Annotated in this window: 55 protein-coding genes and 3 tRNA genes (2 of these 58 only partly in view); 11 read left to right on the forward strand and 47 right to left on the reverse strand. The window is 49.5% G+C overall.

What is annotated here, in order from left to right; translation table 11 throughout:
- The 11 genes from gspK to BTJ40_RS12110 all read right to left on the reverse strand — a co-directional run.
- A protein-coding gene (gspK, locus tag BTJ40_RS12060) for a type II secretion system minor pseudopilin GspK (RefSeq protein ID WP_108733327.1) crosses the window boundary here: on the reverse strand, window positions 1–427 show its start. 560 nt of this gene lie to the left of the window's left edge; 427 of the gene's 987 nt are visible here — the first part of the coding sequence; it begins with the start codon at window positions 425–427; its stop codon lies beyond the left edge, outside the window.
- 18 nt (window positions 428–445) lie between these two features.
- Window positions 446–1174: a type II secretion system protein GspJ gene (locus BTJ40_RS12065; protein WP_108733328.1), complete on the reverse strand. Its 729-nt coding sequence runs from the start codon at window positions 1172–1174 to the stop codon at window positions 446–448.
- Window positions 1175–1179: 5 nt separating this feature from the next.
- Complete coding sequence (gene gspI, locus BTJ40_RS12070; RefSeq protein WP_108733329.1) at window positions 1180–1551, reverse strand: type II secretion system minor pseudopilin GspI; 372 nt, start codon at window positions 1549–1551, stop codon at window positions 1180–1182.
- A complete protein-coding gene (gene gspH / locus BTJ40_RS12075) occupies window positions 1541–2107 on the reverse strand; it encodes a type II secretion system minor pseudopilin GspH (RefSeq protein ID WP_108733330.1) in 567 nt (188 codons plus the stop codon). Before gspH ends, gspI begins: the two co-directional genes overlap by 11 nt.
- Window positions 2108–2126: 19 nt before the next feature.
- Complete coding sequence (gene gspG / locus BTJ40_RS12080; RefSeq protein WP_108733331.1) at window positions 2127–2555, reverse strand: type II secretion system major pseudopilin GspG; 429 nt, start codon at window positions 2553–2555, stop codon at window positions 2127–2129.
- 267 nt (window positions 2556–2822) lie between these two features.
- Window positions 2823–4043, reverse strand: a complete 1221-nt coding sequence (gene gspF / locus BTJ40_RS12085) for a type II secretion system inner membrane protein GspF (protein WP_108733332.1) — start codon at window positions 4041–4043, stop codon at window positions 2823–2825.
- A gap of 2 nt (window positions 4044–4045) precedes the next feature.
- Window positions 4046–5542, reverse strand: a complete 1497-nt coding sequence (gene gspE, locus BTJ40_RS12090; RefSeq protein ID WP_108733333.1) for a type II secretion system ATPase GspE — start codon at window positions 5540–5542, stop codon at window positions 4046–4048.
- Entirely contained in the window at window positions 5539–7548 is a 2010-nt protein-coding gene (gene gspD / locus BTJ40_RS12095) for a type II secretion system secretin GspD (protein ID WP_108733334.1), read from the reverse strand. Before gspD ends, gspE begins: the two co-directional genes overlap by 4 nt.
- 57 nt (window positions 7549–7605) lie before the next feature.
- Window positions 7606–8298 (reverse strand): type II secretion system protein N, encoded by a 693-nt coding sequence (locus BTJ40_RS12100; protein WP_108733335.1) that lies wholly within the window; start codon window positions 8296–8298, stop codon window positions 7606–7608.
- 221 nt (window positions 8299–8519) lie between these two features.
- Window positions 8520–9449 carry an electron transfer flavoprotein subunit alpha/FixB family protein gene (locus BTJ40_RS12105; protein ID WP_108733336.1) on the reverse strand — a complete coding sequence of 310 codons (930 nt, stop codon included), beginning with the start codon at window positions 9447–9449 and terminating at the stop codon, window positions 8520–8522.
- On the reverse strand, window positions 9449–10198 hold the full coding sequence (locus BTJ40_RS12110) for an electron transfer flavoprotein subunit beta/FixA family protein (protein WP_108733337.1): 750 nt from the start codon (window positions 10196–10198) through the stop codon (window positions 9449–9451). The genes BTJ40_RS12105 and BTJ40_RS12110 overlap by 1 nt, the downstream gene beginning before the upstream one ends.
- Window positions 10199–10552: 354 nt before the next feature.
- Between BTJ40_RS12110 and BTJ40_RS12115 the strand changes: the two genes are divergently transcribed.
- A complete protein-coding gene (locus BTJ40_RS12115; RefSeq protein ID WP_108733338.1) occupies window positions 10553–12190 on the forward strand; it encodes an electron transfer flavoprotein-ubiquinone oxidoreductase in 1638 nt (545 codons plus the stop codon).
- A 134-nt stretch (window positions 12191–12324) separates the two neighbouring features.
- On the opposite strand, the gene BTJ40_RS12120 is transcribed toward BTJ40_RS12115, so the two are convergent.
- From BTJ40_RS12120 to BTJ40_RS12140, 5 genes are all read right to left on the reverse strand, one after another.
- Window positions 12325–15054, reverse strand: coding sequence for a TonB-dependent receptor domain-containing protein (locus tag BTJ40_RS12120; RefSeq protein WP_108733339.1), 2730 nt, complete (start codon window positions 15052–15054; stop codon window positions 12325–12327).
- Between the two features lie 122 nt (window positions 15055–15176).
- The gene (locus BTJ40_RS12125) at window positions 15177–16829 is read right to left on the reverse strand and encodes a serine/threonine protein kinase (RefSeq protein ID WP_108733340.1); all 1653 of its coding nucleotides are present in this window, start codon (window positions 16827–16829) and stop codon (window positions 15177–15179) included.
- 552 nt (window positions 16830–17381) lie between these two features.
- Window positions 17382–17936: a DUF1285 domain-containing protein gene (locus BTJ40_RS12130; RefSeq protein WP_202862802.1), complete on the reverse strand. Its 555-nt coding sequence runs from the start codon at window positions 17934–17936 to the stop codon at window positions 17382–17384.
- Window positions 17929–18615 (reverse strand): TetR/AcrR family transcriptional regulator, encoded by a 687-nt coding sequence (locus BTJ40_RS12135; RefSeq protein WP_108733342.1) that lies wholly within the window; start codon window positions 18613–18615, stop codon window positions 17929–17931. Before BTJ40_RS12135 ends, BTJ40_RS12130 begins: the two co-directional genes overlap by 8 nt.
- A gap of 329 nt (window positions 18616–18944) precedes the next feature.
- Window positions 18945–19625 carry a hypothetical protein gene (locus BTJ40_RS12140; protein WP_108733343.1) on the reverse strand — a complete coding sequence of 227 codons (681 nt, stop codon included), beginning with the start codon at window positions 19623–19625 and terminating at the stop codon, window positions 18945–18947.
- A 347-nt stretch (window positions 19626–19972) separates the two neighbouring features.
- On the opposite strand from BTJ40_RS12140, the gene BTJ40_RS12145 reads away from it, so the two are divergent.
- Both BTJ40_RS12145 and BTJ40_RS12150 read left to right on the forward strand, forming a co-directional pair.
- A complete protein-coding gene (locus BTJ40_RS12145) occupies window positions 19973–20821 on the forward strand; it encodes an acyl-CoA thioesterase II (protein WP_108733344.1) in 849 nt (282 codons plus the stop codon).
- A gap of 449 nt (window positions 20822–21270) precedes the next feature.
- On the forward strand, window positions 21271–22191 hold the full coding sequence (locus tag BTJ40_RS12150; RefSeq protein ID WP_108733345.1) for a LysR family transcriptional regulator: 921 nt from the start codon (window positions 21271–21273) through the stop codon (window positions 22189–22191).
- Here the strand turns inward: BTJ40_RS12150 and BTJ40_RS12155 are convergent, their stop codons facing one another.
- On the reverse strand, window positions 22192–22848 hold the full coding sequence (locus BTJ40_RS12155) for a cytochrome P460 family protein (RefSeq protein WP_108733346.1): 657 nt from the start codon (window positions 22846–22848) through the stop codon (window positions 22192–22194). It lies immediately after the preceding gene.
- A 504-nt stretch (window positions 22849–23352) separates the two neighbouring features.
- Window positions 23353–23429, reverse strand: a tRNA-Pro gene (locus BTJ40_RS12160).
- Between the two features lie 1039 nt (window positions 23430–24468).
- On the opposite strand from BTJ40_RS12160, the gene BTJ40_RS12165 reads away from it, so the two are divergent.
- The 6 genes from BTJ40_RS12165 to BTJ40_RS12190 all read left to right on the forward strand — a co-directional run bounded on the left by BTJ40_RS12165 (window position 24469) and on the right by BTJ40_RS12190 (window position 29971).
- Window positions 24469–25323, forward strand: coding sequence for a hypothetical protein (locus BTJ40_RS12165; RefSeq protein WP_108733347.1), 855 nt, complete (start codon window positions 24469–24471; stop codon window positions 25321–25323).
- A 91-nt stretch (window positions 25324–25414) separates the two neighbouring features.
- Window positions 25415–25648 (forward strand): hypothetical protein, encoded by a 234-nt coding sequence (locus BTJ40_RS12170; protein WP_108733348.1) that lies wholly within the window; start codon window positions 25415–25417, stop codon window positions 25646–25648.
- An 85-nt stretch (window positions 25649–25733) separates the two neighbouring features.
- Entirely contained in the window at window positions 25734–27641 is a 1908-nt protein-coding gene (locus tag BTJ40_RS12175; protein ID WP_157954044.1) for a S8 family serine peptidase, read from the forward strand.
- 381 nt (window positions 27642–28022) lie between these two features.
- Window positions 28023–29252 carry a hypothetical protein gene (locus tag BTJ40_RS12180; protein ID WP_192879329.1) on the forward strand — a complete coding sequence of 410 codons (1230 nt, stop codon included), beginning with the start codon at window positions 28023–28025 and terminating at the stop codon, window positions 29250–29252.
- A 468-nt stretch (window positions 29253–29720) separates the two neighbouring features.
- Window positions 29721–29794, forward strand: a tRNA-Cys gene (locus BTJ40_RS12185).
- A gap of 90 nt (window positions 29795–29884) precedes the next feature.
- Window positions 29885–29971 (forward strand) — tRNA-Leu (locus tag BTJ40_RS12190).
- A 279-nt stretch (window positions 29972–30250) separates the two neighbouring features.
- Here BTJ40_RS12190 and BTJ40_RS12195 read toward each other — a convergent pair.
- From BTJ40_RS12195 to BTJ40_RS12275, 16 genes are all read right to left on the reverse strand, one after another.
- Window positions 30251–30448, reverse strand: a complete 198-nt coding sequence (locus tag BTJ40_RS12195; RefSeq protein ID WP_108733351.1) for a hypothetical protein — start codon at window positions 30446–30448, stop codon at window positions 30251–30253.
- Window positions 30449–30980: 532 nt separating this feature from the next.
- Window positions 30981–33164 carry a hypothetical protein gene (locus BTJ40_RS12200; protein WP_108733352.1) on the reverse strand — a complete coding sequence of 728 codons (2184 nt, stop codon included), beginning with the start codon at window positions 33162–33164 and terminating at the stop codon, window positions 30981–30983.
- The gene (locus BTJ40_RS12205; RefSeq protein ID WP_108733353.1) at window positions 33165–33698 is read right to left on the reverse strand and encodes a hypothetical protein; all 534 of its coding nucleotides are present in this window, start codon (window positions 33696–33698) and stop codon (window positions 33165–33167) included. It lies immediately after the preceding gene.
- Window positions 33699–33734: 36 nt separating this feature from the next.
- Entirely contained in the window at window positions 33735–34196 is a 462-nt protein-coding gene (locus tag BTJ40_RS12210; RefSeq protein ID WP_157954045.1) for a hypothetical protein, read from the reverse strand.
- Window positions 34197–34608: 412 nt separating this feature from the next.
- Complete coding sequence (locus BTJ40_RS12220) at window positions 34609–34824, reverse strand: hypothetical protein (protein WP_108733356.1); 216 nt, start codon at window positions 34822–34824, stop codon at window positions 34609–34611.
- A 59-nt stretch (window positions 34825–34883) separates the two neighbouring features.
- Window positions 34884–35423, reverse strand: a complete 540-nt coding sequence (locus tag BTJ40_RS12225; RefSeq protein ID WP_108733357.1) for a hypothetical protein — start codon at window positions 35421–35423, stop codon at window positions 34884–34886.
- 171 nt (window positions 35424–35594) lie between these two features.
- Window positions 35595–35981, reverse strand: a complete 387-nt coding sequence (locus tag BTJ40_RS12230) for a hypothetical protein (protein WP_108733358.1) — start codon at window positions 35979–35981, stop codon at window positions 35595–35597.
- Between the two features lie 9 nt (window positions 35982–35990).
- Window positions 35991–37301, reverse strand: coding sequence for a hypothetical protein (locus tag BTJ40_RS12235; RefSeq protein ID WP_108733359.1), 1311 nt, complete (start codon window positions 37299–37301; stop codon window positions 35991–35993).
- Window positions 37302–37580: 279 nt separating this feature from the next.
- Window positions 37581–38588: a hypothetical protein gene (locus tag BTJ40_RS12240; protein ID WP_108733360.1), complete on the reverse strand. Its 1008-nt coding sequence runs from the start codon at window positions 38586–38588 to the stop codon at window positions 37581–37583.
- The gene (locus BTJ40_RS12245) at window positions 38585–38965 is read right to left on the reverse strand and encodes a hypothetical protein (protein WP_108733361.1); all 381 of its coding nucleotides are present in this window, start codon (window positions 38963–38965) and stop codon (window positions 38585–38587) included. The genes BTJ40_RS12240 and BTJ40_RS12245 overlap by 4 nt, the downstream gene beginning before the upstream one ends.
- Before the next feature lie 9 nt (window positions 38966–38974).
- Window positions 38975–39256 carry a hypothetical protein gene (locus BTJ40_RS12250; protein WP_157954046.1) on the reverse strand — a complete coding sequence of 94 codons (282 nt, stop codon included), beginning with the start codon at window positions 39254–39256 and terminating at the stop codon, window positions 38975–38977.
- 233 nt (window positions 39257–39489) lie between these two features.
- Window positions 39490–40005, reverse strand: coding sequence for a terminase small subunit protein (locus tag BTJ40_RS12255; protein WP_108733363.1), 516 nt, complete (start codon window positions 40003–40005; stop codon window positions 39490–39492).
- A complete protein-coding gene (locus tag BTJ40_RS12260; RefSeq protein WP_108733364.1) occupies window positions 40005–40268 on the reverse strand; it encodes a hypothetical protein in 264 nt (87 codons plus the stop codon). Before BTJ40_RS12260 ends, BTJ40_RS12255 begins: the two co-directional genes overlap by 1 nt.
- Window positions 40265–40633 (reverse strand): 3TM-type holin, encoded by a 369-nt coding sequence (locus tag BTJ40_RS12265; protein WP_108733365.1) that lies wholly within the window; start codon window positions 40631–40633, stop codon window positions 40265–40267. Before BTJ40_RS12265 ends, BTJ40_RS12260 begins: the two co-directional genes overlap by 4 nt.
- A complete protein-coding gene (locus BTJ40_RS12270) occupies window positions 40630–41022 on the reverse strand; it encodes a DUF5675 family protein (RefSeq protein WP_108733366.1) in 393 nt (130 codons plus the stop codon). Before BTJ40_RS12270 ends, BTJ40_RS12265 begins: the two co-directional genes overlap by 4 nt.
- A 220-nt stretch (window positions 41023–41242) precedes the next feature.
- Window positions 41243–42007, reverse strand: coding sequence for an ABC transporter substrate-binding protein (locus tag BTJ40_RS12275; protein WP_108733367.1), 765 nt, complete (start codon window positions 42005–42007; stop codon window positions 41243–41245).
- A 256-nt stretch (window positions 42008–42263) separates the two neighbouring features.
- Here BTJ40_RS12275 and BTJ40_RS12280 point away from each other — a divergent pair, with 256 nt between their 5' ends.
- The gene (locus tag BTJ40_RS12280; protein ID WP_108733368.1) at window positions 42264–42620 is read left to right on the forward strand and encodes a RidA family protein; all 357 of its coding nucleotides are present in this window, start codon (window positions 42264–42266) and stop codon (window positions 42618–42620) included.
- Window positions 42621–42724: 104 nt separating this feature from the next.
- Here the strand turns inward: BTJ40_RS12280 and BTJ40_RS12285 are convergent, their stop codons facing one another.
- The 3 genes from BTJ40_RS12285 to BTJ40_RS12295 all read right to left on the reverse strand — a co-directional run bounded on the left by BTJ40_RS12285 (window position 42725) and on the right by BTJ40_RS12295 (window position 45717).
- On the reverse strand, window positions 42725–43237 hold the full coding sequence (locus tag BTJ40_RS12285) for a hypothetical protein (protein WP_108733369.1): 513 nt from the start codon (window positions 43235–43237) through the stop codon (window positions 42725–42727).
- A 237-nt stretch (window positions 43238–43474) separates the two neighbouring features.
- The gene (locus BTJ40_RS12290) at window positions 43475–44170 is read right to left on the reverse strand and encodes a YopT-type cysteine protease domain-containing protein (protein ID WP_108733370.1); all 696 of its coding nucleotides are present in this window, start codon (window positions 44168–44170) and stop codon (window positions 43475–43477) included.
- 380 nt (window positions 44171–44550) lie between these two features.
- On the reverse strand, window positions 44551–45717 hold the full coding sequence (locus BTJ40_RS12295; protein WP_192879330.1) for a dipeptidase: 1167 nt from the start codon (window positions 45715–45717) through the stop codon (window positions 44551–44553).
- Window positions 45718–45855: 138 nt separating this feature from the next.
- Between BTJ40_RS12295 and BTJ40_RS12300 the strand changes: the two genes are divergently transcribed.
- The gene (locus BTJ40_RS12300) at window positions 45856–46404 is read left to right on the forward strand and encodes an LEA type 2 family protein (protein ID WP_108733371.1); all 549 of its coding nucleotides are present in this window, start codon (window positions 45856–45858) and stop codon (window positions 46402–46404) included.
- Window positions 46405–46433: 29 nt separating this feature from the next.
- Here BTJ40_RS12300 and BTJ40_RS12305 read toward each other — a convergent pair whose 3' ends face one another.
- The 10 genes from BTJ40_RS12305 to BTJ40_RS12350 all read right to left on the reverse strand — a co-directional run.
- The gene (locus tag BTJ40_RS12305) at window positions 46434–48143 is read right to left on the reverse strand and encodes a sulfatase-like hydrolase/transferase (protein ID WP_108733372.1); all 1710 of its coding nucleotides are present in this window, start codon (window positions 48141–48143) and stop codon (window positions 46434–46436) included.
- A 158-nt stretch (window positions 48144–48301) separates the two neighbouring features.
- Complete coding sequence (gene pgsA / locus BTJ40_RS12310) at window positions 48302–48865, reverse strand: CDP-diacylglycerol--glycerol-3-phosphate 3-phosphatidyltransferase (RefSeq protein ID WP_108733373.1); 564 nt, start codon at window positions 48863–48865, stop codon at window positions 48302–48304.
- A gap of 101 nt (window positions 48866–48966) precedes the next feature.
- Window positions 48967–50781 carry an excinuclease ABC subunit UvrC gene (uvrC, locus tag BTJ40_RS12315; protein WP_108733374.1) on the reverse strand — a complete coding sequence of 605 codons (1815 nt, stop codon included), beginning with the start codon at window positions 50779–50781 and terminating at the stop codon, window positions 48967–48969.
- Window positions 50782–50826: 45 nt separating this feature from the next.
- Window positions 50827–51480 carry a response regulator gene (locus BTJ40_RS12320; RefSeq protein WP_108733375.1) on the reverse strand — a complete coding sequence of 218 codons (654 nt, stop codon included), beginning with the start codon at window positions 51478–51480 and terminating at the stop codon, window positions 50827–50829.
- 533 nt (window positions 51481–52013) lie between these two features.
- Window positions 52014–53030, reverse strand: coding sequence for a UDP-N-acetylmuramate dehydrogenase (murB, locus tag BTJ40_RS12325; protein ID WP_108733376.1), 1017 nt, complete (start codon window positions 53028–53030; stop codon window positions 52014–52016).
- 11 nt (window positions 53031–53041) lie between these two features.
- On the reverse strand, window positions 53042–53809 hold the full coding sequence (gene kdsB, locus BTJ40_RS12330; RefSeq protein WP_108733377.1) for a 3-deoxy-manno-octulosonate cytidylyltransferase: 768 nt from the start codon (window positions 53807–53809) through the stop codon (window positions 53042–53044).
- Entirely contained in the window at window positions 53799–54833 is a 1035-nt protein-coding gene (gene lpxK, locus BTJ40_RS12335) for a tetraacyldisaccharide 4'-kinase (RefSeq protein WP_108733378.1), read from the reverse strand. The genes kdsB and lpxK overlap by 11 nt, the downstream gene beginning before the upstream one ends.
- Window positions 54834–54842: 9 nt before the next feature.
- Window positions 54843–56672 (reverse strand): lipid A export permease/ATP-binding protein MsbA, encoded by a 1830-nt coding sequence (gene msbA / locus BTJ40_RS12340; protein WP_108733379.1) that lies wholly within the window; start codon window positions 56670–56672, stop codon window positions 54843–54845.
- Between the two features lie 84 nt (window positions 56673–56756).
- Window positions 56757–57176: a biopolymer transporter ExbD gene (locus BTJ40_RS12345; protein WP_108733380.1), complete on the reverse strand. Its 420-nt coding sequence runs from the start codon at window positions 57174–57176 to the stop codon at window positions 56757–56759.
- Window positions 57177–57191: 15 nt separating this feature from the next.
- Window positions 57192–57671 carry the 3' portion of a MotA/TolQ/ExbB proton channel family protein gene (locus BTJ40_RS12350; protein WP_108735257.1) on the reverse strand. It continues 129 nt past the right edge of the window, so the window shows 480 of its 609 coding nt (coding positions 130–609); the start codon falls outside the window, past its right edge — the gene reads right to left on this strand; it ends in the stop codon at window positions 57192–57194.

Genomic DNA, 57671 nt, shown 5'->3' on the forward strand with positions numbered 1-57671 from the left:
TGGCCAACTCAGACTTGCCAGTGACGTTATTCACCAAACGCTGGAAGATCTCGAATTGATCACTATCGCTGCTATCAGACAAATTATTCACGTTAAAACATGAATGTAAGTCCTTGATATTCATGCGAATCTTACCGTTATCCGGATTAAACTGCAGAACTGGGAATGCCCAGGCCTCAAGGGCGTGATCCGCAGTTTCCTCCTCTTCCTGGTCTTCCTCGAAATCCTCCAACAGTGCTACCCGAGTCCAGGCTTCAGCAGCTTCAACAAATTCTGCAAGCTGCGTATTAGCAAGCAGTGCACCGCTACGAGAAATCGCGATTTGATCCCGCAAGATGGCGTGGGACACTGCCGCGATGGCTATCACCATCACCAGTAATACAACAATCAGAGCTACCCCTCTTTGACCACCCAGCAGCGTCGGCATGTTTCTACTCTTCATTGCCTAAGTACCGTCGCCATCATCACCGTCGTCATCAGAAGAGCTGTCTTCCTCTGATAGTATCTGGAAAACACGACGAATCTCCCCGTACTGCCGAGTGACAATGACGAACTCTATAGCCTGGGGAAGGCGCGTATCCGCTTCGGTTGTGGAAGTAGTTGTGCTGAGGGGCGGCCACTGAGCAACCCAGGCATTGCTGTCCGGGTCCAGATATTGAAGACTCAAGCTTTCAACCCCCATTAGAAGGGGCTCAGCGATGGGCTCAGAATCGGGAGATCGATCCAAGACCTGCCAGCGACCGCGCAACAGCAGCCCACCGATATCCTCGCCCTCCTCTCCAGTACCGATAGTCAGAGAGTCAGATTCAAGATCCTCGGCGTAACCGATGCTATAGCTCAAGCGCAACAACTCTCCCCGAGGTTCACCAGTGAGGTTTGCCGCACCAAGACGAGTAAACTCCAGCTCGTCTTCATCACCGCGCAACGCGGGCTCGTAGCCGCTATAGGCATTTTTAACTGCACGAGCAGTAACCTGGCGGAAATCATTATCTATGCGGTACATCGCCATGGAAAAGCGGCGCAGCTGCTCCGCTCTCTGGTCCACCATCTCTTCGGTATCAAAAAAGAGCCCCAACAGAGAAAAAGAGCCAACACTGATAATCGCGACCAGGATTAAAACAACGAGAACTTCAACGAGGGTAAAGCCCGATTGGCTGGGAAGGCGCATAGACATTTCAGTTACTCCTCCGCAGCCCAGGCATCCAGGGTCAAGGTTGGGTATTCTGCATCCAGGTGGCCTACCTCAATAATGATATGGCGCAAGCGCTCATTGCTGGTGGCTTCCACACGAGCAGTCACTTCCCACTCCTGCTGTCCGAGTACCACCTGATCTGTTTGTTCACCCAATGGGGGCCAGGGAGTCTGCACGCGAACCTGGGAGAGTACCTGTTGGGCAACCCAGTTTGCAGAGAGGCGATCTTCCATCACCCGCTGTTGGCGAACACTGCGCTGCATAGCCTGCAAAACACTCGCAGCAATAACCCCAAAAATCACCAGGGCTATCAGAACTTCAACCAGAGTAAAGCCGCGCTGGGTACCCTTAAAATTCATCGGCCTGCCACTCTAGCTGCAATCCATTCAGACTGGTGTAAGAAATGGTTGCACCACGAACATCGTCACCATTCTCGACAAGGTACATGGCAACTTCCACTGGAAGTACCTCTCCACTGGAGAGGGCGACAAACTGCGGGATCACACGATCTTCATCGGTCTCTTCCGCAAACTCCGTTGATTCTACCGAGGGCAGTTCAGCCTCGGTAATTACCTCAAGTCGGATAATTTCCGGCAGTTCATGGGTGGCAAAACGCGCAGCGCGCCTGCCAGTCACCACCGTATCCAACGGCAGCCAAGTCATGGTTTCCTGCTCAAAATGCACCACACTGTAGGTGCCCTGCTCAAAAACAACGCCATAGTGCATTTTGTCAATAAGGGCCCGGTCTGCCACCAACTGCAACAGGGCTGACAGGCGCTGGGCTTCTTTTTGCCAGACACGCCCAGCCGAGTTCCCCATCGACAGAGTCGCCATCCCCGCCAAAGAAGCGATGATGACGATCACTACCAACAGCTCAATCAGCGTAAAGCCACGGCTTCGACCGATTCTGTACATTGAATACAAATTTCAGGTGTTACAGGTCAGTAACGTAGATATCAGCAGCTTCACCCTCGCCACCTGCTTTGCCATCAGCACCGAGGGTGAACAGGTCGTAGGCACCGGCACTGCCCGGGCTGATGTATTGATACTCGTAGCCCCAAGGATCTTTTGGCGCTTTCTTAAGGTAAGGCTCAGTCCAGTTTTTTGCCTCGGGGAAACCGGAGGGACGGGATACCAGTGCCTGCAAGCCCTGATCAGAGCTGGGATAAACAAAGTTATCCATGCGGTAAAGATCCAGTGCAGTCTCAATTGCTTTCAGGTCAACCCTGGCCGCTTTCATACGAGCTTCCCCGGTCTTACCAAGAACGTTAGGTACAACCAGTGCACCAAGGACCCCGAGAATTACGATAACCACCATAATTTCAATCAGGGTAAAGCCACCACTTTTACGTAGGGTTTTCATTTTTCTCTCCTAGTTCACTCAAACTCTGGGAACCCCAAGGGTCACGATACCCTTCGTGACCCCAATTATTTAAAAGTCACCAAATTACTAAATTACACGATTCCCCAACCTAAAGCAGCAACATGCCCAGCAAAACTGCTGCTCCCAGCCCAACGAGAATCTTCGACGCCTCTAGCAGTGTAAAGCCGGCGTTGTTGCGCAAGGATTTCATATCGACCTCCCAAGGCACCTACACACTCACTCTTTGACCTACACCTCATTTGAGCATTAAACGACCAATTCGTTCATGCTCAGGATTGGCATCATAATGGCCATGACGATAAACAGTACGATAGCCGCCATAATCAGTAGCATCAGGGGCTCAAAGATACTGACAAAGGCAGTAACCGCACCCTGCAAATCCTGCTCTTGTGAATCCGCCGCCCGCTGTAGCATTTCATCGAGAGTACCCGAGGACTCACCACTGGCGATCATATAGATCATCATTGGTGGAAAGTAGCCCACATCTTCTAGTGCCTTTCGCAGGCTCCCCCCCTCACGCACACTTTTTTGAGCGGCGTCGAGGCGATCTTTGAGGAAGGTATTAGTCATCACCCCACTGGCGATACCCATGGCCTGAACCAGCGGCACACTGCTGCCCGTGAGAATCGCGAGGGTACCCACATAGCGGGCACTCTGGGTACCGCGCATCATCCAGCCAATAATTGGCAGCTCCAGCAAGCGGTGGTGGAAACGATATCGGATCGCCGGGCGCCGCAGCATCATTACAGCGCCAAATATCAACGCTCCGATTGCTGGTGGCACCAGCCACCCCCAGGCAGAAATGAAATCACTCATGGAGACCAGGATGCGGGTAGCAAGCGGCAAAACTTGCCCGGTTCCAGTAAATACCTCAATAACATCGGGCACCACGTAAACCATCAACCCGGTAACTACCAGCACACAGATAAACACCAAAACGACCGGGTAGATCAGCGCAAGCTGCACCTTCTGCCTAAACTGCTGCTGCCCTTCCGTGTAGTCACCGAGACGATCCAGGACCGCGTCCAAGTGACCCGAATGCTCCCCCGCTTCAACCGTAGCGCGATAGAGTTTGGGGAACGCCCGAGGAAAGCTGCTCAAAGCCAGTGCAAAGCTGTGCCCTTCCAGGATCTTACCCCGCACAGCCAATACCACGCGTTTGATTTTTTGGTTGCGAGTCTGGTTCGCAATGGCTCCAAGAGTTTCTTCCAGAGGAATACCCGCTCGAAGCAAGGTAGACATCTGACGAGTCAACAGAGCCAGGTTTTTTACACTCAGCCCAGGACTGCCAGACAGGAAACTGGCTCCGCCGCCCTTCTCTTCCTTCTCCGTAGCAGCACTGACTTCCAGGGGCACCATGCCCTTGGCGCGCAATTGCTGACGTGCAGCGCGCGCGCTATCCGCCTCAAGCGTACCGCGGCTCTTGCGGCCGGATGCTGCCAGCGCTGTATACTCAAAAGCTGCCACAATCAGGACTCCTGCGTAACTCGTAGCACTTCCTCAAGGGAGGTCCTACCCGCCAGTACTTTTTCTATACCATCATCGCGGATGCTGGGGCCGAGTTTTCGGGCTTCGGCAACCAACTTACTCTCTGAAGCGCGATCGTGGATTAGTTGACGCATCACCTCGTTGAGCGGTACCAACTCATAAATACCAATACGACCGACATAACCGCTATGGTTACACTCTTCACAGCCATTGGGTCGATAGATAATCGCTTCATCCTCAGGACCAACGCCGAGAACTTCACGCTCGCTGCTATCAGCCACATGGGGCTGCTTACATTCGGGACACAGGACCCGCACCAGGCGCTGGGCCAAGACACCAATCAGGCTGGACGACAGCAGGAAAGGCTCAATTCCCATATCCACCAAACGGGTTACCGAGCCCAGCGCGGTGTTGGTGTGCAGGGTTGAAAGCACCAAGTGCCCGGTCAAACTCGCCTGGATCGCAATCTGCATGGTCTCCAGGTCGCGAATCTCACCAACCATCACCACATCGGGGTCCTGACGCAAAATCGCGCGAAGCCCTCGGGCGAAAGTCATATCGGCCTTGGTATTTACCTGGGTCTGCCCCACACCTTCCAGGTTGTATTCCACCGGGTCCTCTACCGTGAGAATATTTTTCTCTCGGTTATTGATACTACCGAGGCCGGCATACAAGGTGGTGGTTTTACCGGAGCCTGTTGGTCCGGTCACTAGAATAATGCCATGGGGATGCGCCAACAGGTCTGTCATCACGCTCAAGTCGCGGTCTGCCATACCCAGTTTGCTCAGGTCCATTTTACCCGCCTGCTTATCCAGCAGACGCATTACAACCCGCTCACCGGCCGATGAGGGCATGGTGGAAACACGCACATCCACTTCACGGCCGGCCATCAATAAGGAGATACGACCATCCTGGGGCACGCGTTTCTCGGCGATATCCAGCTTTGCCATTACCTTGATACGGGATACCAGTAATGGAGCCAGTGCCCGCCGGGGCTGTAGTACCTCGCGAAGCACACCATCCACCCGGAAGCGCACTACAAGGCGCTTCTCAAAGGTTTCAATATGAATATCCGAAGCGCCCTGTTTGAGCGACTCGGCAAAAATTGCATTGATCAATTTGACGATGGGTGCATCGTCTTCCTGCTCCAACAAGTCTTCTGTCTCTGGCAGCGAGTCGGCGACTGCTGCAAGATCCAAGTCTTCACCCAGGCCCTCGACTTCAGAGAGGTTGCCCCCCTCCCTGTTTTCGTACAGGCGCTGTAAAGCCCCCTGGAAAACGTCTTCTTCTACGGCCTCCAAAGATACAGCCGCACCGCTGATGCGCTGTACTTCGGCAACCGCCGATGGACTCAGCGGCGCCACATATTGGCAGAGGGGTTTGCCTTCCTGCTCTGTTAACAGAACCCTATGACGCTTTGCAAAAGCGTATGGAAGGCGGCGGATTGTTGGAGTCCCTGTTCCTGTTTCAGCCGTCATTTAGCTTCTTCTACCTCCAACACCTCAACATCCACTTCCTCTTCCAGTGATTCAATGGCGGCACCATCTATAGAACCATCTACCGGCGCAGGGCTCTCGTTATAGGTGCCTGTTGGCGGCATCATGTCAGGCAGTACATCACCGCGGTGCCAATCCCAGATCAGGCTGGTGCGGTCTTTCAGGAATATTTGCTTCTGCTGCATATCCATGTAGCGCTTGCGAGTCTCTTCATAGCCAGCAACCTGACTGCTGAGGATTCTTGGGCGCAGGAACACCATCAGGTTAGTTTTGCTAACGCTCTTTTCAGTATTTCTGAATAGACGACCAATACCTGGGATATCGCCTAGAAGGGGCACTTTGGACACAGTTTCACTAACCTGATCCTCCATCAAACCACCCAGCACCAGAATAGCGCCGTCATCGATCAATACTTTGGTGCGGATCTCGCGCTTACTGGTAACAATGTCAGAAGCACCTTCCGCCGCTGCCGTCGCAGACGAGAGGACATTTTCAACCTTCTGCTCAATCTCCAAAGTCACTGAGTTATTGTTGTTTACACGAGGAATAACTTTGAGAGTGGTACCCACATCCTCACGCTGAATGGTGGTAAAGGGGTCATCATTGCTACCGGACAACAACTGCTCACCAGTAATAAAGGGTACGTTCTGGCCGACTAGAATCTCAGCTTCTTCATTATCCAAAGCCATAATGGTCGGTGTAGACAGGATATTGGTATTACTCTCTGACGCGACTGCATTAATAGCAGCACGAATATCACCACCACTGAGGTAGCCCAGGTGTAATGCACCAGCTCCCACCAAATCAGTCACCGGAAGTGAAAATGGATTGGGATCACCATTCTCGTCCTCACCTAACTGATTATTCCAGCCCGCAACAGCATTGTTGCCGGAACCAGCAATCCAACTAATACCCAGTTCGTTACCAGTGCCCTCTACGACCTCTACGATAATTGCCTCGATAAGAACCTGGGCTCGGCGTACATCCAACCTGGCAATAACACCCTTCATAGTTTCAAGGAGAGCGGGTGGAGCAGTTAATACCAGCGCGTTGAGCGACTCGTTAACCTGAATACTGACTTCAATATTTGCCGCTTGCTGGTCTTTCTCTGTGTTCTGGATACTACCGCTCATGCCTTCGAGGATAGGTTTCAGGTCTGCCGCATTGGCATACTGGATATAGACAACAGCGGTGTTACCCTCGCCATCCAGCGGTGCATCAAGGCGGCCTATTACCGTCTTAATCTGTTGGCGGGTAACCGGGTCTCCGGTCAGGAGAATACTGTTGGAGCGTTCATCAACAGAAATACGCAGCGGCTGCACTTCCTTACCCGCTTTGCCCCCACTCGATTGAAGCAGGTCGGTTAGAACTTGCTTTACTTCCTTAGCGGAGGCAAACATCAGCGGCACCACTTCAATATCGATAGCGCCAGCGCGGTCAAGCTGCTTTACCAGGCGGATAATCTGATCAATATTGGCAGCGCGATCAGCAATAATCAGGGTGTTGGTATCTGCATAGGCAGCCAAGTGCCCAGTTTGCGGGATCAGTGGGCGCAACATGGCGATCAGCTGTGAAGCGGAAATATTCTCAACCCTTACAGTGCGAACAACCAGGGATTCCGCCGGAGCTCGCGTGGTCTCATCGGCGACGGGTATCGCTTGTTGCTTGGCAAGTGCATCAGGAACCACTTTCCAGGTTCCGCCCTGCTCCACCAAACTAAAACCATTGACCTGAAGCACCGACATAAATACATCAAAGGCTTCATTGTGAGTCATTGGGTCGCCCGCAACTACGGTGACCTTACCTTTAACATTAGGGTGGACAATTATATTTTTGCCAGTGAAGTCGGCGGCCCAATTAATTAGATCGCGAATATCTGCATTGTCGAGAGAAAGGGTAACCCGCTCCGGGCCCTGAGCCAGCGTTGCAGTACAAACAAAAAAACTCAATCCGACCGCAATCAGCCGCCGATAAAACATCTTCATCATTATTTATCTGGCTCTAGTAAATGTTCAAAAAATCAAAACAATCTAGGTTGATAGTTTTTATTTGGGCTCACGCTGAGCACGGCGCTCGCGAGCCAATTCACGCAGTTGCTCCATTCTCTCCCGAATATTCTGCTGGTTCTCACCCCGTTGAGCAGTTGTCCTGGAACTGGAGCTTGACGTTCTCCGTCTGGAACTACTGACGCCTTTTAGTGGCACGTTTGGTCTACCGTCTACTTCTGGGTATGTCAGTTTTTCCATCCTGCCATTACGACGAAGAACCACATGGTCAACCTCAACAGAATAAAGTTCGGCTCCACCTGGCAACCGGTCACCGACATACAAACGCTTAGAGGGTTTACCTTTCTCCGACACCAAAGCACTGGCTTTGGTTTTATTGGAACTATCAAAAACACCGGATAAAACAATATTCAGCTGGGTCAGAGGAATATTTTCGAGGTCGACTTCAGGGACTTCCGTAGCCTTTTTGGGTTCAGCACGACCAAAGAACGGCGTACTGGGGAGACTGGCAGCACTGGGAGGAGGGGCACCTCTCGGACTTTTGCGCTCCACGAGCAGGGACTCCTGTGGATCGCTTGGGGCCAGTAAGGAGCCATAGGCAAACAAATTGCCGGACAACCACAACAGGCCAACAGCTGATGCCGCCATGGTGCCACGGGAAAGTCCTTTACTCGACTCACCCTGGGCAAACTTACTGCCAAATGAGCTTACGGCTCGCGCTAGAGGGGACATGAACATACCCACATATAAGTTCAACTTTCTGAGGTTATTGGTTTTTGACGCCTATTTTCTTGCCTCAGCCCGGGAAAGGCAACGCTCCTGCCAACTTAAACGCTGCAAACCCTCATTTCGTCCCTTAAATTGCACACTAGTTCCGCAGGTTGTCACCAAAAAACGAAAAAAGGCGGCATGACGCCGCCTTTATTAATGCCGACTAGTATAGCAATCGGGCATTACAGCTTGGTTTCAAGCTCAGGTACCGCTTCAAACAGGTCTGCTACCAGGCCGTAGTCAGCAACAGAGAAGATCGGCGCCTCTTCGTCTTTATTGATAGCCACGATTACCTTGGAGTCTTTCATACCTGCCAAATGCTGGATTGCACCGGAAATACCAACGGCAATGTACAGATCAGGAGCAACGATTTTACCGGTTTGACCAACCTGCATATCGTTAGGCACGAAGCCTGCATCCACAGCGGCACGGGAGGCACCAACAGCAGCACCCAGCTTGTCGGCCAGCTTATACAGCATTTCGAAGTTTTCACCGTTCTGCATGCCACGGCCGCCAGAGATTACTACGCTTGCTGCAGTCAACTCAGGACGGTCGGATACAGCCAGCTCCTCGCCGACAAAAGAGGACACGCCAGCGTCATCTGCAATATCTACAGACTCAACCGCAGCACTTCCACCTTCAGCCGCCACAGCGTCAAAGGCAGTGGTACGTACAGAGATTACCTTGATGGCATCGGAACTCTGTACAGTGGCAATAACGTTACCGGCATAAATCGGGCGCTTGAAAGTGTCTGCACTTTCAACAGCGACGATGTCGGAAATCGGCTGAACATCCAATAGCGCAGCAGCGCGTGGCAGCATGTTCTTACCAGTAGTAGTGGCTGGAGCCAGGATGTGACCGTAGTCTTTACCCAAGTCCGCTACCAGCTTGGCAACATTTTCAGCCAGCTGGTGCTCGTAAGCGGCGTTATCTGCCAGCAGTACCTTGGAAACACCTTCCACTTTAGAGGCAGTTTCCGCTACAGTGGCACAGCCAGATCCAGCTACCAATACTGCAATATCACCGCCAATAGCTTTAGCAGCAGCGATGGTGTTGAGCGTAGCGCCCTTCAGCTCGGCGTTGTCGTGTTCAGCAATAACCAGAATGCTCATCAGATTACCTTCGCCTCGTTTTTCAGTTTCTCTACCAGTTCAGCAACGTCAGCAACTTTAATACCTGCTTGACGCTCAGCCGGCGGCTCAACCTTCAGGGTTTTGGTGCGGGGAGTGATATCCACACCCAGCTCATCCGGGGTGGTGGTATCCAGGGGCTTGCGCTTTGCCTTCATGATGTTAGGCAGGGAAGCGTAACGCGGTTCATTCAGGCGCAGATCGGTGGTGACGATAGCCGGCAGTTTCAGCTCAACAGTCTGCAGGCCGCCGTCGATCTCTCGGGTCACCTTAACAGTATCACCTTCTACAGCAACTTCAGATGCGAAGGTACCTTGCCCCATACCGGTCAGCGCACCCAGCATCTGGCCAGTCTGGTTGTTATCGCCATCGATGGACTGCTTGCCCAGAATAACCATTTGAGGCTCTTCTTTTTCAACAATCGCCTTCAGGCACTTGGCTACCGCCAGGGGCTGCAGCTCGGCATCGGTCTCAACCAGGATACCGCGATCGGCACCCAGAGCCAGTGCAGTGCGGATTTGCTCTTGGCATTGCTTGGAGCCCATGGAAACGGCGACTATCTCGCTGACAACGCCTTTTTCCTTCAAGCGCACCGCCTCTTCTACTGCGATTTCGCAGAAGGGGTTGATAGACATTTTGACGTTGGCTGTATCAACGTCAGAGCCGTCCGCCTTCGGGCGAACCTTGACGTTGTAGTCAACAACGCGTTTCACAGCTACAAGAACTTTCATGGAAATCCCGTCTCAAATATGCTTTTTAACAGCCGCGACTGACAATTCACGTCGCGAACGGATACGGTGTTCTGGTCAAACAAGTGTTTGAACGGCGTGTATGGTGGCGGTTCTATAGCGCAAAATCAATAGTCAAATGGAAGTCCCTCCTGCCATTCACAAAATCTATTTCCGGGAATAGGAACCACCTATCCACTCCCAGTAAGCCGTTGAAATACAGCGCATTTGCCATAGCAAATGAATAGTCATGCAATTGGTAGGGTTGATTAAACGCCTATATAATCCGCCAGCAATATAAATGATAAGGCCGGATTGGCCGCAAAAAAGTTGAATACAACTGCTGAGGAGAGTGCCGTGGAACGCGAATCAATGGAATACGATGTAGTGATCGTGGGTGCCGGCCCCGCTGGATTGGCCGCGGCCTGTCGTATTCGTCAGCTCAATGAAGACGTCTCTGTGTGTGTCGTGGAGAAAGGCTCTGAGGTAGGAGCTCATATCCTGTCCGGTGCTGTATTTGAGCCCACCGCCCTGAATGAACTCTTCCCCGACTGGAAAGAACGTGGAGCCCCCCTCAATACTGAGGTAAAAGGTGATGATATCTACGTCCTGCGCAGCGAAGAGAACTCTATCAAAGTCCCCAACATGTTCGTGCCCAGTACCATGCACAATGAGGGCAATTACATTATCAGTCTCGGCAATCTATGCCGCTGGCTGGGAGAGCAGGCAGAAAACCTGGGGGTGGAAATCTTCCCCGGCTTCGCCGCTGCTGAAGTTCTATACAACGAAGATGGCTCCGTAAAAGGTATCGCCACTGGCGATATGGGCATCGGTATGAATGGCGAGCAGAAGGACTCCTATATGCCCGGCATGGAGCTGCACGCCAAGTACACCCTTTTCGCTGAGGGCTGTCGCGGCCACCTGGGCAAACAGCTGATAGAACGCTTCAAGCTGGATGAGGATACCGATCCACAGCATTACGGCATCGGCATTAAAGAAATTTGGAAAGTCCCCGCAGACAAACACCAGCAGGGCCTGGTTGTTCATACTGCCGGCTGGCCGCTGGATCAAAGCTCCACCCACGGTGGCGGCTTCCTTTATCACCTGGAAGATAACCAGGTTGTCGTTGGCTTAATTACTGACCTCGCCTACAGCAACCCTCATGTGAGCCCATTTGACGAGTTTCAGCGCTATAAGCACCATCCGGTAATCAAGCAGTACCTGGAAGGTGGCGAGCGCGTCGCCTATGGTGCCCGCGCGATTGTTAAAGGCGGCCTGCAATCCCAGCCGAAGATGACCTTCCCCGGTGGGCTACTGATCGGTGACAACGCCGGCACCCTTAACTTTGCCAAGATCAAGGGCAATCACACTGCGATGAAGTCCGGCATGATCGCCGCTGAGTCGGTAGTTGAAGCCCTCGCCGCTGAGCGCAATAGCGAAGAGTTAACTGATTACACCACCAAGTATCGCGACAGCTGGGCTTGGAAAGAGCTGCACATGCAGCGCAACTTCGGCCCAGCCCAACACAAATGGGGTAATATCCTTGGCTCCGCCTACGCCTTTGTGGATATCAATATCTTTAAAGGCAAGCTTCCCTGGACCCTGCGCGACACCAAAGCAGACCACGCACAGCTTAAGCCCGCTGCGGACTGCGCAAAAATTGACTACCCGAAGCCCGACGGCGTCCTCAGCTTTGACAAGCTGTCTTCTGTGTTTATTTCAAACACTAACCACGAAGAAGACCAGCCTTGCCACCTGACCCTGAAAGACCCAGAGGTTCCATTGAACCACAACCTGCCGATTTACGATGAGCCCGCTCAGCGCTACTGCCCTGCCGGGGTCTACGAGGTAGTTGAAGACACCAACGGCAAGCGCTTCCAGATAAACGCTCAAAACTGCGTGCACTGTAAGACTTGTGACATCAAGGACCCTACCCAAAATATTGTTTGGGTAACCCCAGAAGGTGCAGGCGGCCCCAACTACCCAAATATGTAATCTGGTTGATATTCAAAATGGCGCCTTGGGCGCCATTTTTTTGCGCGCGGATTTTCAAATTTTCTTAAGCCTGCCCAAACAAAAAACCAGGAGACATCAAGTGCTCCTGGCTTTCGGTAAGTCCAACAAAAAAATTAAAATTTATACTGAGCACTCAGAGCAAAAGTCTGTCCGATTTGCTCCTCAAAAACGATCACACCTTCGCGCTCGATTTCAATAGACTCATCAAGCAGGTTTTGCATTTTTGCTTTAAGTGTTATCTCCTCAGTTGGATACCAGGAATAAGTCAGATCCAAAGAGTGGAACGGTTGCTCAAAAGAGTCAGGCGCAGAATTACGCCCAGCTAAATACAGGCGCTCGCCGAAGACATTGTAACCCAGGGTGGCAGAATGATTGCCGTCAGGGCTGTCAAATCCAACCAGCATATTAACCACATACTCTGAGGCCCCAGTCATCTCACGCTCAGGATTCGTTGGCGCATCAGCTTCGTCACCCGCAACGATCTCAGAATCCTGGAAAGTAACATTTCCCTGGATAAAAAAACTATCCATTGGGTCAGCGATAAATCCAAGGCTCTTCATACCCTCAATCTCAATACCAGTGATCTCACCGGACTCCGCATTGATAATTTCGCGGGCAACATTGGTGTCACTGGAGGCAGCTTCAAAGAATTCAATGGGATCAATAATATCTTTGTAGAAGGCAGATACTGTCAAGCTATCACCACTGTCAAAGAACCACTCTGCACGAATATCGAAATTAGTGATTTCTGATGGGCGCACATTAGGGTTACCCTTAATTTGCTCATCAGTAATTGGATCGATATAAAATGCATCAGTAATTTCGCGCAAATCAGGGCGAACTGCCGTCTTTGAGGCTCCAAAACGCAATTGGAAAGTCTCGGCCCAAAGGGCTCCCATGTATGTCAAAGATAAAGATGGGTAAATATCGTCTTCTGCATATACCGCCTCAGCCAGCTCATCGGGGTCTGTAGTTACCTGAGGATCACTAATCGAATAACCGTAAGGATTCCATTCCAGCGCGGCCTGGCTATAGTCCTCCCAACGAGCACCGGCAGATACACGCCAAGTTTCGCTAAAAGTCCAGTCAAACTTACCAAATATTGCGTCAGTGGCAACCGCAGCCAAGTAGCTCTGCTTATTGCTGCCTGAGCGGGTGAAAACAAAGTCATTGTCATCGTTAGTAATGTTGTCATCACTGAATACATCACCCAACTCATCATCTAAAATGGAATCATCCGCAACACTGAAAATATCCAGGCTTAATTCAGTTTGCTTATAGCTCCGCGCCTTCTCTGTGCGAGCGAAACCACCACTAAGTTCCAGGCTCGACGAAGAGAATTCCAGCGGTAAAGAAATCGACCAGCCATAGTTTTGAACTTCATCTTCAAGCTCAGTGAAACGAAAGCCAGCGCTGCTCGCAGCCACATCAACAGTAGAGCTTATAACCGCACCTGTCTCTGGGTCGGTAACAGTATCAGCCGAAACATTGACCTGATTGGGAATGTCGGTAGTTGCTGTTGCATCGGAGAAGAACCAATCAAAAGTTAATTCTTCAGGCGCCCGATCAAGCAAAGCAATCGACAGAATTCCTTTGGTTTCAGGACCTAATGCATGAGAGCCTTTGATTTGGTTTAACTCTAATTCTCGCTCCTCATACTTGAATTCATACTCTCTAAAACCAGCACCATCTGAAAGCAAACGGTTTTCATTAAAGTAATCTCGAATCGAGGTTTCATCGTCTGTATTCCGCAAGAACAAGCTTGTAGTCTCGATGGAATGCTCATCCGCAAAGTGCACCCCCAAATTTAGGTTACCGCTGATATCCACGGAATATGTGGACTTTGTTCGATAGTCAACCTGCTCTTCAGGGGCACCAAAATCGCGTACGATCCGGTCACTTTCTCGCCACTTATTTTTATATGAACCTCCTGCGAGAAACCCAAACTCCCAATTATCACCAATGTAGAAACGGTTACCAACACTGGCTTTTATGTCTGCATCAGGATCGCTGGACTCTTCCTTAATAGAAATATCGCGATTCAGGCTAAGGGCCAGATCACGATTAAGGGCCTGCGCAGCATCGTAGGCCTCTTGGTCGGTCGCATATTCATTGCCCTCTGCTATAAGAGTATCCCTTATACCAGCAACACTTAAGTCACCCTTAAAACGTCGTAATGCCGTTTCGATATCACTCGATAGGGCACGAGTACCATCATCAGTACCATAGATATCGTCATCCCCACCCTTGTAGCTAAGGACATCGCCACTGACCTCGCTATTTGTGCCTGTGCCAATTTCAATTGAGTAAGTAAGGTCATCAGGAATGCCTTTGGTGCGAATATCAACATTACCGCCACCAAAGCTAGCGGCCTGGTTGGCAGAGTAACTCTTCTGGACTGCAAGAGAATCCACTACTGAGGTAGGGAAAAGGTCTAAGGGAATAACATTACGAGTAAGGTCTGGCGAAGGTACCGTTGCACCATTCAAGGTTGTACTAGAGTAACGCTCGCCTAGCCCTCGAACATAAACAAACTTTTCATTTATCAAAGATAAGCCTGAAACACGTCGCAATGCCGCTGCTACCGTTGAATCTCCTACCCTGCTAATCATTTCGGAGCCCAGTATATCCGTAACAACCTCCTCCTCCAGACGCTCACTTACTAACGCCTCTGCCGAATCACGCAAACGCCCCTGAACCATAACCTCTTCAATTTCTGGTGCTGCAACCGGCGATTCTTCAACCAGATCTGCATCCTGTCCAAATACTCCAGGAGCAAAAGTAGAGGCCGCAGTTATAGCTAAAACCAGCGGCGCCCTTTGAAATTTTTCATATTTAGCCATCACTCAGGCCTCTTCTCATTCCCATTGAATACGGTCTCAAAATCAAATAGGGCGCCGACTCCATCAGCGAAGGCGGCGCCCTACAAGATCAGGAGATAAACTCCCAACCGCTACCTAGACTGTTACTCGAACCAGAGAGGTTGAGCACGGCTACCCTCGTGCAGACCGTAAGTCCAACCTTTGGTCCAGTCAGAGCCATCCTGCTCAAGAGCGCCTAAATACGCTCGGTCCAGAACCGTAGATACCGTAGGATCGTCGTCGTTAATTACCTGGGCATCAGAGTCAACCGTGTACATAGCCGGGGTTCCCCCCAACAATACAAAGTTTGTGGCTGAGTCGAGGGTCGGATCCACTGCGCCAGAAATATCCTGGAACTGATTTCCAGAATCTACAGCCCAAGTCTCCAGATCGAAGGAATCTTCATCAGTTTTAGTACGGTCTTCGCAAGCAAAAATGTTAGAAGTCAGGGCGACTTCGGTACCAGAAGAAGCTTCGTCGCGGGTCTGCTCACTCTCAACGCGCAAGCAGTAATTGTCCCCCTCAAGACCAGTTTCATCAGCCATGAAAGACGCAACGATCATAGAATTGGTGATCATCGGATAAATACCCTCGCGCAAGCGCCAGCCCGCGCCCGGATCATGAGTACCCTCCTCCTGGGGAGAAATAATGCAAGTCAGGCCATCAATAACTGGACGACTGTTCAAACCTCGAGCAATCAAGGAGGAGTAATCAGTAGCATCACTGTATGACCCGATACCATCAGCCTCTATACAGTGATTGCCATCGGTCTCACTCTGGATAACCAGCGCATTGGTAATGGAGCCACGGTAACCTTCGTCAATGTCGATAGAGTCATCACGCACGTAAAGAGCCACATAATTCTCTACATCTACAGCGCCACCAAAAAACTCAATACCGTCATCGTAAGTTGAGTAGGTTTGAAGGTTGCTAATAACAGTACCGTTACCTACAGCATCAAACGCAATACCGTTCAGTTCATCACCACTCGCCACCTCAGCACCGGTGTGCTTTACAACAACGTAAGAAAGCTCACCGGAGTTGTCAGCGTTATTATCACCACCGTAGTAAGAAGTGTTATCGTCGGTAGAGCCTTCAGCTGCAACATGGCACTCGCCAGATAAGGTGAAATCATCTGCACCAACGGTGCCCGTATATTCACATTTATTAGTTACACCAAAGCCATTAATGACCATGCCTCCCCACTGGGAAACATCTTCGGCACCTGCAGTTCCAAGAACATCCGTTTCTGAGGTAAAGGTAATAGGCGCCGATTCAGTACCACGAGCGAAAACCTGTGAACCACGGTTAACAACCATAAATGCAGAATTATCTTTAAAAGCAATAGTGGCTCCAGCTTGGATCTCAAGCTTTACGCCATCCCCACCTTCAGTGATACCAGCGGCCTCCATGTCGGTATCACTGGCATAACTCTCACCAACGAATAGACTTCCAGTGAATATATGGGCACCATCATCGTCGAGGGCGGAGAGATACAAATCTTCATTCAGAGGATTAGATGCTGAAACAAACTCGGTGTCGTAGTAACAGTTGCCACTAGAGTACTCACCCTGAACCCCTGTACTTTCAATAGTCGCACAAGGATTTTCAGTACTACCGCTTCCAGAATTATCTACGGAATTATTGACAGAGTTATCGACAGTTTTTGGTTCAACGCTTACGCCGCCACCATCACAACCAGCTAATAACGCTGCAATAGCAGCAGCCAGCAACAGCTTCTTCTGTGCTCGTTTCATATTTCCCCCCTTCAGGAAGTTCAACCCAAAACTTTAACTGCCTTGCCCCACCAGTTTTATTTTTCAAAAACTAAAACTGGAATGGTCAAGTAATTTAAAAACCATATTTGTTTTATTCGCCGTAGCGATTTGGACGGAGGGAAGTTTAGAAATGCAGTGTTGCGGATTTGTTACTTATTGAGATATTTCCGTTAATTATCGAATTAATATTTTATTTCTTTCAAGTAAAATACATTTATATTGCGGTACAATTTCAAACACTATTTTTTTAATAAAAATGAAACACAAAAAAACTCAAAAAATAGTACAAACATACATATTTCCTGACAAACTCTTCTCCCCTCCCAATATACGCCAACCAAAGCATTTGATTCTGAAAAATTGAAGGGCGAAAGTTCGGCACGAGAGTAAAGTTAGAGGCAATAGAATCAGGAAAATGTACCACTATATTTGAAGAGCCCAGCAAGGAGAGATCGAATTTCCTGATTGCGACCTCAACCCATGAAGAGGAACTGAGCTCCTTAACATATAGCGGCAGGAGTTTGAGGTTATTTAATTACATGAGCCAAGCAAGAACTCTTTGCCATCACTATGAACAAAAAGCTTTTCTTTATGACCATTCTCTTCCAGAGCCCACTCTACTAATTGGTAAAAGACATCCCTGGAGATACGAGCCTGCAAACCACCACGAACCTCAAGATAGGGAACCGGTTGGGGAGGAGCACCAAAATCTCTTAACCGCCATTGGCTACTATCCTTCAGCTCGACGACATCACCAACGTTAGTCGTAAATAGCAATTGCTGAAGGGCATCTCCAGAATTCCGCGCCACTTGGGTAACCACAAATGGAGCATCCTCCACCGTGATTCGCAGCTTTTCAGCCGGGGTGACAAGGAAGTACTCATCCCCCTCCCTCTTGAGAATACTGGCAAATAGCTTTACGAGAGGCTGACGACGGATTTCTGTACCTTCGTGGATCCAACGGCCATCAGACTTGATGACCATATCCATATCCCCACAAAGATCAGGATTCCACCTGTCGACAGGGGGATGCCCATGAAATTCAGCCTGTAATTTTTGCAGCTGCTGGAATAGGGGCTCAGCCAAGGGCAGACCCCGCAGAATCACTGTGATGGCTGGTCTGGCTTCCCTCTGGCGCTTTGCGAGAGGACATATCGCCGATATGTACACCCACATCCATAATAAACTCCATCAACCCTTCCCTGTCCTCTATCACATTGGCAAAAGACTTGGAATGGTAAAGTTCTACCGCCCCCTGCACCAGCGCCCAATAAGTAGAGTAATAGAAGTAAGCGGGAACATTCTTCAACATGCCCTGCTCCATACGGCGCTCAAACACCCGATTTAGGGAGCTGGCATTGGAGTTGCGGATATTATGTAACTCCGCAATCATTTCAGGAGCCAGGTTTAACGCGATAATTTTCTCTTCCAGACGCTGGAAGAGCCTATCTTTGCCTGGGTCGGCCATGCGGGATTCAAAATAGGCCCGGGCCGGTGCAGTAATGTCACCTTGCTCAGCCAGAGCCACGGCAGTCTTGAGGCGTTCGGCGAGGGACTTCTCGTAGTCCATCAGCAAGCGCATGTAGATTTCTGTCTTGGAAATGAAGTGCTTGTAAATCGTTCCCTTCCCAATATCCACACGCTCGGCAATCTGTTCGACCGTGACCTTCTCTTCACCGTGCTCCAACAGAAGCTCCAGAGCCGCATCCAGGATACGCTGCTCCCGCGCGCGGAACCTCTGAACCTTCTCTTTTGCCTTATCCATACTTCCGACCTTCTTTGCCCTTAAAAATGGGGACTGAAATTGACTATTCATTCATGAATGATAGGCAATTCAAGTCGGTTGGAAAAGTGAATCGGGGAATTAGACTGCCTAATATTGAAAATATTAGTCTATTTTGCTCGATTTTTATTCAAAACGAGCCTAATTTAGACGAAAGGGTAACCTTTAAGTTTAGCATGTGGTGACATTTGGCAATCTAAAGTGGAGGAAAAAGCCAGGAAGTTTAACGATTAAGGGACGCCGGGGTATTCCATCACCCCTGGTACTTTAGAACTACATCTGGAATAGCAGAAGGAACGAGCGGACTGCAGTTACACAGATTTGAATTTCAGTTCTAACAAAGGTGCCACTACATCACTATCCTGCGTGCGAATCCAAAGCATTTCCTCCTCAGAATAGAGTTCAGCAACAATCGCGTTTGCCAACTCACAATCATGGGAGATCAAGTGCTGCGCCAACCACTCTGCAGCAAAACTACGCTCCTTGCCGAGAGTACCCTGTGAGCGCTTGTACAAATTTTTAACAGCCTTCCGCGTATATTCAATCGTGGCTACACCTGGCGTAGCCTCAACCATCTTGCGGTGCAGCTTCTTGCTTTTTTGATTAATAATATAAGGAAGCACCTGCCCTGAAACATAGTCGTGGGTGACAGCACCTTTACAGGGGCAGTTGTAGGACTTTCTGTTCGCAAATATTTTCTTCAGCGCATTCAGGTGGTTATTGGTTTTGTAAGCAGATCGAGCTGCCAATCCAGCATAACCAATAGACAGTGCCGTCCCAGCGACAACCAAGCCAATTCCTGTTGCCGAAGTTGCTGCCGCTGCACCGGTAGCCAATCCTGTCAAAGTGGCTCCTGTAGCCGTCTGCGCCCCCCATACCCCGTAGTATGCAGCGGAGCCAACGCCCCCAGCCACAGCCTTCGCAGTACGGTGCCTGCTGACAACTTTGCCAAAGTTGAGTGGTGGACGGATATCAATATTACTTTGTGGCACCTGTGTTATCTCCTACTACTCTTATTCAATTTTTGTGAGATAGCTGAAAACCAATTAGTCCAACTGTCCCAGCAACTATTGGCGCTTTATAACACAAAAATAAGTAAGAATTCGACAAGTCGCATTAGTCAATAGCACAGGGTTTCAAATTGACAGAACAAACCGGCAACTCTCATAGGTTGAAGCACTGCCGACCAAAGGACAGTGGCATCTGTGACCAAAATATACCTACCGTTCAAAATATGAATGGGGTTAGAGAGTTTTGCTGTTATTATCCTTTTGATTAAGAGCATATGCTCCCGTCTGGAAATTGTATTCAGTGGAATAGGTAACGAGCAAAACCCCTTATGTTGGAAAAATTAGGTAAATTACTGGATGTCGAAGAGCTGGATCGAAATCTCTTCCGCAGTCGTCATCACGTTGAAAACTATCGAAAAGTGCTTTTTGGTGGGCAAGTCTTAGGCCAGGCACTGATGGCAGCAACTCGCACTGTTGAGCATCGTCTACCCCACTCCTTACACGCCTACTTCCTCCGCCCAGGTTCAAGTGAACTCCCGGTGATCTATGAAGTAGACCCCATTCGCGATGGCGGCAGCTTTACTACTCGCCGCGTTGTCGCCAAACAGCGAGGGCGCGCTATTTTTAATATGTCCGCCTCTTTCCAGATAAGGGAGCCCGGATTTGACCACCAGGCCGACATGCCCTGTGTTGAGATCCCCGCCCCTGAGAGCCTAAAAAACACTCAGGAATTAGCCCTGGAAGCTGGACTGGTTAGCCCACAGTACGACCAGCGACGCTATATGATCGATTTTCGCCCAGTAGATCCCCAAAGCTATTTTGGCGCAGAGACTCGTGAAGCCAAGTGCATGTTCTGGTTGCGGGCAGAGGGCGAGATGTCTGACGATCCGATGGAACACCGCGCAGCACTATGTTATGCATCAGATATGGGACTGCTCGGAACTTCCCTTCAGCCTCACGACATATCCCTGTTCGATCCCCAGTTGATGCCGGCGAGTGTTGATCACGCCATGTGGTTCCATCGCGATTTCCGCTTGGACCAGTGGCTACTCTATGTAACCGATAGCCCATCAGCAACGGGCGCCAGAGGCTTTACTCGCGGCCAGATTTTCACTCGCGATGGAACACTGGTGGCCTCCACTTGCCAAGAAGGATTGATCAGGCAAGTTAAAAATTAATTCAACACCTATATAAACCCCTTTAGTGAGCACCCTCGAGCCAAGCGTGCTCACTATTTCAACGCTCTGTACAATAATAATTGTGCCAACAAAATCTAGAAGCAATGTCCGGTTGATTATGAGGGGGAGAGCACAAAGTACAATCGAATGCAGAGCATACTATTTGGCCGCTCTAACATTCACCACCCAGTCTTTAATTTTTAAATACATCTCCCACTAAAACATTAAAAATTATTAGAAATAAATCTATTTTTGCAATATAGAGGCTTTCGATTCCCAGCCCCAAAGTGACCAGAAGTTACGTATACTCGCCTTGTAAAAAACGCCCATTAGCGTGAACAGATCCAATTTATTTTTGTAAAGTCACCACTTCAGAATTAAGTGGAAGCCAATACATAGGGCTTCCGTGATATGGTACGAGCATATAATTCTTAAGATTGATTTCAAAAATGGATTTTAAACAAGTTAGATATTTCCTTGCACTGGCAGACACCAGAAATTTTACTCGCGCAGCTGAAAAGTGCCATGTGTCGCAACCTGCATTAACACAAGGCATCAAAAAACTGGAAGCAGAACTTGGCGGGATCCTGGTACATCGTGAAGGTCGCCACGTAGAAATGACAGAGCTGGGGCGTAGTTTGCGCAGTAGCTTCGAACAAATTGACCGTACACGCCAGCTGGTGAACATGACAGCACGCGCTATCACCTCTGGAGAAGCTAGCGAGCTAAATATTGGCGCCATGTGTACTATAGGCCCGAAAGCACTATCCGGGATGCTGAATCAGTTTCACAGGAGCAATCCCGGAATATCTATTGTAATTCACGATGTAACACCACCTGCCGCCGAAGAACTCTTATTAACAGGGAACCTTGATGCCATTTTTTGTTTTCCTCAGACTGTAATGCATCCGAGGATTCAGTACTTGCAATTGTTTGAGGAGCCGATGGTTGTAGCTTGCCCGTCCAACCATGAACTACTAAAGAATGACTCTATCTCTATTTCTGATCTCACAAATCAGCAATATATTGAGCGCTTACACTGTGAGCTAAGACAGAGAGGGCAAATATTCAATAAAGAACAGGAGCTAGCTCTCGATATCATATTTCGTAGCGAGCGTGAAGATTGGATTCAGTGCTTAATTAGGGAAGGTGTGGGAGTTAGTGTGATCCCCCTACACTCCCTAATAAAGCCAGACCTTGATTATCGCCCCTTAGCAGACCCACCCTTGTCACGCAAAGTAGGACTAGCCACAATCAATAATGTTATCGCACCGCCGGCATTGAACAAATTTGTAGGTGCCGCGGCCAGCTTTGACTGGAACTCTTTAGAACAAAAGAAACCCAGTATAATAGCTGATGAAATAATTTGATTACCTTATTTCCGGCAACTCTAGTGGAGTAACCAAAGGTCTATAAAGATCCATAAACACCATATCTTCTGACGCATTAGCCATATGGCAGCCTGCACAGCTAGCGATATCCATTACTTTTGTACTAGCGGCATATGGAGGTGCATGATGACCAAAATTAAAATACCCCCAACCATTCGACTCTTGGAATCGCGTAGAATCTTTAACCGAAACATCCATTCCATTAACCGGCCCGGGGAAATACCCTCGCCCCGAAGATTCATAGCGTGAACCATCCGGTTCGGTTACCTTACCCCCGGTAAGCTGCAATTCCTTCAACATAATGGTTCCTTCCGGCCATTTACTATGCTTCCGGTAATACTCAAAAGCCTTAGGTTGAACATAAACATTGTGATACTCAGGAAAACTGGCACCCCCTCCATTAAGCCCGTTTGGAGTTATTGGAGAACCAATAAATACCCAACGCCGAAAGCTCTTTGGCTGCACTAACTCCAGTTTATTATCACCGATCCACTTAGGCTCAATGTCAATATGTTCATAGCTGGCTGCAAATTTCGACGGGGCACTTTTATAGTTTTCACTCGCAAGGGTTGCTGCAGTATAATGAAATACTATCGCAGACAGAGTACCTATAATAATTTTCCCAGAATTTCTCATAATATTCTCCCACAGTGCAATTTGGACTGCCGTCTGTGCGTTTAAGCAAAATGACTTGCAATGAATATATGAAACCACCTCTGAAATGCCCAATAGGTATGCATAATAGAACTATAAGTGAGGCTTATAGCTGCTGACTTTAATCAATCATTTGAGGGGGCTTTTTCTAAGCTTATAAAATATACAAGGCATATAAACTACTTCCAGAGCATGTCGAGAGTGTCTGTAGATCCTTTAGGTTTCTCTGGAAAGCTAAAACTGAATTCATCAATCATGATGAGACTGCTGGCTGATTGACCAGACTAAGGAATAAAGCGCAATAACCGTCTTCCGTAGAGAGACTATTTTGAGCTAACCAGCCATTTAGAATAGGGGCTCGCCTTTTGGGCCTCGCGATTCTGCTCACTTTGAATCAGAACTGGACATCCCTGCCAAAAATTAATTGACACGGAACTATGTGGTCAGACACGAAAAAGCCCGCATTAGCGGGCTTTTTCATCAATATGGTCGGTGAGAGAGGATTCGAACCTCCGACCCCTTCGTCCCGAACGAAGTGCGCTACCAGGCTGCGCTACTCACCGAGGACGCGAATACTACCCATCCGGTTTTGAAAGATCAAGCACTTTTTGGCGCGAATATCAGGGTGCCAAAAGGAAGCGTTTTTACATGTACTCCCACACACCCCACCCTCAACTTACAGTTTACGCGCTTAAATCTAACATGATTAATGATGGTACATCGGGAGGCAGGAAGTGATTTTGAATATCGATTTATTCAGGTTTTTCACATTTCGAAGGTTGCCCACAATTATAAACTGTTCCACTGCAATAGATATAAACTCCCAGCCTAAGCCCAGAGGGCTCCAGGGGTAAAGTACGCGCGTTGGAAACTTACATTTAAATGGAGTCAGTGGTAGAGAATTCCCATTGGTCGAACATCAATCCTAGTGATGGCTCAACAATAAAGTTGAAAAGTAGATACATAGTCTCCCGCGTGACACTTCAGATATAACTCTAATAGTCATCAATAAAAATTTGAGCGCCCTAAGACCAGAAAATACAATGATTTTAGTAAATTAAATAGCGCCATTTAGCCCTTCCCCATAAATGAGGGATAAAAAAAGCCAACTTCATAGCAATTTGCTATTAGAGCCGTAAACAACTATCAGCGCCGATCACCAATGTGCACTTAGCGAACCAAAAACACTCTTTTAATTTCAATACTCCTAGTTATTTATCGAAACCGAAAAACCTCAACGCTTAATGATCAACAACCTAGACAAGGATTTACCACCTTCTTTTCATTAAAATTAGCAAGATATACCCATAAAATTTGAACAGATTTCTTGACCATCTTTACGTCTCTATTACCTTTTTATTTCCCTCAATAAAAACTTCCAAACTTTCCCTGCACTTCTGAAATGCTTCTCTATACTCAGATCAGCCAGCTGGATGTCCGTCGCGAGATACATCAAGTTCAAAGTTAGAAACCGATTCATTATCAGCAGGCTGACCCTAAAAACGGAGCTCTATCGGGCTCCAAAATTCTCACCCGGAAACCATGAAATAACCTAGGCGATAGCTGCCCCTATCGTTAAAGGTCTACTCGAGGAGTACGTTCATGTACCAACCATACGCATATGCTCAAGGGATCCCTGGACAACCACAAAACTATACGGTACCTCCGATCAATCCTGTTATCGGTCTCACCCCGCATCAACCATATCTTCCCCTGCAACAATTGGCACCACAAGGACTGTTAGGGGAGTTTGTGAGCCGAGCAGCACCGGTTATTGGCGGAATTGTGGGCGGCCCACAGGGTCAACTGATCAATGCACTCGGTGGGCTGGGACAGTTACTACCCTTCCAGGCAGTACCGCAGGTCCCGCAACAATTTGCTCCCCATGTTCCCCAGCAGTTTGTACCGCAAATTCCCCCGCAATACGCTCATCAATTTGCCCCCCAAGGCTACCTCAGTGAACTGATAAACCGCGCAGCCCCCGTGCTGGCTAACTACATCAATAACCCGCAAGCACAGCTGATCAATGCAGCCACCCAGCTAGGGCAATATTTGCCCTACCAGGCGGCTCCTCAACTGGCACCTCAAGGCCTTCTGGGTGAATTCGTAAGCCGTGCTGCCCCTGTTATTGGTAACTACATTGGTGGACCCCAGGGGCAATTTCTGAACAATGTGGCGCGCTTAGGCCATTTACTGCCCTTCCAAGCCGCTCCACACCTCGTCCCTCAAGGGTACATCGGTCAGCCGGTCAATCAGTTGGCCCCATTTATCCCCGAGCAGTACGGAACTGTACCTCCACAGGCTTTCACTCCACTGAACCAACCTGTGCCATTCCAGGCTGTACCACAACCACCCCAGCAACCCTTCCAAAGTTTGGCAGGGATTGGTCAGCCTTTGGCCTACCAGGCGATGCCACAACCAAACTCAGCTTTGCAACAGCAGGCCTACCTGCACTAGAGACGCATACGGGACGGGGCCTTGCGCCCTTTCCCATCAGGCGAGCTCGCCTCAGGACAACTTCAAATAGCGCAGTAATAGTGAGAGAAAAATGAAGAAGTTTGAGCAATATGTAGCTGTGCCCAATCGGAAAGTATCAGCGAGTACTCTGGAGCTAGAGGAATTAGTGAAGGAAGCTTCGAATTGCCCCGATGTGAAAGACGTTACTTTACGAAAAAGTAACGTCACGCTCGTGGCCACACCTGATGCCGTCAATGATTTAAGAAAGAAACTTGGGGGCAAGGTAATTATTGACCCGGATCAACCGATTCATCCTCTCAATTAGGACTGAAACCCACTCGATTCACAACTTTCAGATGTTTTGCACGCGTGCTAAGTCAGTACCGCACTGAAAGCGAAGGAACATGAACATGACTGAATCCCGACAAGAAAAGGCCGCAGGAGAACCTTCGGTCGAGGTTGCAGAAAAAGTCGAGTTGCTTATTTCGCCTCGCCGTAGCCTTATGGCCAAGTCCATAGGCGTGCAGCCATTGAGCGCGGGCTCAATGCACAACGTGATCACCACCATTGCAAGACAAGCCGGCTGTGAAGTGCTTCGCGAAATACGCCCAGGTAGAAAGCTGAAAACACTCTCATCAGCAGATGAGGCGACCAGTATTTATAAAGTTCGTATGGATGTGGATGCTGCCGCAGCTCTCTACCAAACGACACCTCCAAATGTGGCTGTCGAACTTGACTCCCTACTCTCCTACGGGCAGGCAAGTTACTCCCCGACCTTTTCCGCCGTTTTTGCACAACAGCCAGGTCTACTGCGTGAGTACCATGTCCAAGCTCAGCAGGTACACTTCCGCGTTATCGGTGCAAAAGGCGAACCGATACGCGACGCACAAATAATTATTGAAAGCGCTGGATTTCCTCAAGAAGGCGTTACCAATAATAAAGGGGAAGTAGCCCTCAATATTTTTGCGCAAAGTGGCGGCGCTCAGGTGAAATCACTTCTGATCCGCCCAGCCAAAGATTTCTGGAACAAATATATTCGCTGCCCATCTCTATCCCTTTCGGGTGTTAACCTGGTGAAGCTCCAGCCCCTAAGTGAGGCAATACCCAACTTCCCCAATGATGCATCATATGGCTGGGGACAAAAGTACATGGGCCTGGACCAGCTGCCCGATGAATATACCGGCAAAGGCATCAAGATCGCGATCATTGACTCCGGCGCGGACAACAAGCACCCGATATTGGGCCACTTAAAAAATGGTATCGATGTAACCAACAACTACGATACCGAGAGCTGGGCTCAAGATATCGTCGGCCACGGCACCCACTGCGCAGGAATCATTACCGGGCAACCCCCAGGATCCGAAGCCATCCGAGGTTTCGCCCCGGAAGCTGAAATTTACATTTTTAAAGTTTTCCCTGGAGGGCAATTTAGCAGCCTGATCGATGCTCTCTCGCACTGCATTGAAATCGGCGTCGATGTGGTGAACATGAGCCTCGGCAGCTCTGAATCATCAGAAGCAGTTGAGCAGCAAATCGAGGAAGCTGTACAACATGGCATAGCTTGTATAGTCGCTGCAGGTAATAATGGCGGCGCAGTTCAATACCCCGCCAGATCACCCAATACCATGGCCGTGAGTGCCTTCGGAATGCTGAATGAATTCCCCAAGGACTCCTGGGAAGCGCAAACAGTCATCCCCTCAACAGCCACAGCAGACGGTCTGTTTATTCCGACATTCAGCGCTTTTGGACAGGAAATATCCGTCGCCGCACCCGGGGTAGGCATAGTCTCATCTGTCCCAGACAAAGGATTTGATGTGCAATCGGGCACATCAATGGCTGCGCCACACATTACCGGTATGGCTGCTCTTTTACTCGCTCATCATCCTTTATTTAAAGGTGTATTTAGACAAAAGGATGTATCTCGGGTGACCGGCCTATTCCAGCTTATCCGCTCCCTGGCCGCGCCAATGCCGCTAGGCGCAGAGAGAGTGGGTGCCGGTGTTCCCAAGCTGTTCGGGGTCGGGTCAGCTTTTGAGTCCGCGAAAGAACATGCCCGGGCCGGTGGTGTCCACGCCACTACGACACAGGGACCACCCCCTGCAACCCCCTACTCTGGCTTTACCATGAGTCCCCTACATGGCTTCCCGCCTCAGACATCGCCCAATTGGCAGGGGCAATTTGTGCAGGGGGGTTACTACCCATCGGACCTGGCTGCAGTTAGCCCGCAGCAATCGGTAATGGGCAGTTTTCCAGACGGATTCGCACTGAGCGCCTATGGCATGCAGTTCGTTGATCCCCGTGCGATCCGATATTGGTAACTAAAGTCCATCATCTTTTAGACTACGAAAGCCTAGGCAAGACCGTAGTAATTCTACGGCCTTGCCTTTTTTTGGACTCTATTAACCCTTACCACAGACGCAACCCAATCAACACTTAAAAGCTCCCGCCTAGTTACTTGACTCCCCTTGGTTACATTTATGGGAGGTCTCATACTTTATAAAATAAATTTGATAACGACTTAATAAGTGTATTCTTTAAAATATATGCTATCTCTATTGTGGCACCAAGAAACCCCATAACTCTGGACTGCCTCGTCACTCGCTGGCAGCTTGTGACCAGTTTGCTTGAAGGTGACACAAGGGCACCTGTAGGCTTAGATACTGTCGAAACGACTAATTGTTAGATTTCCTGCCGAAGAAATGATGCTCAAACAACTACTAACACTACCGCTACTACTCGCCACTCTATCCCCTGCTGTTCGGGCTTATGAGATCCTTTATAGTGCAGAAATCTCACCCGATTCAAAGCTGGCTGAGGTAGAAATGGCGCTCAGCGGTGAAGATATGCCAAGCAAACTCGTTCTAAACTTGAGTTCTGGGCGCTACCAGGACCTGGAAAGTGACGAGCCCCTGGAAATAAAGGGTGACAAAGCAACCTGGCGACCTGAGGGAAAGAAGCCTGTCCTCAAGTACAGCTTTGTAATCGACAACCAGCGCAGTAACGGGGGTTATGATTCCCGAATCACCAAAGATTGGGCAATTCTTCGCAGTGACAAATTGATTGCACCAGTATCGGCAACCAGCCGTGGCCGCTCTACCGCCCGACTTAAGCTGGAACTTCCAGACCAATGGTATGCGGCTCTACCCTACCCTGAGATTAAAGAAAATCTATATCAGCTATCAGACCCGAAGCGTAAGTTTGTAAGACCCAAGGGTTGGATGATTGTAGGGAAAATTGGCAGTCGGCAGGATGTGATAGCCGGTACGGAAACTCGTGTCGCAGGCCCAAAAAATGAAAACATACGGCGGCAGGACATCCTGGCCTTCCTCAACTGGAACCTGCCAGAATTGAAGAAAATCTTCCCCCTCTTCCCTGATCATCTATTGATCGTAACCGCTGACGATCCCATGTGGCGCGGCGGACTGTCGGGGACACGCTCACTATATATGCATGCTGACCGGCCTCTGATCAGCGGCAACCGCACCAGTAGCATGATCCACGAGTTAGTTCATGTGGGCACGGGGATTCACGGTGACGATGAGAGCGATTGGATTGTAGAGGGATTAGCTGAATTTTACTCTCTGGAGATTTTAAGGCGAACTGGTGGCATCAGTGAAACCCGCTACCAGGAAGCAATGGATAAACTGATTAAGTGGGGTAAGAAGGCCCCTTCATTACTGGTTGAGCGCTCGTCCGGCCCTATTACCGCCCGTGCGGCTGGCGTAATGCAGCAACTGGATCGCGAGATTCGCGAAGCCAGTAACGGCAAAGCAAGTATTGATGACGTCGCGCAAGAACTGGCTCGCACACGCGGGGAAGTAACGCTGAAAAGATTTAGAGCATTGTCTGAGAAAGCGGCCGGTAAGCCCGTAAAGGCATTAGTCACAGAAAACCTTACAGACCAGGTGAAAGACTCCAGCAACCAGTAGACAAAAAAAAGCCCTGACGACGGGGGGGAGAGCGTCAGGGCCAAGACCATTAGGAGTGAAACTTGGAGGATTTCATCCTTGCTTCCAGGTGACAGCCATGTGAGCCACCCTACCAGCATTACTAAACACGTTGGGGGAGATGTGTTAGCCAGTTAAAGACAGTATCGAACACCGATCAGAGATTGCCAGCACACCCTAAAATTAATTTAGAACAAATAGAAATAGTTTTCTGAGCACCAGCGCTAAAAGTTATTACGACCCCCCACCACCATCAGAAGGTAACTTTTCCTACTTTTTTTCACTTGTTTGCAACATTGACGAAAACAATGCTTGACTAATCCTCTAGAGTCCCTAAAATGGCGCCCACTTACACAGTGAAACGCACGTAAGTATAAGAAAACGCTAGGATTTTTCAGATTTATCAGATAGAATTCGCAGCGTTCTTTTCCGCCAAAGGCGGATGAAAAAGGCTAGGTGGCAGAGTGGTCATGCAGCGGACTGCAACTCCGTGTACGCCGGTTCGATTCCGACCCTAGCCTCCATTTTTCTCTTCATTGCAGTATCCTGTTGAATGCAATGAAAGTGAGAATGAAGGGCAACTTTTAAACATCGCCCTCTCTCGCAAAGGATCTGCCCGGGTGGTGGAATTGGTAGACACAGGAGACTTAAAATCTCCCGGCTTCACGGCCGTGCCGGTTCAAGTCCGGCCCCGGGCACCACTAGATCCTTAAAAATCAAGAAGTTACAGACCTTTTGGTGCAAATTTGGTGCACTAACTTCCCCTTCCCTCATGCGACACAAACCCCAGTGGTAAATATTTTTTCTTAAGCGAAAAAGATAGAGCTCCCACTTTCAACACTTATAGTATCCACTTCATGCGATGATATCACCCCGTACTACGCAAGGGGCAGCTCTGCTCTTAAGTGAACACTGTATTTTCATACAGTACATGCAAGTAGGTAATGATTAGGCGGGGAGCAACATGAGCCCCTACACCTTTACCCTAACAACGCTCGAAGCTGCTCCTGCTTCTCTGTAAGAGTATTTAGCTCATCCACTAAACAGTTAACAGCCCCACCCAGATGGTTGGCTTGCGCTATAAGGATATCCTTGATTTTTGGATCAGCGGTATCAGCAGTCATATGTATTGTGTCCAGGTAAGCTTGTATCTCAGCTTGAAGCTCTATAAATGCCATTACTATCAACTCCTTCTTTCTGTTGGGTGCAGGTCGTCATACTGCCAGTCCCAATAATGCATGTGCGCCCTGAGCACCCTGGTTAGAAGGGGTGCTCATGTACTTCAGCCTCCTTTTTGGCTGGGCACTTAACGGCACGAGAGTAACTTATCAGAATACTGTATGTTCATACAGCACCATCTATATTGGCCGCTCTCATGTAGCCGCCCTTTCGACCATTAAATTGTGTCCCAAGCGGGCCTGCTTGTTCAAGTTTGCAAGACAGATAATAACTCTAAGAAAGCGAGTGGCAACCATGTTCATACGCGCTACAACGTGGCGTATTGGAGAATTTTTCCCTTCAAATCAATTAAATAGTGAATTTTTATAAAACGGCGAAATTGAAGTAATACACTAGGGATTGAACAGACTTGCGGCACCTTCAACCAAATTTACAGCCAGAAAGTGCTGCTACTATCGCATGTGTATGTTTTTTAATAACAGGAGAATGTGAGACCGAATAGAGAGGTCTAGCAGCTAATACGCCATGGCCTTAGTTGGTGGCGAGGACCCCCTGATTACGGAGTTCGTCGTCCTCGCTCAACAGTAAAGCCGGCGCTGCCCCGGAGGGTGCCGGTGCACCACCCAGTAAAGCACCAAGCAAGGTGGCGGTATCATTGGACACAGTGAAATCACCCTCAGCCAGGCCGTTCTTTTTCAGTTCTCGCCAACGGCGGCTCTTGCTTACGCTCTCTGCTCCCTCACGCATAAAGGGTAACCATTGAGCAATAATGTCGACCTTATCTACCAGCGCGCTCATCGGCCCGGCTAAGTGGTATTCAGAGCCTGAGAAGTTTTTCTTGCGCACATCCTCCTGAAGCTTTCGAAGCTCGCCGGCAAATTTATTCCAACGGCCCACCTCAGACTTATCGAACAATACCCGCAGATTACTCTCATTATTCTTTAACTGGTCGGACAGCCGGTTAATATAATTACCCTTGGATAGCTGCAGACTTCCATCTTCTGCCACCTTAAAAGCTGGGCCGAAAATATTCATAAAGGCAGACTGCCGCAGGGCTCCAAATTCAGGGGAGTCTTCACCGAATAACCGTTTGAAGTCCTCAACAATAGCTGCGCCCTGCTTCTTTCCGGTACCGCCGATAATTTTGTTTACCACCTCCTCAGGTGTGCTACGGCCGTTCACAACATCATTAATGATGCGGGTGCGGACTGTTGGCTTGCCGTCCTTGTGGGTGTCTTTAACTATCTGCATGTAATCGCGATTCAGGCGGCGAGCTTCTTTTAAGGCGTCCAGCTGCTCGGGTGAGCCAAAGAACTTTCCACTCCCCACAGCCTCATCAAGCCAGCTATCATATTGACGGCGCACTTGCCCCAGCAGCGCCTGGTCAGCAGAACCTGGAGCGGCAGCCCGCTCAGCCGCAGAAATTCGACGGCGCAGGCTCTCAAAGTTATCCAGGATTTCCATCTTGTTCGTAGCAACTGTTAGCGCGCCGGGCAGGTCTGAGGATTTTTCGCCGCGCAGAGCTGCTTGCAGCTCCTCATACAACCCATAGGCGTTGGGCGTTTCAGTCTTGCTCGCCAGCTTAATGTCACCATTGAAACCCTGATAAGCCGCACCCAGCCCCTCTTGCATTACCGAGCCCTCAGCCATCATCGGGCCATTCTCTTTGGCAATATCATCCACTCTGGTGTAAGCGTCGGACTTAGCCTGCTTGGCATTCTCTACTTTTGAAAGAATGCCGTCATAGAGCAGCTCCGAGCTACTTGCGAGTGAACTGGCTCCCTCAGTTGGCCCCAGGCTATCCAACTGGCTCTGCGCTACCCTGCCAAGCTGACGCTCGCGGAAATCAGTAAATCGATTAACTGCCTGTTCAGCGTTACTGCCATAGACGCCAGCAGCGGCTTCATTCTGTTTGCGCCATAGGTCAAAGTTGCCAGTCTCAATGCCTTGCTGTTCAGCCCGGGTTTTCGGCACCCAGTCCTCAGGCATATCGACATTTTCAAGAACACCCACCAGTCTATCCCCAGAGAAGTCAGCGCCCTCGTTCAGCTCATTCACCGCCTTTAGAACAGCTTCATCCGACAGTTGGGCCGGGTCTACTCCGAGCCTAGATAGTTCTGCTTTTACATTCTCCGGAGTAGCCTTTTTGACTCGAGCTGCACCTTTTGCAAGGCCAACACTGAGCGCTTCCAATATTGCCATTGGTATAGTGGTGGCGCCAGCGGACAATACCGGGCTCTCAGTGGTGTTATAGGTCACGTCGCCCAGGCCTGTTTCGACATACTCCAATGCCTCGCCGACAGGCTCGATATAACCGGCTATAGTATTTAGCTTATCCTTGCCTATATCTGTGCGCGGCTCATAAGTAAGAAAATCGCGAGTTGCCTCTACAGCGCGAGAGCCTGCCCCCTGTGTAGCCCAAGGGTTTAATGATTGGGCAATACCTGCGAGGCCGGAAATTGGCTCAGCCATAATCGACGAACCTACCGCACCCAATACTTCAAACTCACCAATTGAATTGTCCACGAGCTGCTCAACAGCGCCTGGCTGATTAAGACCCGCAGGGTCCGGCAGCGTGTAGTCAATCTTATTGGCGAACTCACCAAACTCCATGTCACTGTAATACGACTGATGCAGGCTGCGTGCCAAAGCCTCGTCACTCATATCCGAATATTCGGGGTATTGCTTACGGATTTCTGCGATAGTTAAAGCCATTTATCGAATCCCCAGCGGGTCTTTATCTGTATTAGCGGCATCAGCTGCTGCCTCGGGACCATCACGTTCAATATCTTCGAAATCGATACCAAGTTTCGCCCGAACAATTCGATCGACCATTTCAAGCTTGGCCTTACGGGCTTCTGGGTGGTCCTTCCGTGTTGGAATCATGTTTAGCAGCAGCTCTTGGTCTTTATCGGTGAAAACGCCTTCACCAGCCTCACGGAATAGAGATTTGAGAATTGGAGCCATTGCAGAAACAGCACCATCAGCCGTTTGGGCCTCTGAGGTCAACGCCGGGAGTGAACCTGTAAACGGATTGGTTGTAGTTCCCTCCATCCCTTTAGATAAGCCTTCCATTCCAGCCTGATACGCCTTGTAAGTTTTGGCGTTAAGCGCTGCAGTTTTTTTAGCCTCAGAATTATTCTTTAAATCAATCTCGCCTTTTTTGTTCTTTATACGCTGGTCATAAATCTTCTGAAGCTGCTCATCCGATAAGAGCTCTACTGGAGTGTTGCCGCCAGTGGTTGTCAAAAGCTGGTCATCTACCTTATGTACTTTGGGATCAAATCAAACACCTAAGTCACGCACCTCAGTCGAGCCATCAAGGTTTTTAACTGCAATTCCATAGTTGCCATTAGCAAGCGCCAAAGGAGAGCCAACGGTTTCAGGAACGCCCATCCCTTGCTGCTCCATCATTGCCCGCTTTGGATTAATATCACTTACCTCAGAATTAAGCCGGGTATTCTGCTCCTGGAGGGCGGCAACCCTGCTGTTGAAACTACTAAATGCTGCGCTTGGGTCTTGGCCGTGATAGCCCATATTCATAACGGCCAACATCCGACCAATCCCGCCAAGCTTGTCTTTTTTCATAGCCTCTACTTGGCTATCGTTCTCGATAATCTGCTGCTGGTGGCGGTCTACTTCTGGCGAGAATGGGTTACCTTCATCGATTAAGGGGGACTGTTTTAGCCCGACAAAAACTGAATCCAGGACGCCTTGCGGCTCCCCCATTATTAATACTGGTCGCATAATTCAACCTATTTATTGACTGAATGAAATTGGATTATTTGAATCACCTGTTGCAAAAAAGGTGAAAAGCATGGGTAAAACATGGACTGTTGTTTTGGCACTATTAACGGGGTGTGCGACCCAAGCAGATATAGACACTTGGAGAGGAGCTTCACTAACTGACCTGGTTCTCACATACGGAGCGCCAAGCTCTAGGACGGAACTGGATAGTGGCGAGTATGTTGTCGAGTTCTCACACTCGCAGACCGTCCCCGTGAATTCTTATACTGACGCAACAGGAACCCACCTCACCGGAGGGGGCACATACCATTGCAGGCTGTGGTTTGTTCTAGACGAAACAAACCGAGTAAAAAGTGGAAGCTCCAGAGGTAATATTGGAGGATGCAATAAACTCATCAAGGCCCGCGAATAGCTAGCCCATGATTGATCCAATCCCCTGCATAAACCCACCCATAGCCCCAAGAGGAGAGCCGCTCTGGGCCTGGGTGGACTGATTAAGCACAATCGGGGAACCGATAGAGCCCTGGTACAACTGCAAGTTCTGCCAGGGTGCCATTGCCACCTGCTGCATGTAGTTCTGCATGGCGTTACCACCCTGCCCCATCATGCTTACGCCGCCCGCGTCCATGTTGTAGGCGTTACCGAATCCAGTATTTAAGACTGTCTAAAAATCCCATATTTCACCTATTAGAAGAGGCTGAGAATGCCTTTGATTAGTGGGTCTTCCTTCAATCCATCTTCAAACGCTTTGCCAGCGTTGGAGAAATCCAGAGAGCCAAGATTTGCCATTGATTCAACCATACTCCCAGAGCCTGGAACTGCATCGTTGAGGTCATCTTTCCAGCGGTAGGTGGCGTCCTGCTCGAACACCTTTCCGCCGAGCAGGTCCAGGGCGTAGCCCTTATCATCCTCATCGCGATAACCGCCATCCCTGGCTTCATGCTCGTTAATGGCAATGATTGCGGCCATGGCTGCCATTGAGCCCGCTGATGCAATCCAGCTAGAACCACCTGCTGCACCACTGCCGGCGCCAGTACTTGCGGTGCTGCTTGCTGTACTGCCTGCCCCAGATGCGCCACCACCTGCAAATTTGTTGTACAAGCTCATGGCCTGCATTGGGTTAATGCTGGATTGTTGTTGGGTTTGGGGTTGTTGAATTAGAGATGGTGCCGGGTTGTACTGGGTTTCCCAGTCGGGCATGTAGGGGTTATAGCCGTAATTGGTCATTTTGGGTCACGTAATATTGCGTAAACTTTAGGCCTAAATATTTGGTAATTCCTTCTCATGGATAGAGATAAGAGTCGGGGCTAGGCTGGTTTCAGTCACCTTGTTTTTACCTAGACTCCATTTGAGCAGTAAGGAACTCCCAAAGATAAAATGCTGTCAAGGTGACCTTAATCAACCACTAGGAATCGCCATTGCTGCAATAGAGCTATGCACCGCTAGGCGATTCGCCACTTCAACAATGCAGTCAGATACAAGACCAGCAGCTTCATCAACAACATTCACAGTCTGGCCCGCATCGGTGGTTAATGTCTTAGTTGTCACGTACACCGTATCCATAGAATCGCCCGCCGCATCGGTCTGCACATTGTTCTGACTGTCGATTACGGCAATAACACACTTGAGCACTGCAACTGCCTGGGCTTCGGCGTTCGCAGATTCTGTTTTTTGAGTGATCGTTGCTCGCACAATGGTGCCGGCGCTACGGCCATCGTCGATGGTGTAGGCAAATTGCCAAGAATCTAAATCTGGCACACCATCTAAAGCGGAAAAACTAGGCACATTAGCCTCCTAAGGTTTGTAATCAATATTGTGGGTGATTACCCGGTGCTCGGGGTCTACGCCGGCAGCAAATGAGATTCCGCCCACGGAGATTTTGTAGACGGTGCGCAGGCCTACACATTCGACGCTAACGACTTTTTCCCAGGTTAGCGGGTCGCTGCAATGCATTGCTCCCAACTCAACGCCAGCGCAATCCTGGGCCAAGTAGACGCGCCCCCGCTGGTCCGTAACTGGGGTTTCTCTACTACATACAACCCGAGCCCCACTCTCCATCGTCAGGCGTACGCAGGGCACACTGTCCTGGGGTTTAACGGCTTGGATCGGTGCAAGGTGGGTATTGGAGTCACCCACATCCCAGCACTCAATCAGGTCGCCGGGCTGGCAGTTATCTGCCAATAGGCCTTCGCGCAGCCAGGTTCCAGCGGCAACACACCAGGGGTTTGTTGGCGTGGTGGTGTCGCCGCCATCTGCTGGCGTGGTGATTGTTCCTACCGGTCGGCGCGCTCTTTCTGCTGCAAGCTTTGAGATATCGGTGACCGCGTAATAGGTTGAGCTACCGCCTGAGTAACCCTCATCATCAGCGTAGATGTAATAAGTGGTTGAAAAGTTGAGCCCGGTGATTGACCCACTGTTATAGCTAACGGTAAAACCAGCGTACTGAACCGTGTGCGAGGCGGTTGAGATTTTCGCAGACGATCCGTTATCTAAAGCGGATAGCACATTGCTACTGGTTGGCAGACTGGCAATGCTGCTCATGTTTTGCGGCAAGCCGCGCTGGTCAAACACCATACCGGTTTCTGGGTCGGTATAATTTCCGCTTGGTCTAGAGAAAGCGCTGGGCTCTGTTTGATTCCCTATCGCCTCCTCTATCATCAGGCAGTCGAAACGCAGATATTCCCCAGCATTTAAATTAATGGCAGCCACACGCAAATAAGCGTAACCGGTGCCGGTTGCCGTTACAGTCCAGGCTTTTCGAGTTTCAAAAGAATTGCCGTAAGCTTGATAGGCGGAGTAGCCGAAATCAACAGAGCCGTCATCTGCGTCCCGCAACCCAAAGCGAACATCAATTGTTTGAGACAATGTGCGAGACCAGGCGGAAATAATATAGGTTTTACCCTCTTCCACCTTAAAGACTCGCTGGCCATCGTAGTGGCGAAAGTTGAACCACATTCCCTCACCGGTTGAGCCGGTAAAATCGGCGTGCAAGCAGCGTGGACTTGGTGGGCTGGTGACGGTAGCAATTGACAAGCTATAGCGCGTACCGCCGTGGAATGGCGGCAGCGCATAACCCGAAAATACCGACAGGCTTGCCGGGAGCAAGTTGGTGCCCTTCCGCTGCTCGTTCCGCAATTTTGTTCAACAGCGTTTGGCGCTGCTCGTGAACGTCTGTCCAGGCTGTATCCCAGCCATCTCGGTTAATCGGAGTGTTTTGAGTCGCATCACTCCAAACCGGGTCAAACCCATCTAAATAGTTTCTATCCCGCCCTGCTCGGCAATAATTTGGCTATACTCGCGAATTACCTGCAGCTTTTCGGTCGGGTGTAGTATGTCGTCTGCCGCAATATCACTGAGATCTGCCGTCGCTCCATCTGCGGTAGATTATGCTGCATTTGCTAGTTGCTGCAGTACGGAGGCTATTTTGTTTAACAGCCCCTGCCTACTGACGTAGACTGTTTGCCACCAGCTATTCCATGTGCTCCGGGTGATAGGTGTTGTGCTATGGGTGGCGTTCCATGTGGGCGTAAGCCCCAACAAATAATTAGTTAATGCCGTGACAGCATCTGTATAGCTATTCTTTTCTGTAGAAATTCCGAGGGCTGAAGCCTGATTTTCTATTCCCGTCTGCTCGTTAATTAATTCGTTATACTCGCGGTTCGCTCCAATTTTTTCTGAAGGATGCAACTGGCTATCAGCAGAAATATTCTCCAAATCCTGAATTGCATCATCAGCCTCAGCTTGAGCATCATCTGCAGCTAGCTGGGCATTATCTGCCGTCGCTTGAGCGGTGACTGCAGCAAGACTAGCGCCATTGGCCGTACTCTGTGAACTATCTGCTAACTGTTTAAGAATTGCGGAGATTGTATTTAATAGTATCTGCCTCTGTTCGTAAACATACTCCCAATTACTATTCCAAATACTCCGACTGACAGTTGTGGTTAAGGTGGTGTCATTCCAGTTGGGGCTCAACCCTCCCAGATAATTAGTCAGTGCGGTGACGGCATTCGCGTAGTTATCTTTTTCTGTCGTGACCCCAAGAGCGACCGCCTGGTTAACAATTCCAGCCTGCTCACTGGTCAGCTCATTATATTCACGGATAACAGTGAGCTTTTCGTTTGGGTGTAACTGACCATCCGCAGAAATGTTATCGAGGTCCGCGAGCGCCACATCAGCGTCCGACTGTGCATCAGCTGCGGCCTGCGCTGCGCTGTTGGCTTGATCTTTGGCATCATTGGCTACGCCCCCAGCTTGGTCGGCAGTGCTTTGGGCGGTTGCCGCATCTGTCTCGACGCGAGTGTATAGCTGCTCGATGGACATAAATTCGCGGCGGACAAACTGCCATAATTCAGGAAGTGTGCGCGGCAGTCCTGGCCCCGTTCTATAGCTCATCGTCCATCCACCTGTAGTAAATCCAGGTCCCACCGGGTTAATCGCCAAAAACCATCATCAATTGATTCAATACGAATAGCGAGATAGCGGGCTTTTACCCGGCAATCCACTTTTAGCCCCGTTGCAATATCAAAGGTTCGCGGCTGCCTCCAGCGTACTGCACCCATCGGAGTATCAGAGCCGCCGATAGTTATTCGCACCTGGCCAGAGCCTTCTATTTGCGGGACTATTTGCCGAATCAGTTTCCAGCGCTTGGAGGGGGCTTTAATAAATTGGTCGAGGTCAATTCCAGTTCGTTCAAGATAAACCGCTTCAGTTCCGTTGGTGGTGGCGAGATAGTCGGCCTCCATTAGTTGGCCGTCAGTGAAGTAGTACATAACCGGGTATTATGTCGTCTCTGACATATCGCCCCAGCTCTGGACTAATTCTTTCCAGCTCAGCCCCGCCAGCTCATCCCAGGTAATTATCTTCCCTTGCTTTGGTGCGAATACAGCGCAAGCAACATTTGGCAAGTCGACAAAAGTGAAGGTGTTATCAAGCCAGTTATAAACCAAAGCACGATTTGCTGGGCCGGTCGTGTTAGTTGAGTAATAAACCCACACCTCTTTGGTTTTATGGTTGGCAATGCAGCGCACCTTATCCCGCTGCGTCAGCTCGCCGTAAAACATTTTATTTACACGACGGTGAGCTATTGGCCGAGGCGTTAGCATAATTAAATGTGATTCCCGGCCACCAATCTGGGTACTCACCAATTAGGTGACTTGCAACTTGGTAGGCTTCAGACGCAGTCTTCCCTACCCTATTTGCGGCCATTAGCAGACATTGCTTGTGAGTTTGAAAGGCGCTATACCACCGCAGCTGCCAGTCATACGGCCTGAAGTAATGCCGCTTGTTGTACTTCTTATGTTCCTTGACCGTCTGCAGGGCTTGAGCCAGTCGTATCTTCTCCGCTGGGGTCAATTCCATGCTCCTGCAAAATTGCGTTGGCTTGGTCGATGGTCATGCTGATACCACCGCTATGCTCAGTCTTCTGGTCAATGTCGAGCTTCTGCCCGCACTTCTTGGGCTTGAGCTTTTCCATTAGCCACTTGCGTGTATCAACTCGAAGTCGAGAACGCTGGATGTTCTCGGGGTTAAGCACCTCCTCTACTGAACAGTCTCTTGCCTGTCGATCCATGTAGTCATTGGAGCTATCGTCGGCTATCTCCAGTAGCTCTTCAGCCATGACAAAAGTTGAGACCTCTTTCGCCTGTGCGTACTGGTCGCAAAACTCTGAGTTAGTGGCCAGCCAGCGTATAACTGTGGACTTATCAGGCATACCTTCATACGTGCGCACTTCACGTAAACTCAGCCCTTCAGCGAGCAAAGTGCAGATAGATACTGCAATCTCTTTGGAATACAGAGTTGGCCTTGCCATTAATCCGCTCTCTCAATCAACTGCTCTAGCTTGCTATCAATACGCTGGAGCCGTGTTCTGATTTCGTCTTTGAATTCAGCTATGTGTTTTTGCTCCAGGGCACGCATAGCTGATTCGTGCTTGATTGCTTGTGCGTTCTCCCCTACCCGCTTCTCTACATCTGAGCCCCAAGTAAACAAACCAGCTGCCAAAAGTATGATGCTGGCTATCTGAGTGATAGAGATGCTTTTGCTAAGGTGCCAGTGCTCTGCTTGTTGAGTCATGATTGCTTCCAAGACTTAGCTGCTTTCTCAGCGCTGCGCCCCACGACATAACCACCGAGGCCGATTTTTACTATCTCCAGCAGGGCCAGGGTTTGGTCCTCGCTTAGGTTTTCGGCTGTCCACCCTACCCAATGGGCAACAATCAGCCCGACGAACGTAAGCATTGTTACTGGCCGCCAATTTCTCTGTAGCCATGACTCCCCTGATGCCTCTGCTGTGATTACTTGGGTGGCCGATTGCAGTTCTGCCATATCCATCGCAATCAGCTGCGAATCAACCTGAGCTTTTAAGCGGTTGGCTTCTGTCTTATCCGGGAAAGCCTTATCAATGACCTTGCCGAATAGATTTGATATGGCTGTAATCATGGGTATTCCGGTATGTAGTGGGTGACACTTAATTCGAACTCTGGCGGCAGCATGTCCCTTAACTCCTGCATGGCCTTACGTGATTGAACTACCCACCAACCGCCAGGGGCTTGAGCTGAGCCAATACCAATACAGCCTTGAACATCAGAGGCATAGTTAGCTGTATGAATAATGATTTTTGAGCGGCCCGGAACTTCCTGCAGCTCCCATACGTTGGGGTATTTGGCAGAACTGTACGAATCACACCGATAAACCCCCTCCGGTATACAGCTCTCGAATGGCTTATTACCCAGCCATGGGCGTTCTACGGTATAGAAAGTACGATCACCGACACGCAGCCGGCCCAGAGTTGCTTCTGAGCCATAAGCAAATCGCGTTAATGTGAGCATGATTGTCTCGGGTGAGTCTCAAATTTCAGGCATAAAAAAACCGGCTGGGGGGCCGGTTTAAGAAAGGATGATCGGTCGCTGCGCATACAACTCGACAGCTTGCCTAATATTACCCTTTTGACGGCTATCTGTCAATAAATACAGGCTGTATATATATACAAATTAGAAATTGGCGCGCCAGAAAATCCTGAAAGCCCCTAATACTATCTAGGTTCCCAGCTCATTTGCAGATATTCGCCTTTTCCGGAATGCCATACTTCCTAAGAAGTCTTGCATATTCACCTGTAGAACAAAGACGAGTCAGCCCTTTATTGAACTCATCCCTGGTCTTTTCATCTTTAAATGCCATTTTAAATTTAGAAACTGGCAAAAAGACCTTGTGAGTATCCACCTCATCCATAGAGTGTCCCTGGTTCATGGAGAAGTGAGCAAAAATATTCTTATCGATAATGGCTATCGAATCTTTGTTCTTCCAGAAATCCCGAACCTGATCTCGTGAATCTTGTATCTCGACATAATTCTTGCTACCCGCTCCTCCAGGGGAGAAGAGGCGCTCAAACTCTGGCCCTAGGTCCAGGTGAGCTCCTTTCCAGGCAATGACATGGTGCCCTACAAGATCGTTCACATTATCTATTTTAATATCTTCACTCTTTCGACTAATTGCGTAATTGACAAATCCAACATAGTTATTTGAGAAATAATGGCCACCCGTCTCGCCATGGTCATACACATTTGTCTCCGCATCTGCCATGCCATTTTTAATAGCATCTTGAATCTCCCCCCAACCCATTTGTAAGAATTTTATTGAATATCCAGGCAATGCCAGCTGGATTATTTCGACCTCGAGCCCGCTCTTTGCGTTATCAGCAACATAAGGAGGCGCATCATTAGCTATAGCAACTTTTAATTCCGACGCATTAGCGAATAAAGGTAACCCAAGCAGTAATGGGAATAAGACTAGCAGCTTTAAGGTCTTGTTTCGCATAGTAAAACTCCTTAACAGCAGGAAATTCTTAACGCTTAAATAGCAGGTTAGGACAAAACTTAGATTCTATGTAAAACTATGATGTCGAATATAGTCAACTTTAACTGTAAATAATGCTTAATAATTAAGGCGCCAACAACCAGAGCTAATTGATATAATAAAAAATTGTACCTAATCAACTAAAAGGAAAAGGGCCTCTCCACATTTCTGCTAAAGCCCATCTCGTATCTTGTTGCCCACTTCTATACTGAATTCAATGATTTGGCATAGTGTCTTAACACTAGCTACCGATTTTTTGCCACTTTTGCCACCTCCTGAAATTCCCATCTTCGGAAGTAGCGGAGCCAAAATTAAGCGGTTAGCCCAAGGGGGATTCTCTGCGGAGACCAAACAGACTCTAGACAATATAAAGCAAACTCTGGAGCGCTACGACTACGAAATGAAAGATGTTGTTAAATGCACGGTCATTTTAACAGATATCAAGAGTTCCCCTGAATTCAACAACATCTACCGGAAGGCTTTTGCCTCCCCCTACCCTGCAAGGACTACTTTTGCAGTGGAGTCCCTAGCGCTGGACGCCCAAGTTGAAATTGAGTGCATCGCTGCAAAGTAGCTATTAGTTGAGATCTGAGGTGGTAAAATCATCCACCTCGAATAGTTCGCGTTTAATTCCGAAGGTGTTTGAGGCAAGCCATATAGCGCCTTCATCAAGGCTGATTAGCCACGCGTAAGCTCAATTGTTTCCAAAATTCTTTTAAAACTCTCTGTTATCCTGGCCATATCTTCATTCGTGGAATTAACAATAAGCCAATAAGCATCTTTCCTTCCAACAACAAGGCTCAACATTTGAACGGATTTATCGCCTTCACTAAACCATTCTACAGTCTTGTAGCTCACCTTTAATCCTGACTTTGTTGTCAGCTCCCCTTCATTTGAAATTTTTACCTTTTTTCGGCCCGAAGACTTCTGAAATTCCTTTAATATCATTCGCCAATATAGTTCATGCTTCTGCCCTCCTCGCTCACGATCAGTAACAACCAGGTAGTCCAGCTCATCGCCATTCCAGATCAGAAGAATTTCTTCATCAGGGCTATAATCAGGCACAACCTGAAAAGTTAGATCCATCTCTGAAGGTGGGTTAACTTTAATATACTCTGCAATTTTCAGCTCTTCCGCTTGAGACGTGTAGGAAGTAATACAAAACAATACAGTAATGAATATCCGCTTCACCAAATTTACCCTAAACAAATGTAAAACCACACCGTATATCTATGACAATACAGTTACCTACTATGAGCTTAATTATTATAAATAAAGGAATCAACTTCTTTGCGCACGGAGCCACTCATTTGTGATTACATAATACATCCGTAACTCTGACACTCCCTCGCAAATGGTACGATATAAATAACACAGGGTCGCCTAAGCGACCCTGTGATATCTCGACAATAAAACAACCCTATTTACTTATCTAAAAGTTGAAATCATCCAGCTTCCACCAGCAGTGCCCATCGCCACGTATATCAAAGCCAGCTGATGTAATTCGGCCTTAAAGCGGTTGTATCCGTTAAATACAAAGGAACCAAAATTGGGGTCAAAAAGTCTCCAGGTATTACCATTCTGTACTTGAATTGCAATTGCATGACCACTGTTGGGGCCCAGGAATCCTATCAATGCAAAGCCTTGATTAAGGCGCGCCATCCCCTGCCGTATCCATCGTAAAAATGTGGAGAAAGGCTCAAATGGATTCAACTGATGCCCACGGGCGATACAGTGCTCGATATACCCATCTGCCCGACAAACCGTCCTTAACCCTGACGATATACCCATCACATTTCCCTGGATCTGCTGCTGCGCGGAAATCGCCCTTTGCATAGTATAGATTGGCTGACCAAAGGTGGTGGTCGACCCGCCAACAGCCCTTAAAAACATACCTGGAGTTGCTCTGTTAAGGGCGTTTCCAATTCCTGTTTTGTGGTAACGCTGTTGCAGTCCTGCCTGGAGGTGCATATTTATATGGCCGCCGGGTTGCAAGCCGAGTCTCACCCACATGTAGGATAATGCGTAACAAACTCCGCGCCTTACATCATTGTGGACACCGGGTTGGATGTAATTTGCTTGATCCAATAGAAATTCTGTTTCTGTTAGTTTCGGATTGAACATGGAGGTCTCCCTATTCTTTAGAGATAGTGGACTTTTGCCTATCCGCGGTATCGCGGCCCATGTTCTATTTTTCTCACCTACAACTTTATCTCTATCAATTTTCTTACTGCTTTTTTAGCTTTAAGTCATTTTCAAAAGTAAACCGGAATTTGATTACAGGAAATTTCAACTAGATTTACGAAATTTCAGATCAAAATATGACGCAAATTTATAGCTTAAATTATGTTTGGATTAGTGCAGAATATATATTTCCTATTAACTATATAGGAATATCGCGCTTACAATGAACAAACTCACCAGAACAGTGATTTATCAAATACCAGCGCTACTCCATCAGCTGGGAAGATTGTGGAACCTGTATTTAATCTTCATATGTAAAATCAACTGGGAAGTTGAGTAAGAAAGAAATCTCTCAGGTTCTCCCCCATCACTTTGCGGATCTCTTCTTCAGTAAATCCCTGGCGAAGCATTTCATCGGTAAGCACCCCCAGCTCACTCACGTCAAATGCCACTGTCACACTGCCATCATAGTCCGAACCCAGTGCGACATGATCCACGCCCAGTATATCAATGGCATAACGAATGGATTTAACAATACTCTCAGGGCTTGTATCGCAGACAGCACCGGGCCAGAAACCAATCCCGATTAAACCTCCCTTATTAGCTATCTCCTTCATTACCTCGTCACTGATATTCCGAGGCGATTTGCATGCCCCCTGAAGTCCTGTGTGAGAAACAATTACTGGACGCTCGACAATATCCAATACTTCACGTACTACCTGTTCGGAGGAGTGAGCGACATCAATTATAATGGAGCGCCTTTCCATTTCTTGCACTGCCTCTCGGCCAAATGCACTCAAGCCTCGCCCGCTTTCTCCATGCAGAGAGCCCCCCAGCTCATTGTCGAAAAAATGTTGTAACCCCATCACCCGGAAACCGGCATCATAAAGATGGCCTATATTTTCAATATTCCCTTCCAGGGGGTGAGCGCCTTCAGTACCCAGCAATGCGGCCAAAACCTCTCCGCCCCGCTCCCTTTCCACAAGCACCTCTCGCAAATCTGCTGCACTTTTGACGATACGGACTTCATCTGGCGCGGAGGCCTGCAGGGCTTTAACACGCTCGGCGTGATAAAGCGCCCGCTCATACAGACTGCGCCAAGTTCTTACTGGCCATGCTTGTGCGATTGCTAGCAAAGTTATGTTGTCACCCGCTTTACTAGAGTTTTTTTTGTAATTTAAACCCCGCGGAGACTTGGTAACTGATGTGAAAACCTGAATGCCCAGATTGCCTTCTCGAGCTCGAGGAAGGTCCAAATGGCCATAGTCGGCTCGTTTTCGCAGATCTCTAGCCCATAGGAAACTATCTGCGTGTAAGTCACCTACCAATAAGGTTTGGTGCAATGCTTTACCTTCAGGTGACAGCGCTGTAATTTTACCCGGCTCAACTTTGTTCATCGATTTTTCAATAGCCGGGAGTAAAAGCCATCTCCAGCTGGCGAACAATATCACTACTACTGTTGTCAGAAGAATCAGCCATTTACTCATTAATTGTCTCCAATAGTGTGAGGCCACTTGGATGTCTGAACAAAGACAAGAGTTCTCTTCAGCCCATCTGGATAAGAGAATGAAGCAAATGGAAAGGTTGCTCAACAACCAAGTAGAAGAAATGGAGCTGCGAAGGTGATGCAACAACAATATGCTGCCTACCCCGCGCCCACTAAAATAGAAAAAAACCAAGGACAAGCAGTGATCAAGCTTTTGCGACTGAACTTATTAGTATTGTTAGCTCTATTTATAGGCGGTTGTGCCGTTCTATCTCCCAACTTTCAAAAGCCTGAGGTTGAGATTGTCGGGCTGGAGCCGCTTCCTCCTGCAGCCGGCAGCGACCTCCGCTTTAGAATCCACTTGCGTATCTTTAACCCAAACAACCAGGAGCTTCCTCTAACCGGGCTCTACTACAAGCTCAGTCTTGCCGGCCATAAAGTGATGACGGGAACCTCAAATAACCTGTTGCCGATTGCCCCTTATGGCCAGGATGACATCTCCGTAGATGCTACTGCCAGTTGGATGGGCTCTCTGTTCGCTGTAGCAGAGTTAGCTCATAGAGGACAGCGATCGGTACCCTATGAACTTCAAGCAAAGATTGGCTTGAGTACATCTATAGTACCCTCTATTACAGTGCAACGCAGTGGTGAAGTCCGGCTGGATCAGGACCTGAACCTCTACCACTAGTTAAAGCTTCCCGCTTTTATTTTCGCAGTTCAATGTCCCCAGTCGCCGACCTTGTCGGCACCGGGGATCTGATACTCAAGATAGTCTTCAACGGTGAATGGCATCTCACTGATGACGGCGCGCACGCGTTCACCAATAGCCTGTGTCTCAGGGCGCGCATTGGCCAATCCTGTATAGGGTATGCCTTTGCCGCTTGCTACGTCCGGGTATTTACGTTTGAACAAACGATGGCGGGCCACCATATGATTGAACTGGCCCTGGGTATGAATTAACGGCACCAACTGCGGGGACTCCTCCCTGGGGTCCATATACAGATCGTAATAGGCCTCCGGCATTCCTGACGCTGCCACCTCCCCCGCTCCCAACCAATGCCTCTTGTACCGCCCCTTTACTGTTGCACCCAATTCCTTGCCGGTATAAATAAATACATAATCCCGACGGCCATGGGTATCGCCGTTTAAAAAAAGAGCGGCCTGATCGAGGCCGTCAACGACGCGATCCGTGGGAATAGCATCAGTTGCTCTACCGAGGCGAGCAAAAGTCGTATACAGATCAGTGACATGGATAATATCCCCTACCGTTTGTCCCCCTTCAATAGTTCCTGGCCACCAGGCAAAAGCAGGTACTCGAACGCCGCCCTCGGTGAAATCCCCCTTGCCACCCCGATACAACATGGGCAGCATACCCCACCCCGCCGGCGGACTGTGAACCATAGGACCGTTATCCGCCATTGCAACGAACAAGGTATTTTCAGCAAGCCCTAAGCTTTTCAGCTCTTGCATCAGTGCCCCAACAAAGTCGTCCATTGCCGGGAAAGCATCGGCAACCATCAGCCCGGCCACCGACCGCTTGGGGTTATACATCGCCATGAAATTAAGGAGGTTGGGCCAGTAGGCAACGAAAAACGGTTTCTTCTGCTCCGCACTGCGGCGAATAAACGCCAGCGTTCTCTTTTCTGCTTCTGGATCAAACTTAGCGAAGCACTCATTGGATGTTCCGCACCATTCCCGCCCAGGTTGTCCCTTTTTCCCTTCAATATTCATTACCCAGCCAGCGGGAATCAGACCAGGGCTGTCCAACTGGTAGGGATCAGGTGGATAGATTTCTGGAAACATACCCAGCACCCCATTGGCCACATTTGCCTGAGGGTTATACAGGGACGTGATCTGGTTCATCGGGGTGAACAGCGCCTCATCAAAACCCTGATTATGCAAATAGCTCTCTTCGATATCTCCAAGGTGTCCCTTGCCGAAAAAGCCCGTCGCATAACCTGCTTGCGAAAGCACCTCAGCAATGGTGACCTCTTCCGCACGCAAGCCGGAAAACTCATGGGGCATACCTACTTCACCCATGCCATAGCGCACCGGTAGCCGTCCGGTGAGTACAGCTGCACGTGTTGGTGTACAGGAGGGCTCAGTGTACATACGGGTAAAATTGATACCTTCCGCCGCCATCTGGTTTAAGTTTGGCGTTGAGTAGCCAAAGTTCTTTTGCAATGCAGGAAAGCCGACAGCTCCAAATGCAGTGTCATCCCAAAGCAGGAATACAATATTCGGAGGCTGTCCATATTTCTGCCGCAACTGCTGTAAGCGTTGCTCAACTTCCGCATCCTCTTGATCCCAACGATCGCCGTTTTGCATCTTGAGAATATAAAACTCGGCATCGTGTACAACTTGCCCCTCGACATTGAGAGTGATGCAAAGCAGCCAGATCATAATCAGGTGGCTTTTGACGGGCATGAGATTCCTATAGATCGCAGAAAAGTATCTAACAATTTAGAGGAGCGCAGAGATCTGGAAAAGGAAGAGCGAGTTGAAGCGGGGTAAAGAGCGCCTCGTTTTCCAGCAAATGCCAGAGTCGAGGCGCCAATTTTAAGAGAGGAGCTGGCTCCTTCTATCTACTTATCCTGGCTGTCAGCCATAAGGGCCGGCCATGCGGCACGTATATACATCACCATGGTCCACAAGGTGAGGCCGGCAGCAATATAGAGAAGCAGGTATCCGATAGTTTCCATCACCGGAAACTCTCTAACATCGAAGGCGAGCAAAACAAGAATTGCTGCCATCTGTGCAGTAGTTTTGACTTTGCCTACGTAGGAAACGGCAACACTGCTGCGCTGCCCCAACTCAGCCATCCACTCCCGCAGTCCTGAGACCGCAATCTCTCGACAGATGATCACCGCGGCTGCAATCGCAAATAGCGGGTTGTCATGCAGCCCCACCAGCAAGACCAATGCAGTAGCCACCATTAGCTTATCGGCAACCGGGTCTAGAAAGGCCCCTAGTGCGGTACTCTGATTCAATTTTCTGGCGAGATAGCCATCAAGCCAATCGGTAATTGCGGCAACTGCAAAAATTGCAGCAGAAGCAATGTAACTCCACTTGTACGGCAAATAGAAAACCAAAACAAAAAATGGGATCAAGGCAACACGTAACAGTGTCAGTTGATTGGCGATTGTCATACTTTTCTCTATTCTTGCGGAGGGCGTACGTTATCAAGCCATCGCGCAAAATGAAACGCTTTGAAAAAAACTGGCCATTTAATCGCCAGCTCATTCCTGTTCTACTCGTGGTGTAGTGCCGAGTATATATCCTGAGCCAATTTACGGCTGATACCATCCACGCTGGCAATCTCTATTACTGTTGCGCGCTTTAGCTCCTGCAAACCTCCGAAATGTCGCAGCAGCGCCCTGCGGCGGGTGGGCCCTACTCCAGCAATACCTTCCAGTGGGGACTCCCTGCGTTTTTTATCCCGTTTTGCCCTGTGGCCAGCGATAGCAAAGCGGTGCGCTTCGTCTCGCACCTGTTGAATTAAGTGCAGCGCTGATGAATCGGCGGAGAGTACAAGCTCTTTGTTACTGGAAACCACATGTAATGTTTCAAAGCCTGCTTTTCGTGTAGTTCCTTTGGCAACACCAATAATTTGCACTCCAACGATGCCCAGCTCATTCAGAGCTTCTACCGCTTGTGTAACCTGGCCCTTCCCGCCGTCGATCAACAGGATATTGGGGAACTTGCCCTCGCCACCGGAAAGGCGGGTATAGCGCCGCTTTAGCGCCTGCCCCATTGCCGCATAATCATCGCCCGCCTGGATACCCTCAATATTGAATCGGCGATAATCCGACTTCACCGGGCCGCCGGTATCAAATACAACACAGGACGCAACCGTGGCCTCACCGGAAGAGTGGCTGATATCAAAGCACTCGAGCCTCTCTGGGAGCTGCTCCAGTTCAAGTACTTCCTGGAGCTTCTCGAAACGGCTGTAGAGTTTTTGCTGGGCTGCAGTTCGACTGCTCAAATTCTGTTGCGCTGCTTGTTGCGCCATCTCAATCCAGGTGGCCCGCTTGCCACGCAACTTATGGGTGATACAGACATCGCGACCACACTGCTCGCTAAGAGCCTGTTGAAGTGGCTCGAGATCCTGTAAGGCCTCTGAAACCAGAATCTCACGGGGGATTTCACGGGGACTGCCCAGGTAAAACTGCGGGACAAATGCGGAAAGTAACTCCGGTGCTGTCAGCCCCAAGCGTTCACTGGGAAAGTAACTGCGACTACCCAGGATTCGTCCCTGCCTGACGAACAGAACGTGTACACAACTGCTGCCGCCCTCACAGGCAATTCCCAGTACATCCACATCTCCACTCGCGCCTTCTGCAACCTGGTCCGCCTGTAAGCGTCTCAGTGCAGAAATCTGGTCCCGCAGTCTCGCGGCTTTTTCAAATTCCAGCGCCCGGGATGCCTCGTCCATTTGATCCGCCAACTCTCGAATAATGCTGTCACTTTTACCAGTGAGAAACATTTCCGCATGGCGGACATCCTGGCGGTAGTCTTCTGGGGAAATAAAATCGACACAGGGGGCAGTGCAACGCTCTATCTGGTATTGAAGACAAGGCCTTGAGCGGTTGCGAAAAACACTATCTTCACAAGAACGGATTCGAAAAGTTTTCTGTAAAAAATTCAGACTATCGCGAACTGATGATGCATTTGGAAAGGGCCCGAAGTATCTACCCTTCTTGCGCTTGGCGCCGCGATGAAAAGCGATGCGGGGAGAAGTATCATTACTTGAAAGAAAGATATAAGGATACCCCTTATCATCCTTCAGCATCACATTGTATGGAGGCCGCTGGGACTTGATCAGGCTTTGCTCAAGAACCAGCGCTTCGGTTTCACTGCGCGTCACAGTGACTTCGATATGTCTAATGCGCTGCACCAGCGCCATTGTTTTTGTCGTAAGCCCTGAGCTGCGAAAATAACTCGATAGACGATTGCGGAGGTTCTTCGCCTTTCCCACGTAGAGAATTTTATTTTCGGCGTCGAACATCTGATAGACGCCGGGCTTACGAGTTACCGTCGCGAGGAAACGCTTGCTGTCGAACATCTGGCAACCGGCCTCAATATATTGGAAAGATCAGCCACTTTTCAATTAAAGTGCAGCTTCTGGATCGAGAATCTGATGTTTAACCGCGAGAATTGTCAACTCCACATCACTATTAATATCCAATTTCTCAAAAATCCTATAGCGATAACTATTCACTGTTTTAGGGCTGACCGAAAGAGACTTTGCAATCTCAGCAACCTTGGCGCCATTGACAATCATATCTGCTGTCTGCAACTCCCTTTTGGATAGTTTCTCAAATGGAGATTGCTGCTCATCCTGGCCACTGACACTGCGCATTGCCATTTTGGTTGCCATGGAATTACTGATAAACACACCACCTGAAACAACAGTGCGTATCGCGCGGACCATTTCTTCAAGGTCCGCTCCCTTGGTGACATATCCCATAGCCCCAGCCTGCATCAAACGGCCAGGGAACAAATCATCATCGAGTGCACTTACCGCTATAACCTTCACCCCAGGGCACCGCTGAAGTAGTTTTCTTGTCGCTTCCAGGCCACCCATACCCGGCATTTTCACATCCATCAGAATGACATCAACTTCGCACCGGCGAACAAACTCCAGAGCTTCCTCGCCACAATTTGCCTCTCCGGCGACTTCTATATCCTCAACATCACCCAGCATGCGCGAAATGCCCATTCGCACAAGATCGTGATCATCCACCACTAAGACTTTGATCAAGTTATCCCCAACTACGGATAAGTGCAGTGGCTACGCCGCGTGTACATCCCCTACGCACGAGCTCTGTGAACTGCGTTCTTCTTTTTTGCTCACGGTGAAACTACCCCGTGTAGGTCCCCCCCGGAACCCAATCGCAACATACCAGACAAAAACCCTACTGCAAAGCAGAAGCACCGTTTCAAATTCTGCCGATCAGACATTTGGCCACAGGATACTGCGGCCTTTATAACATTTAATTATAGCGTAAAAACGTACCAATTAATTTTTCTGCGATCAAGATAGGCTGTTCCGCAAAATTTGCGATTGCAGATTCACTTTATCGCAGAAAATATTTATGAAAGAAATCGAAATAAGAAAAAATAAAAGAAGTTGATTTTGTTATAACAAGATAATCGTCAACAATTAGAATAATCCCCTATTCAAGCTCGCCCCAAACGCCCTGCCGCAAGTCAGCAAATCATATATTTCTATTGGGTACTTATGCTTGAGGGTCAGCTAAGGAAACGGAAGGGAGAGGATGGGCTCAGAATAGCTCACGGGTAATAGCGCGGTTCGGGCTCCAAAGTAACCCCAAATTTATCTTGCACGTCAGAGGCTATGGCACGAGCAAGTCTTGTTACTTCATCACCACGACCGCGACCTGGATTGACTAACACTAACGCCTGTTGGTGGTGAACACCTACCGCCTCGTGCCGCCTGCCCCGCCAGCCAGCGCGATCAATCAACCAGCCCGCTGCCAGCTTCCAACCTTCACCGCTGGCATATGCCACCAAGTCCGGGTGTTCCGACTTAAGACTGTGATAAATATCTGCATCCACCACAGGGTTTTTAAAAAAGCTACCCGCATTGGGAATTAAATCAGGCAACGGCAATTTACTATTTCGGATGTCGATAACGGCAGTAGCAATCTGCGCCGGTGTCAAGGAATCACAATCCCATCCTTGCTCAGTGATAAATTGTTGCAGTGCTGGATAGGAAACCTTCGGCTGCCAATCTTGTGCGAGGCGAAGTTTGACCTGAGTAATAATATACTGATCGCGCAGCTGTCCTTTAAAGACGCTGTCCCGGTAATCAAACTCACAATCCGATGCAGAAAAGTTATGCAACGTACCTGTAGAAATTTCCATGGCCTGTAAACTGCAAAAGCAATCACACAACTCTACACCGTAAGCACCAATATTTTGAATGGGGGCCGCCCCCACTTTACCTGGAATTAGCGCAAGGTTTTCCAAGCCTCCCATACCCTGTTCAACTGAGGACATTACCAACTGGTGCCAACCCTCCCCAGCCGCCGCCTCAATGATACCGCCGCGGCCACTGGGAGTAACAGTCAACCCAAGCAGCGCGACCTGAATGGCGAGCCCAGGAAAATCTCCCGTCAATACGATATTACTGCCTCCACCTAACGGCAAGATAGGCAAGCGTTTCTGCTGTGCAAAGCTCAATGCCTCGCGCAACTCATCCAGCGTTTCCACACGTGCAAAGAACGCGGTGTTCGCTGAAATCGCCAGAGTGTTGTGGGGCTGTAAATCGATATTGGCTTCAATCATTAGTTTCTACATCAAGCCAGGGTTTCGCGCATACGCTGAAGATCCTGCTCAGTATCTACGCCTCCCGGTACCTCTGCACAAGCATCAGCCACGTGAATTTCCTGGTCGTGATACAGGAAGCGCAGCTGCTCCAAAGCCTCGAACTGCTCCAGCGGGGCTATAGGCCAGGAGACAAACTGGCGCAGTAGTGCAACACGGTAAGCATAGATACCGATATGACGGCGAGGTTCCAACCCCTTAGGTAATTCACTGCTATCCATGGCAAATGCATCCCGTGGCCAGGGGATTGGTGCCCGGGAAAAGTACCTGGCCAGGCCGCTCTCAGTTGTCACTACTTTAACGATATTCGGGTTGCGGAAATCTTCCACTGAGTGTATTGGCTCTGCCAGCGTCGCCACTCCGGCTCTCTCGCTCGCCGCCAGATTTTCAGCGACTTGATTTATCACCTGCGCCGGTATCAGGGGCTCATCGCCCTGCACATTGACCAGGATGCGATCCTCCGCCAGGCCGAGGTTTAGGGCCACCTCCTGTAACCGATCAGTCCCCGACGCATGCTCCGCCGATGTCATACAGACTTCAGCACCAAAACCGTGAGCCACCTCCGCTACACGCATATCATCGGTAGCGATAACTACCCTGTGTGCAGCACTTTCACGAGCGCGCAAGTAAACGTGCTCCACCATCGGCTTACCGCCGATATCCGCCAGAGGCTTACCTGGCAGGCGGCTGGAACCAAAGCGTGCGGGAATAATTACATCGAAAGAAGAGTTACTTTTCATTTTCAGAAAACTGTTGCAAGTGCTTGTGCACTTTTTGGTAAAAAAGGTCCGGCAGCTTTGCCCGGACTTCGAGTGCCCACCAGTGACTTTCCCAAAAGTCGCGGCACTTCACCGCATCTTTCATAGTCATGATCACAGGGGTTTGCCCATCGAAATGCAGTTCCTGGGGACTGAACTGGTGGTGGTCATCAAAAGGTTGCTCTGTCACATCGAAACCCAAAGTTTCCAACGAGTGGAAAAATCGCTTGGGATTGCCGATCGCTGCAACACCGTGACAAGGTCCCACCTCAGGCCCTGAAGGCAGGCGCAATGTGGAAGTTTGGTCGAGGTTAAACTGGTGCCAGCAGGAGGGCTCCAGTGTCATTTCAAACTCCAAAAGCCCATCGCACTGATCCCTGACCCCCGCTTCGGGTTCTCCGTTACTCACCAGCATATCGACACTGTGCAATCGAGTTGCCGGTTCCCTCAGGGGCCCTCTGGGCAGCATATGGCCATTGCCCAAACCGCGATGGCCGTCGACCACACAAATTTCATAGCTGCGCCAGAGACTATAGTGCTGTAGCCCATCGTCAGACAAAATAACATCGCACTGGTGGTAGTCGATCAGGGCTTGTGCCGCCTCGGTGCGCTTGGGAGAAACCATCACCGGCACACCGGTAATAAGGTGCAGCATAAGCGGCTCGTCGCCGGACTCCAACGGATGGGACTGAGCAGTCACCTGATAGGGGTATTTTTCAGCCCGACCTCCATAGCCGCGACTGATAATCCCCGGGTTGCGACCCCGCTCTTTCAGCCAGCGAGCCAGCTCCGCCACCAGTGGCGTCTTGCCCGCACCGCCAACGGTAATATTACCTACCACAATGACAGGAACAGACAAGGGTTCCGGCGGAGTACGGGAACTCATCACCCGGCGCCGCTTGCTAACCCCCCCATAGAGCAGTTCCAACGGAGTGAGCAAGGAGAGCGAGCGACCTTTACCGGCTTCCGGGTACCAGCGCTTGTTAAACCAGTCTTCCAGTGACATCCAGGTGCCCTACCCCATTGTTTGCTGCTGTAGCAGAGACGCGTATCGCCCACCTTGGGCGAGGAGCTCTGCATGATTTCCACTCTCAACAATACGCCCCTTCTCCATCACCAAAATACGATCAGCACTTTCAATCGTACTCAGGCGATGGGCGATAACAAACGTAGTGCGGTTTTTCATGACTTCGGCCAGAGCAGCCTGAATATGGCGCTCCGACTCATTATCCAGTGCGGAAGTAGCCTCATCCAGGATCAATATGGGGGCATCTTTAAGCAGGGCGCGAGCGATAGACAAACGCTGCCTCTGACCACCGGAAAGCATCTGTGCATTATCTCCCAATACCGTATCCTGCCCCTGGGGCAGCTCTTCGATAAACTGGGCAGCATGGGCCTGCTCTATAGCGCGCAGTACGTTTTCCTTGGGCGCATATTCAAGCTCACCATAGGCAATATTGCGGTAGACAGTGTCATTAAACAGAACGATATTTTGCGAGACCATACTGATATGGCGGCGTAAATCTTTAAGCTGCACTTTCGATATATCAGCGCCGTCAACCAGGATACGCCCCCCTGTCAGCTCATAAAATCGAGCGAGCAGGCTTACCAGGGTACTCTTTCCGGAGCCAGATGCCCCCACCAGGGCCACCGTTTCCCCCGGGTTAACCGAGAAACTGATATCCGAAAGCACTCTCGGCGCAGCCGGGTCGTAGCTAAACTCAAGCCCTTCGAAAGACACATTACCCCTCACTGGCTTAGGTAACTCAGCATCACCGCCCTGGGGCTCCTTCGGAGCATCCATGACTTCGAAGATACTCTCCGCTGCAGCTATACCTTTCTGAATATCGGCAAATATCTCGGAGAGGCTGCGCACCGGCTTGGCCAGGGATGCCGCTGCACCAATATAAGCGGCAAAAACACCAGCTGTCATGGACTCAACCATGCCGGGAGCTAGCGCCAGCCAAACGATGGTTGCGGTAGACAGGCCCACCAGGATTTGAATCACTGAAACACTGGCATTATTTGCCACTACCAGCTTCATAAACTGCCGGCGGTTATTATCACTGGCAGAGAGAAAGCGGGATTTCTCATAGTCCTGCCCTCCGTACATACGCACCACTTGGTAGCCATTGATCGCTTCCTGGGTCACATGGGTAACGTCGCCCATGGAGTTCTGGATGCGATGACTCAATTTGCGGAAGCGCTTGCCCACGATACGAACAATAAACGCTATCAATGGAGCGAAAAGGAAGAAGGTTAAAGTCAACTTCCAGTTCACCAGTAGCAGGTAAGTCAAGAGACCAATAACGGTAAAGGACTCTCGGAAGAGCACCTTCACCGCCTTGGTAATAGAGTTGGTTACCTGCTCAACATTGTACGAAACCTTGGAGATCAGGTAGGCGCCGGTATAGCGGTCGAAATAGGCACTGGGGAGCTGGCCAATTCTCTCAAATAGCTGTGTACGCAACTCATGGATTATTGCGCGCCCCACATAAGCCAGACCATAGCTACCGACAAAGTTACCAATAGCCCTGAGGACAATAATCAGCAACATCGCCAGCGGCACAAGCCAGCGGGCGGTATCCTGGGGCATTACCCCGCCTGGGTAGTGGGATGCCACAAATCTTGAGAGAAATCCACGACTCTCCTGGATACCCGCTCCCACAGCATCGAGGAGCAGCTCTGTGACAGCGATCAGGCTGACACCCATAATCGAGAACAGGAAGAAGCCCAGTACCGCAATCCCGAAAATAGCCAGGTGCGGGCGGGCATAAGTGAGCAAACGACGGTAAGTTTCCGCCCCATTTTGCGGTTTGCGGGGGGGCGCTTTTACTTTCTTCATACAGACCAATGAATCGACTCGCCCCAACCGGGGCGAGTGGGCACAGAAACCGAAGGCAAGTCAGCTCCCTGTAAGAGTTCCGCGCTAGTTTTCTTCCGGCTGCCGTGTAGTAATGCTTAGGTTGACAAAGCCCAGCTGTCCAGCGGCATCCATTGCCCGAACCACGGCCTGGTGATGAGCGGTGGCGTCGGCGGTTATCACAAGCGGGCGATTGTACTCGCCTGCGGTAACTTCCGACAGCGCAGATTTGAGGGTACTGATCTTCTTATTGATCAAAGCCTGTCCATCTACTGAATAAGAACCGTCGGCACTGATCAAAATCTCTACAGATTTTGGTTGGGAGACAGACTCGGGGCCTGCTGCTTCAGGCAAATTCAGCTTCAGGTGGCTTTCTTTGGTGAAAGTTGTAGACACCATAAAGAAAATCAACAGCAGGAATACCACATCAATAAGTGGTGTCAGGTTAACCCCTTCCTGCTCTTTGGATTGGCGGCGGAATTGCATCGCTTGCTACCCCGCTCAGGCTGCATCTTCAATTTTGCGATCGCTGTGCAGAGCATCTACAAGCTTGACGGCTTCCTGCTCCATTGCCACAACAATCGTGTCAACGCGACGCTGGAAATATCTGTGCGCCATCAATGCCGGAATCGCAACTGTCAGGCCAGCAGCAGTAGTGATCAAAGCCTTACTGATTCCACCAGCCAACGCAGCTGGGTTACCAGTTCCCTGAATCACAATTTGTGAAAACACATCGATCATACCAATTACCGTTCCAAGCAGGCCAATCAGCGGAGCAACTGCAGCAATGGTGGCGAGAACCCCCAGGAATCGCTCGAGTTCATGAACTACCTGGCCGGCAGTCTCCTCAATACTATCCTTCATTACTTCGCGGCCATGGCGAGAATTGGACAGGCCCGCTGCAAAAATTTTCCCCAGCAGACTGGAGTCTCGTAGCTCTTTTAACTTTTCCGCATTGATCTGGTTATTTTTGAGCCAACC

Source organism: Microbulbifer sp. A4B17, from assembly GCF_003076275.1.
GTDB lineage: Bacteria > Pseudomonadota > Gammaproteobacteria > Pseudomonadales > Cellvibrionaceae > Microbulbifer.

What these genes read in the sequence shown, in the direction of transcription:
- BTJ40_RS12065 (WP_108733328.1), bottom strand. Translation starts at nt 1,174, where the DNA reads ATGTCTATGCGCCTTCCCAGCCAATCGGGCTTTACCCTCGTTGAAGTT.
- gspI (WP_108733329.1), bottom strand. Translation starts at nt 1,551, where the DNA reads ATGAATTTTAAGGGTACCCAGCGCGGCTTTACTCTGGTTGAAGTTCTG.
- gspH (WP_108733330.1), bottom strand. Translation starts at nt 2,107, where the DNA reads ATGTACAGAATCGGTCGAAGCCGTGGCTTTACGCTGATTGAGCTGTTG.
- gspG (WP_108733331.1), bottom strand. Translation starts at nt 2,555, where the DNA reads ATGAAAACCCTACGTAAAAGTGGTGGCTTTACCCTGATTGAAATTATG.
- gspE (WP_108733333.1), bottom strand. Translation starts at nt 5,542, where the DNA reads ATGACGGCTGAAACAGGAACAGGGACTCCAACAATCCGCCGCCTTCCA.
- gspD (WP_108733334.1), bottom strand. Translation starts at nt 7,548, where the DNA reads ATGATGAAGATGTTTTATCGGCGGCTGATTGCGGTCGGATTGAGTTTT.
- BTJ40_RS12100 (WP_108733335.1), bottom strand. Translation starts at nt 8,298, where the DNA reads ATGTCCCCTCTAGCGCGAGCCGTAAGCTCATTTGGCAGTAAGTTTGCC.
- BTJ40_RS12105 (WP_108733336.1), bottom strand. Translation starts at nt 9,449, where the DNA reads ATGAGCATTCTGGTTATTGCTGAACACGACAACGCCGAGCTGAAGGGC.
- BTJ40_RS12110 (WP_108733337.1), bottom strand. Translation starts at nt 10,198, where the DNA reads ATGAAAGTTCTTGTAGCTGTGAAACGCGTTGTTGACTACAACGTCAAG.
- BTJ40_RS12120 (WP_108733339.1), bottom strand. Translation starts at nt 15,054, where the DNA reads ATGGCTAAATATGAAAAATTTCAAAGGGCGCCGCTGGTTTTAGCTATA.
- BTJ40_RS12125 (WP_108733340.1), bottom strand. Translation starts at nt 16,829, where the DNA reads ATGAAACGAGCACAGAAGAAGCTGTTGCTGGCTGCTGCTATTGCAGCG.
- BTJ40_RS12135 (WP_108733342.1), bottom strand. Translation starts at nt 18,615, where the DNA reads ATGGATAAGGCAAAAGAGAAGGTTCAGAGGTTCCGCGCGCGGGAGCAG.
- BTJ40_RS12145 (WP_108733344.1), top strand. Translation starts at nt 19,973, where the DNA reads ATGTTGGAAAAATTAGGTAAATTACTGGATGTCGAAGAGCTGGATCGA.
- BTJ40_RS12150 (WP_108733345.1), top strand. Translation starts at nt 21,271, where the DNA reads ATGGATTTTAAACAAGTTAGATATTTCCTTGCACTGGCAGACACCAGA.
- BTJ40_RS12155 (WP_108733346.1), bottom strand. Translation starts at nt 22,848, where the DNA reads ATGAGAAATTCTGGGAAAATTATTATAGGTACTCTGTCTGCGATAGTA.
- BTJ40_RS12165 (WP_108733347.1), top strand. Translation starts at nt 24,469, where the DNA reads ATGTACCAACCATACGCATATGCTCAAGGGATCCCTGGACAACCACAA.
- BTJ40_RS12170 (WP_108733348.1), top strand. Translation starts at nt 25,415, where the DNA reads ATGAAGAAGTTTGAGCAATATGTAGCTGTGCCCAATCGGAAAGTATCA.
- BTJ40_RS12175 (WP_157954044.1), top strand. Translation starts at nt 25,734, where the DNA reads ATGACTGAATCCCGACAAGAAAAGGCCGCAGGAGAACCTTCGGTCGAG.
- BTJ40_RS12180 (WP_192879329.1), top strand. Translation starts at nt 28,023, where the DNA reads ATGATGCTCAAACAACTACTAACACTACCGCTACTACTCGCCACTCTA.
- BTJ40_RS12195 (WP_108733351.1), bottom strand. Translation starts at nt 30,448, where the DNA reads ATGGCATTTATAGAGCTTCAAGCTGAGATACAAGCTTACCTGGACACA.
- BTJ40_RS12200 (WP_108733352.1), bottom strand. Translation starts at nt 33,164, where the DNA reads ATGGCTTTAACTATCGCAGAAATCCGTAAGCAATACCCCGAATATTCG.
- BTJ40_RS12210 (WP_157954045.1), bottom strand. Translation starts at nt 34,196, where the DNA reads ATGCGACCAGTATTAATAATGGGGGAGCCGCAAGGCGTCCTGGATTCA.
- BTJ40_RS12220 (WP_108733356.1), bottom strand. Translation starts at nt 34,824, where the DNA reads ATGGACGCGGGCGGCGTAAGCATGATGGGGCAGGGTGGTAACGCCATG.
- BTJ40_RS12225 (WP_108733357.1), bottom strand. Translation starts at nt 35,423, where the DNA reads ATGACCAATTACGGCTATAACCCCTACATGCCCGACTGGGAAACCCAG.
- BTJ40_RS12240 (WP_108733360.1), bottom strand. Translation starts at nt 38,588, where the DNA reads ATGAGCTATAGAACGGGGCCAGGACTGCCGCGCACACTTCCTGAATTA.
- BTJ40_RS12245 (WP_108733361.1), bottom strand. Translation starts at nt 38,965, where the DNA reads ATGTACTACTTCACTGACGGCCAACTAATGGAGGCCGACTATCTCGCC.
- BTJ40_RS12250 (WP_157954046.1), bottom strand. Translation starts at nt 39,256, where the DNA reads ATGTTTTACGGCGAGCTGACGCAGCGGGATAAGGTGCGCTGCATTGCC.
- BTJ40_RS12255 (WP_108733363.1), bottom strand. Translation starts at nt 40,005, where the DNA reads ATGGCAAGGCCAACTCTGTATTCCAAAGAGATTGCAGTATCTATCTGC.
- BTJ40_RS12260 (WP_108733364.1), bottom strand. Translation starts at nt 40,268, where the DNA reads ATGACTCAACAAGCAGAGCACTGGCACCTTAGCAAAAGCATCTCTATC.
- BTJ40_RS12265 (WP_108733365.1), bottom strand. Translation starts at nt 40,633, where the DNA reads ATGATTACAGCCATATCAAATCTATTCGGCAAGGTCATTGATAAGGCT.
- BTJ40_RS12270 (WP_108733366.1), bottom strand. Translation starts at nt 41,022, where the DNA reads ATGCTCACATTAACGCGATTTGCTTATGGCTCAGAAGCAACTCTGGGC.
- BTJ40_RS12275 (WP_108733367.1), bottom strand. Translation starts at nt 42,007, where the DNA reads ATGCGAAACAAGACCTTAAAGCTGCTAGTCTTATTCCCATTACTGCTT.
- BTJ40_RS12280 (WP_108733368.1), top strand. Translation starts at nt 42,264, where the DNA reads ATGATTTGGCATAGTGTCTTAACACTAGCTACCGATTTTTTGCCACTT.
- BTJ40_RS12290 (WP_108733370.1), bottom strand. Translation starts at nt 44,170, where the DNA reads ATGTTCAATCCGAAACTAACAGAAACAGAATTTCTATTGGATCAAGCA.
- BTJ40_RS12295 (WP_192879330.1), bottom strand. Translation starts at nt 45,717, where the DNA reads ATGAGTAAATGGCTGATTCTTCTGACAACAGTAGTAGTGATATTGTTC.
- BTJ40_RS12300 (WP_108733371.1), top strand. Translation starts at nt 45,856, where the DNA reads ATGCAACAACAATATGCTGCCTACCCCGCGCCCACTAAAATAGAAAAA.
- BTJ40_RS12305 (WP_108733372.1), bottom strand. Translation starts at nt 48,143, where the DNA reads ATGCCCGTCAAAAGCCACCTGATTATGATCTGGCTGCTTTGCATCACT.
- pgsA (WP_108733373.1), bottom strand. Translation starts at nt 48,865, where the DNA reads ATGACAATCGCCAATCAACTGACACTGTTACGTGTTGCCTTGATCCCA.
- uvrC (WP_108733374.1), bottom strand. Translation starts at nt 50,781, where the DNA reads ATGTTCGACAGCAAGCGTTTCCTCGCGACGGTAACTCGTAAGCCCGGC.
- murB (WP_108733376.1), bottom strand. Translation starts at nt 53,030, where the DNA reads ATGATTGAAGCCAATATCGATTTACAGCCCCACAACACTCTGGCGATT.
- kdsB (WP_108733377.1), bottom strand. Translation starts at nt 53,809, where the DNA reads ATGAAAAGTAACTCTTCTTTCGATGTAATTATTCCCGCACGCTTTGGT.
- lpxK (WP_108733378.1), bottom strand. Translation starts at nt 54,833, where the DNA reads ATGTCACTGGAAGACTGGTTTAACAAGCGCTGGTACCCGGAAGCCGGT.
- msbA (WP_108733379.1), bottom strand. Translation starts at nt 56,672, where the DNA reads ATGAAGAAAGTAAAAGCGCCCCCCCGCAAACCGCAAAATGGGGCGGAA.
- BTJ40_RS12345 (WP_108733380.1), bottom strand. Translation starts at nt 57,176, where the DNA reads ATGCAATTCCGCCGCCAATCCAAAGAGCAGGAAGGGGTTAACCTGACA.